Source organism: Pseudomonas sp. Leaf434 (assembly GCF_001425545.1).
Classification (GTDB): Bacteria; Pseudomonadota; Gammaproteobacteria; order Pseudomonadales; family Pseudomonadaceae; genus Aquipseudomonas; species Aquipseudomonas siliginis.
In genome coordinates, this window is record NZ_LMQZ01000008.1 from 457192 (window position 1) to 511770 (window position 54579).

Here is a 54579-nt window from a genome sequence, read left to right on the forward strand (position 1 = left end):
GCCGGACATGATCAAGCAACTGACCCGCGTAGCGCGGCAGGGCCTGATCACTCGGCGCTGATCAGTCTTACGGGTATTCAATCGCAACGATGTAAACGAACTGCCCGCCGGTCGGCGTCTGCACCCGCACTTCTGCGTCGAGTGCCTTGCCGATCAGCGCGCGGGCGAGCGGCGAGTCGATGCTGATCAAACCCTGTTTGAGGTCCAGTTCATCGGGGCCGACAATGCGGTAGCGCGACTGCTTGCCGTCCTCGTCTTCGATGGTTACCCAAGCGCCGAAATAGACTTTGTTCGGGTCGCTGGGTTTTTCGCTGACTACCTTGAGCGCTTCCAGGCGTTTGGTGAGAAAACGCACGCGACTGTCGATTTCGCGCAGCATCTTCTTGCCGTAGGTGTACTCGGCGTTTTCCGAACGATCACCCTGCGCCGCCGCTTCACTCACCGCCTGGGTGACCTGCGGGCGACGCACATGCCACAACTCATGGAATTCGGCGCGCATCCGCGCTTCACCCTCGGGGGTGATCAGCGCGGTGCCAGCGGTGCGGGGAGGGCGATAACGGCTCATGGCGACTTCTTGTGATTAAGACCGCTTGAGTCTATCAACCCTCGCGCAACACTGTCAGCGGGCTCGCATTCAGAGCGCGACGCGTGCCGAACACACCGGCGCCACCAATCAGCGCGGCGCCAATCAGCGGCAGCACCAGCAGCCATGGATGCGGATGCCATGGCAGATCAAAAGCGTAGCGGTAAAGCACCAGACTGACCACCTCCGAACCGATCGCCGCGAGCAGACCGCTGACCGCACCCAACAGACCGAATTCGATACGCCGCGCCTTGATCAGCAATTGCCGCTCGGCACCCAGCGCGCGTAACAGCGCACCCTGGCGGATGCGTTCATCCAGCGTCGCTTGCAGGCCGGAGAATAGCACCGCCATCCCCGCAGCCAGAACAAACAACAATACATACTCCACCGCCAGAGTGACCTGGGCGAGGATGCTGCGTAGCTGTTCGAGCAAGGCCTCGACCTGCAGGATGGTCACCGCCGGGAAGGTCCGCGACAACTCGACAATCTGCTGATCATGCCCCGGAGCCAGATAGAAACTGGTCAGGTAAGTCGCCGGCAGATCCTTCAAGGTACCGGGCTGGAAGATCATGAAGAAGTTCGGCTGGAAGTTGTCCCAGTTGATCTCGCGCAGGCTGGTGACCTTCGCTTCGCGATTGACGCCGCCGACGCTGAATACCATGTGATCGCCGAGTTTGAGTTTCAGGCTTTCGGCAACCTTGCCTTCCACCGAGACCCCCGGCACATCATCGGACGGCTGGCCGCTCCACCACGAGCCGGCGGTGAGCTTGTTGCCGGCCGGCAGATCCGCCGCCCAGGTCAGGCTCAGGTCACGCTGAATGGCGCGGTCACCGGCCGAGTCCTTGCTGACGATCTGTTGTACCGCTTCGCCATTGATGCTGATCAACCGACCCGGCACCACCGGATACAACGGCGCCGCTTGCGCGGACACCTTGATCAGGTGATCGGCGAAAGCCTGTTTGTCCGCCGGGAGGATATTCAGCGCGAAGTAGTTCGGCGCATTTTTCGGTAGCTGGTTCTGCCAGGTGTCGAGCAGTTCGCCGCGCAGCAGTGCGATCAGCGCCATCGACAACAGGATCAGACCGAACGCCAGCGACTGCCCGGCCGCCGCCAATGGATGCCGCAACAACTGGCTAAGGCCCAGACGCCAGGGCAACGAGGCGCGGGCCAGCATACGGCGCAGGCTTTGCAGCAGCAACAACAGCAGGCCGCCCAGCACCAGCGCGGCGACCACGCCGCCGCCGAGCAGGGCGAAGGTCAGCAGCAGATCCAGACTCAGACGCCACATGATCAGGCCCAGCGCACCCAGCGCCGCGCCGTAGACCATCCATGTGCTCGAGGGGATCGGCAGCATGTCGCGGCGCAACACCCGCAGCGGCGGCACGCGACCCAGTGCAGCCAAAGGCGGCAAGGCAAAACCGGCCAGCGCCACCAGCCCGGTGCCAATCCCGGCCATCGCCGGAAACAGGCCGCCCGGCGGTACGTCACTTGGCAGCAAATCATGCAGTAACGCGAACAGCCCCAGTTGCGCCAGCCAGCCGAGCAGGGCGCCGCTTATGGCGGCAATCAGGCCGAGCACCGTCAGTTGCAGGCTGAACAGCACCATGGTTTCCCGGCGCGACAAGCCGAGGCAGCGCAGCAAGGCACTGGCGTCGAAACGGCGACTGGCGAAACGATTGGCCGACAGCGCCACGGCCACGCCAGCCAACAACACCGCGACCAGACTGGCCATGTTCAGGTAGCGCTCGGCCTTGCCCAGCGCACCGCCAATCTGCCGGTTACCGTCACGGGCATCCTGGATTCGCTGGTTTGCAGCGAGGCCCGGTTTGATCAGCTCGCGATAAGTTTCCAGCGCCTGCGGTTCGCCGCGCCACAGTTCGCGATAACTCACCCGGCTGCCCGGTTGCACCACGCCGGTGGCGGCTAGGTCCTCAAGATTGATCAGCACCCGTGGCGTCAGGCTGTAGAAGTTGCCGGCGCGATCCGGCTCGTAGGTCAGCACGCGGGTCAGCTTGAGCGTCTTCATGCCGACGTCGATGCTGTCGCCGATCTTCAGATCCAGCGCAGTCAACAGACGCGCCTCGACCCAGGCTTCACCGGGTTGCGGTTCGCCGCCGACTTCTTCCTCGGCAAATGGTGCGGGCGCGCTTTTCAGCTCGCCACGCAATGGATAGGCACGGTCGACGGCTTTGATGCTGGATAACTGAATGCCGTTGTCGGTGGCAATGACGCTGGAAAACTCCACCACTTGCGCATGATTCAGGCGCAGTTCGGTGCCGCTGCGGATTTGCTCCTCGCGGGCCGGCGAGCTGCCTTCAAGGACCAGATCGGCACCGAGAAACTCGGTAGCGCGCAGCATCATCGCGCCATTGAGGCGGGCGCCGAAGTAGCCAATCGCGGTGCTTGCCGCGACGGCCACCACCAGCGCAAAGAACAACACGCGCAGCTCACCGGCGCGGGCATCGCGCATGAGCTGGCGCAGGGCAAGGCTGAACAGACGCAACAGCGGCAGACGTGCCATCAAGGCTCCAGAGGGGCGACCAGCAGCCCGGCTTCAAGACGGATCAGGCGCCGGCAGCGATGGGCCAGGCGTTCGTCGTGAGTCACCAGCACCAGGGTGGTGCCGCGTTCCTTGTTCAATTCGAACAGCAAGTCGCTGATGCGCTCGCCGGTGTGGCTGTCGAGGTTGCCGGTCGGCTCGTCAGCGAACAGCACGTCCGGTTCGGCAGCGAAGGCGCGGGCGATGGCCACGCGTTGCTGTTCACCACCGGAGAGCTGGCGCGGCGAGTGGGTCAGGCGCTGGCCGAGGCCGACGCGCTGAAGCAATTGCGTGGCGCGCTCGCGGGCATCTTTGCGGCCGTCGAGTTCAAGCGGCAGCATGACGTTTTCCAGCGCATTGAGGCTGTCGAGCAACTGGAACGACTGGAAGACAAAACCGACGTGCTCGGCGCGGATTCGCGCGCGTTGGTCTTCGTCGAGATTGCTCAGGCCCTGGCCGGCGAGGGTGACTTCGCCGCTGCTCGGCAGGTCGAGGCCGGCGAGCAGGCCGAGGAGGGTGGATTTGCCGGAACCGGACGCGCCGACGATGGCCAGGCTGTCGCCCTTGTTCAGTTCCAGGCTGAGTTCGTGCAGGATAGTCAGTTCACCTTCCGCGCTAGGGACCACTTTGCTGAGGTTCTTCGCGGTGAGAATGCTTGCGCCCATGGAGAATCCGATGCGTGTATGGTTTTTGAGTGCTGGCCTGGCCTTGATGTGCATGGCCCAGAACGCAGCGGCGGGTACTGTCCTGATCGTTGGCGATAGTATCAGCGCCGGTTTCGGCCTGGATACCCGTCTGGGGTGGGTCTCGCTGCTCGAGCAGCGCCTCAAACAAGAGGGTTTCGACGATAAAGTGGTCAACGCCTCGATCAGTGGCGACACCAGTGCCGGAGGCCAGGCGCGGCTGCCGGCGCTGCTTGCAGAGCATAAGCCGGAGTTGGTGATCCTCGAGCTGGGTGGCAACGATGGCCTGCGCGGGATGCCTCCAACGCAATTGCAACAAAATCTTGCTTCGATGATCGACAGCTCGCGGCAGAGCGGCGCGAAAGTGCTGCTGCTCGGCATGCAGTTGCCACCCAATTATGGCAAGCGCTACACCGATTCGTTCGCTGAGGTTTACGGCAAGCTCGCCGTAGAGAAAAACATCCCGTTGGTGCCGTTTTTTCTCGAAGGTGTCGGTGGTCATCCGGACCTGATGCAGGCCGACGGTCTGCACCCGGCGGCGGGGGCTCAGGGCAAGTTGCTGGAAAATGTCTGGCCGACGCTAAAACCGCTGTTATGAGGCTTTTCTAGAGGCAGGCTTTCGGCTAATGTGGCGCCCCCTAATTTGGAGCCCCCGATGCCGCGTCCTGCCTGGTCCCTGTTTGCCTACCAACTGATCGAGCCTGACGAGCAGCTGGATCTGTTCGCCTGCCAGGAAGTGCGGGTGCATCTGGTGACGCGTCAGCTGGAACTCGGTGGCTCGGCTGATCGCACGCTGTGCGGCACTCTGCTGCCGGCGCAACCGCGCTGGTCGAATGTTGATCGCCGGGTGTTCCAGGATCAGCGCCTGTGCTCGCTGTGCCGGGCGATTCTCGAATCGCAGAAACGCGGTACGTCGCCGATCTGGCCTGAGCTGCGTTTCGAACTCTGAGCGCTGAAGATCAAAGTGTGGGAGCGAGCCTGCTCGCGAAGGGGTTTTATCAATCGACATTTATGGTCGCTGATACACTGCTTTCGCGAGCAGGCTCGCTCCCACCTTGAACGCACCCTGTCGCCAATAGCGGTGCTACCTCCCCGAATCCCCAAGCCGCGGTGTACAATCGCGCTCTTATACCCTTGATGATCATGCGAAGGATTTTCCGGATGTTGCCGCGCTTTCCTGCCGTCACCCGCTGCCTGTCACTTGCCGCCCTGTGTGTGGCCGGCCCCGTTGCTGCATTGGAGCTTCCCCTGCCACCACCCGGCGAAGACATCGTCGGCCAGGTGCAGGTGATCAAAGCCAAGTACGAAGACACCTTCGCCGATCTGGGTACCACCTACGATCTGGGTTATTCGGAAATGGTTGCGGCCAACCCGGGCATCGATGCCTGGCTGCCGGGCGCCGGTACCGAGATCGTCCTGCCGACGCGCTTCATCCTGCCGCCTGGCCCGCGTGAAGGCATCGTCATCAACCTCGCCGAATACCGCCTCTATTACTATCCGAAAGGCCGTGACGTGGTGTACACCTTCCCGCTGGGTATCGGCCGTGAAGGCTGGGGCTCGCCGATCGCGCACACCTCGATCATCGCCAAGACACCGAACCCGACGTGGACGCCTCCGGCTTCGATCAAGGCCGAGCACGCCGCTGACGGTGATCCGCTGCCCAATGTGGTGCCGGCCGGTCCTGATAACCCGCTAGGCCCGTTCAAGTTCACCCTCGGCACGCCGGGCTATCTGATCCATGGTTCGAACAAGAAGTTCGGCATCGGCATGCGTACCAGCCACGGCTGCTTCCGCATGTTCAACAACAACGTGCTGGAGATGGCCGGCATGGTCCCGGTCGGCACCTCGGTGCGCATCATCAACGACCCCTACAAGTTCGGTCGCAGTGGCGGCAAGGTCTATCTGGAAGCGCACACGCCGCTCGACGACAAGGGCAATCCGTCGGTAGTCGACAAGCACACCGCGGTAATCAACGCGATGCTCAAGCGTGAAGACATCACCAGCAACCTGCGCATGAACTGGGATGTGGTGCGTGATGTGGTCGCTGCCGAAGACGGCCTGCCGGTAGAGATCGCCGTGCCGAATACCTCGGCGCCAATGGTGAGCAGTGCACCGATCGACCTGCAGCAATAAGCGCTGATTGAAAACCCGCCGATGCGAGCAGCGTCGGCGGGTTTTTTATTGCCCGGAGAAAAGCACCGGGTACAAAAAAGCCGACCCGGAAAACCGGATCGGCTCGATAACAATCCCGAGGGATTATTACTTGCGGCTAGCTTTTTCCAGCATGCGCAGAGCACGCTCGTTAGCTTCGTCAGCAGTCTGTTGTGCTTTTTGAGCAGCAGCCAGAGCTTCATCAGCTTTACGGTAAGCTTCGTCTGCACGAGCCTGGGAGCGAGCAGCTGCGTCTTCAGTAGCGGTCAGACGTGCTTCGGTTTCTTTCGATGCGCTGCTGCAACCGGTAGCCAGAACTGCGGCCAGAGCCAGAGCAGAGAATTTCAGAACGTTGTTCATCGTGTTCCCCTTCAAGGACTTTCAAATTAAGTGGCTGTCTCCTCACGATTGAGGAAATAGCCGGCGTACATACTACCCATTACTTGTAGTAAGTAAACTGACGTAGCGCAAGAAGCAAAAAAAATTGTAGGCGTTGATTCTTTTTCGAGCAACTTTTAACTGCGCTGTATAAAAAATATCCAGCTGCAAGCCCCGGCGTGAGCGACTCAAACGGGAAAAGTTCCCGCGCTCGCGCGCTGTTTTTGCGACTTCGGCTAAAGTCTTTCTAAATGAATTCGTCCACACTTTTGTTCAGGTTCTGCGAAGCGCTTCGCGTATCTTTGTTGATGTACAGGTGACTTTAAAAAAGGTCGCACGTCTTAAGTCTCAACATTCCGGCAATGTTCAGGCAAACGGCACGCAAAGATTGTCTTGCGGCCGAACCTGCGACCATCGATGCCAATGCACGCAAACCATCCGATGACGAGCGTACCTTGAGCATTTTCGCCAATGGTGCCTACTATTCAGCAGGTGTCAGATTGCGCGAGATCGGTGTGGCTCTTCTCAGTGTCCATCAGGCACGGGGTGGCGTAGATGTTCCTTCGCCGGAAAAACATCGGTAAGGTAGGGGTCACAATTCAAGACCCGCGAGGAGTAGTGATGAGCGAGGCGTTGTCCATCCACCATGACCAGGCTGGTCATCAATTCGAGACCACTGTGGACGGTCATCGTGCTTACCTGACCTACATGGATCTGGGCAAGCAGACCCTGGATATCTATCGTACCTTCGTGCCCAACGCCCTGCGCGGCCGTGGCATTGCCGCAGCGCTGACTGAACGCGCGCTGCAATACGCCGAAGAAATGGGCTACACGGTGATCCCGTCATGCTCCTACGTCGAGCGCTATATGGAACGCCATCAGCGTCGCGCCGCGAAGATCTGAACCGCACACACGAAAACGCCGGGCAATGCCCGGCGTTTTTTTATGCCCGCAAAACGCAGCTTACGTGCGCTGACGCTTCGGCAATACGTCCTTGAGCTTGGCGTGCATGCTGCGCAAGGTGTTTTCGGTGGCGGACCAATCGATGCAGGCATCGGTGATCGACACGCCGTATTGCAGGTCGGCGAGATCCTTTGGAATCGCCTGGCAGCCCCAGTTCAGGTGGCTTTCAACCATCAGGCCGATGATCGACTGGTTGCCTTCAAGAATCTGGTTGGCGACGTTTTCCATTACCAGCGGTTGCAGCGCCGGGTCCTTGTTGGAGTTGGCGTGGCTGCAATCGACCATGATGTTCGGCTTGATCTTCGCCTTGTTCAGCGCCTGCTCGCACAGGGCTACGCTGACCGAATCATAGTTCGGCTTGCCATTACCGCCGCGCAGCACCACGTGACCGTAGGCGTTGCCTTTGGTGGTGACGATCGACACGCCACCTTCCTGGTTGATGCCGAGGAAACGGTGCGGGCTGGACACCGACTGCAAGGCGTTGATCGCCACGGTCAGGCCGCCATCGGTGCCGTTCTTGAAGCCGACAGCCGAGGACAGGCCGGAAGCCATTTCGCGGTGAGTCTGCGATTCGGTGGTACGCGCGCCGATGGCCGACCAGCTGATCAGATCCTGCAGATACTGCGGGGAGATCGGGTCGAGGGCTTCGGTCGCGGTCGGCAGGCCTTTCTCGGCCAGGTCGAGCAGCAACTGACGACCGATGTGCAGACCGTCCTGGATCTTGAACGAGTCGTCCAGATACGGATCGTTGATCAGACCTTTCCAGCCGACAGTGGTACGCGGCTTCTCGAAATACACACGCATGACCAGATACAGCGTGTCGGAGACTTCCTCGGCGAGTACCTTGAGGCGATCGGCGTATTCGTGGGCAGCCTTGATGTCGTGAATCGAGCACGGGCCGATCACGACGAACAGACGGTGGTCGGTGCCATCGAGAATGTTGCGAATGACTTCGCGGCCCTTGGTGACGGTGCGCAGGGCGGCGTCGCTCAGGGGGATATCACGCTTGAGCTGATCGGGAGTGATCAGGGTCTCGTTAGAGGCGACGTTTAGGTCGTTGATCGGTAAATCAGCCATCGTTTACTCGTCAGGTCACGGGTGCCGGCCGCCAGCGATCCCCGCGCGGCGGAGCACAGCAGATTTAGCGCGTCGGGGGAGCCGAACCTTAGCGCGTCGGAGGCGGCTCGACAATGGGCAAACCGTGCTTTAGTCCAGCGCTGGCTGCGCGAAAGCCTTGCGCAAGTTGTCGTGGGAGAACTCTTCGGCGTGCTCCTCGACCCATTGCAGGGCCAGCGCCTGACTATCCTGCAGGTCGTCGTGGCTGTCCTGCATGCGCGAATAGCGTTCGATCTGACACACCTGCTCACCCATTCGCGCGCTGAACAGGGTCTGTTCGTCAGTGAAGGCGATGCCCACCAGATAGCCTTTTTTACGGCGCAGACACCAGGCCACGTAGCCCGGGCAACAGAAGTCGGCATTCAGCGTCGGCATGCGTACTTGCAGTGCAGTGCCGTGGCGCCAGGCGCGGTGGTAATTGCAAGCGATGCCGCCGAGGCTGATAGTGTGCAGCTGTTGTCTGGAAATGCATTCAGGCTTGAGTAACGTCAATTCAACCGGCACTTCGTCCGGATGAGGAATGAAACGTCCCATGAGCACAGACTCCCTGTGTCGGCCATCTGACATTGTTTCCCCCAGTATAGTGGTCGAATCCGAGCTGACCGACTTCGACGCCGACCAGCGGCTGCTGGCGATGCGCGGGGTTTCTCTGGTGATCTTCACCAGCGTCGGCTGTGCCAGTTGTCGTTATGCCCGCGAGGTGTTGCCGGGATTGCCGCTGGCTATCGATCGGCTGTGCTGGATTGACGCCGGCGACAATGGCGGGCTGGTCGAGCGTTATCAGGTGTTTCATTTGCCGGCGCTGTTTGTGGTGCGCGACGGCGAGTTCTTTGGCGCAGTGCACACACGTCTGACGGTTGATCAACTCAACCAGGCGGTGGCGCAATCGCTGAGTCGAATTGCAGAGGAGTTGCCATGAGCGAGACAGTCAGCAAGCCGGTGGTGGGGATTATCGGCACCGGTGCAATCGGCGGGTTCTACGGGGTGATGCTGGCGCGTGCCGGTTTCGACGTGCACTTTTTGTTGCGCAGCGAATTCTCGGCGGTGGCTGAGCGCGGTTTGCAGATCAACAGTGCGGTGCACGGGCCGTTGACGCTGCATCCGGCCAATGCCTATTCCGCTGCCGAAGACATGCCGCCCTGTGACTGGCTGCTGGTCGGCACCAAGACCACCAGCAACGCCGGTCTGGCCCCGGCGATCATTCAGGCCGCCAAGCCTGACGCCAAGGTGCTGTTGCTGCAGAACGGTCTGGATGTCGAAGACAGCCTGCGGCCACTGTTGCCGGATTCACTGCATCTGCTCGGTGGTCTGTGCCTGATCTGCGTGCACCGCGAGGGTCCGGGGCAGATTACCCATCAGGCCCTTGGCGCGGTGAATGTCGGTTATCACAGCGGCTCGGCCATTGATGAAGTAGCGCGCATGGCGATCGTCGAGGAGGGCGCCGGGCTGTTCCGTGCCGCCGGCATCGACTCGCAGGCGATGGCCAACCTGCATCAGGCGCGCTGGCAGAAACTGGTGTGGAATATTCCCTACAACGGCCTTTCGGTGTTGCTCGGCGCGGGAACCGAAGCGCTGATGGCTGATGCTGACAGCCGCGTGTCGATTCAGGCACTGATGGCGGAAGTGGTGCAGGGCGCCCGGGCCTGTGGATACGAGATCCCGCCCGGCTATGCCGAGTACCTGTTCACCATGACCGAGAAAATGCCCGATTACTGGCCGAGCATGTACCACGACTTTGCACACAAACGCCCGCTGGAGCTGGAGGCGATTTACGCCCGGCCACTGGCGGCGGCGAACGCGGCGGGCTGCGAGTTGCCGCGCATCGAGGCGCTGTATCGCCATTTGGGTTTTATCGACCGACGCAATACCTGAGTCGGTTGTTCTGGGGGAAGGCATGGCCAATAACATCGATGACAAACTGGTGCTGGCGATTTCCTCGCGCGCCTTGTTCGACCTGAGCGAAAGCCACAAGGTCTACCTGTCGAGCGGCGTCGAAGCCTATCGGCAATATCAGATCGAGCACGAGGACGAAATCCTCGCGCCGGGCGATGCGTTCCCGCTGGTGGAAAAACTCCTGAGCCTGAACAGCCGCCTCGGCCGCGCGCGGGTCGAGGTGATTCTGGTTTCCCGCAACAGCGCCGACACCGGTCTGCGCGTGTTCAATTCGATTCATCATTACGGCTTGTCGATTTCTCGTGCGGCGTTCGTCGGTGGGCGCAGTCCGTACCCTTATCTGAAAGCGTTTGGCTGCGACCTGTTTCTCTCGACCCACGCCGAAGACGTGCGTGCGGCGCTGGACGCCGGGTTCGCTGCGGCAACGATTCTGTCCGGTGGCGCGAGCCGTGCGGCCAGTGATGAATTACGTATCGCCTTTGACGGTGATGCGGTGATCTTTTCCGACGAGTCCGAGCGCGTCTATCAGTCCGGCGGCCTGGAAGCGTTTCAGGCCAAGGAACGCGAATCGGCACGCGAGCCATTGCGTGGTGGGCCGTTCAAGGGCTTTCTGGCAGCGCTCAATCTGTTGCAGCGCGAGTTTCCCGATGACGATTGCCCGATCCGCACGGCGCTGGTGACTGCGCGTTCGGCGCCGGCCCATGAGCGAGTGATTCGCACACTGCGGGAATGGGATATCCGCCTCGATGAATCGCTGTTTCTCGGTGGCCTGACCAAATCGGCGTTCCTCGAAGCCTTCGCCGCTGACGTGTTCTTCGATGACCAGACCGGTCATTGCGAGCTGGCTCGCGAAGTGGTTGCCACCGGCCACGTGCCCCATGGCATCAGCAACGAACAGCCGATCTAGAGCCTTTTCATTCAGGACGTTGCGTCGCACGTCGTACTCGCCAAGGCACTGCTAAGCTGAATCAATCTCCGCCATCGTTGGCTCGCGAGGAGGTCCCATGATTCGCTCAATGCTGTATGCCACCGACCTCGGTCTGTACGCACCGTTCGTGATGCAGCATGCCCTGGCCTTGGCGCGCACCTTCAATGCCGATCTTTATGTAGTACACGCGGTGGAACCCATGGGCCTGTTTGCCGAGTCAGTGCTGCAAAGCTATCTCGACGAACAGGCATTGAACGAATTCCATAGTCAGGGTCTGAAAACAGTCATTGCCAATATCGAACAACGGGTGCTCGACAGCTTTCGTGAAGAACTGGGGGACGACGGCGAACAGGATCTGCAGCGCATACGCGCGGTGCGCGTGCTGCAGGGTGATCCGTCGCAGGTGATTCTCGACCAGGTGCACAAGCTCTCGGTCGATCTGCTGATCGTCGGCAGTCACAGCCATGGCGTCGGCGCGGAAACGCCGTTGGGGCGCACGGCGGCGCGGGTTCTGCAGTTGGCCAAGGTGCCGGTCTATCTGGTGCCGCTGATGGAGCGCCGGCGGCGGGACGATCGTTGAAGCAGGAATAATGGCGTTTTGATAAAAAAGTTCTAGATTTATTCTTCGAACCATTAATATAGTTATATACCGTCGCTGATGCCCGTGGCGTCTACCTGCTTTGAGGGATTGATATGAAGCTTCAACAACTGCGCTACATCTGGGAAGTGGCGCACCACGACCTCAACGTTTCCGCTACCGCTCAAAGCCTGTACACCTCGCAACCGGGCATCAGTAAGCAGATCCGCCTGCTGGAAGACGAGCTGGGCGTCGAAGTCTTCGCCCGCAGCGGCAAGCACCTGACCCGCGTCACCCCGGCCGGCGAGCGCATCATCACCACCGCCGGCGAGATTCTGCGCAAAGTCGAAAGCATCAAGCAGATTGCCCAGGAATTCTCCAACGAGAAAAAGGGCACCCTGTCGATCGCCACCACCCACACCCAGGCGCGTTATGCGCTGCCGCCGGTGATCAGCAATTTCATCAAGCAATACCCGGACGTGGCCCTGCACATGCATCAGGGCTCGCCGATGCAGATCGCCGAAATGGCCGCTGACGGCACCGTCGATTTCGCTATTGCCACTGAAGCGCTGGAGCTATTCGGTGATCTGGTGATGATGCCGTGCTATCGCTGGAACCGCTGCGTGGTCGTACCCCACGGCCACCCGCTGACCAAGCTGCCGAAGCTGACCCTCGAAGCGCTGGCCGAATATCCGATTGTTACTTACGTGTTCGGTTTCACCGGCCGTTCCAAGCTCGATGAAGCCTTCAGCCATCGTGGCCTGACGCCGAAAGTGGTGTTCACCGCTGCTGACGCCGACGTGATCAAAACCTACGTGCGTCTGGGGCTGGGCGTGGGCATCGTGGCTAAAATGGCCGTCGATACCAAACTCGATAACGACCTGGTGGTGCTGGATGCCAGCGAGCTGTTCGAGTCGAGCATCACCAAGATCGGTTTCCGTCGTGGCACTTTCCTGCGTGGCTTCATGTGCGATTTCATCGAGAAATTCGCCCCGCACCTGACCCGCGAAGTCATGGCCAAGGCCATTCAGTGCCACAACAAGCAAGAGCTCGAAGAGCTGTTCGACGGCGTCGAACTGCCCGTTCACTAAGCACCCGCTTCAGAGCACCTCGGTGACAGCAAATTGTTGCCGGGTGCCCGCCACCAGAATCTCCACCTCATCGCCCGCGAACTTGCCCAGCAGACTTTTGCCCAGCGGCGAGCGTGGGGTGATGACGGTGATCGGCTGACCCACCACGTCGACTTTCAACCCCGCCGCATCGGGCGCTAGAAACAGCCATTGCTCGCGACCCTTTTCGTCCTCCAGGCCGAGCAGGGCGCCGACTTCGATGCCGCGGTTTTCGTCGTAGGCACGCAACGTCAGGTTCTGGCACAGCGCTAATGACTGACGAATCTCCTCAACCCGTTTCGCCTGACCCGCCGCCAGATATGACGCTTCCAGCCCCAGCGTGTCGTACTTGTTTTCGGCGATGTTTTCTTCGTGGGTCGCGGTTTCGTAAGCGGTTTGCGCAGCGCGTTCGGCGATGTCGAGGTCGATGCGCAGCTTGTCGAGAATCAACTGGTGGACGCTGTGTTTGTTCATGATCAATCGCAGAATTGCAAAACGTTGGCGCGGCTCTTTTCGGTCGGCGCGGTCTGGTCCTGCTGCAGCCAGAACTGGCATTTCGGATTGGACGCATTACGCGAATTGGCGCGCGCCTGATCCAGTCGGGCCTGCTGTTCATTCTTGCGCAGGTTTTCTTCGTACTGTTGGAACAGCGGACTTTGCGGCGGAATGTCCGGCTGAACCTGCACGGGCGCCACAGCCGGGGGATTGACGCGCTGCTGCACCGCTTGAGCCACCGGGGCCAATTGCTCGGGAAAGATGAAGCGCGATAGCAGCCAGCAGGTCAGCGCAATCGCCAGGAACCCCAGCCACAGGCCCAGCGCAATGCTGCCGGTCAGATGCAGCGCGCTAAGCTGAACAGGCAAGGGACGACGCGGATTCGGACGGTAGGGCATGGCGGCCTCCTGGCGGATGGTTGCGGGCAAGTGGCGATTGTCGCACGAAGATTAATCGCCGTCGGCTCTTCTGCGCGAGCGCATTTATGCGGACAATCGAGGTCTTTTGCCAACGGGAGAACGGCATGCCTGAAGCGAAACCCCGCTGGGACATTTTCTGCACCGTGGTCGATAACTTCGGTGACATCGGCGTGACCTGGCGCCTGGCCCGGCAACTGGTGGCCGAACATGCCTTGCCGGTGCGCCTGTGGGTGGATGATCTACGCGCGTTCGAGCGCCTCTGTCCTGAGATCGATGTCGATGTTGTGCAGCAATGGCAGCAGGGCGTCGAGGTGCGTCAGTGGCCGAGCGAATGGCCGCACGCCGAGGCGGCCGACGTAGTCATCGCCGCCTTCGCCTGTCAGTTGCCCACTGATTACATGGACAGCATGGCTGCGCGGGAAACGCCGCCGCTGTGGCTCAACCTCGATTATCTCAGCGCCGAAGACTGGGTCACCGGCTGCCATGGCTTGCCGTCGGTGAAATACAAATCGGTGCAGAAGTTCTTCTTCTTTCCGGGCTTCAAGCCGGGCACCGGTGGCCTGCTGCGCGAATGCGGACTGCTCGAACAGCGTCGGCAGTTTCAGAAGGATCGGCCGGCTCAGCAACATTTCCTGCAAGACCTGGGTATTGATCCCGCGCCCGATGCGCAACTGATCTCGCTGTTTGCTTATGAAAATGCCGGGTTGGCCAGTTGGCTGGATGTGCTGGCGGCCGACGCACAGGCGACTCACCTGCTGGTGCCGGAAGGGCGGATCCTCGGCGATGTGGCGCGCTGGCTGGGCGTGGAAACCTTGATGGTCGGTGCGATTCATGTGCGCGAGTCCCTGACCGTGCAAGTGCTGCCGTTCGTCCGTCAGGATCAATACGACCATCTGCTGTGGTGCTGCGATTTCAACGCGGTGCGCGGTGAAGACTCATTCGTGCGCGCGCAATGGGCGGGGCGGCCGATGCTCTGGCACATCTATCAGCAGGACGATGACATCCATCTGGACAAGCTCGACGCTTTCCTCGCGCTCTACACTCACGGCCTTTCCCCCGCTGCGGCGCAGGCGATGAACGGTCTGTGGCGAGCGTGGAGCGCCGGGCAACCGATCGGCGAGCACTGGCTGGCGGTGCGAAGTCATCGGCCGGAACTCGAGAAAAATGCCGAGGCATGGTGTCTGGAACAGGCCTTGCAGGCGGATCTTGCCACGGCGCTGGTACAGTTTTATGTAAATTGGATATGATACGCGGCCTAGATTTTTGTAAATCCCATCCAAATTCGGATATTCGCAATGAAAACTGGTAAAGAACTCAAACCCGGTACCGTGATCCGTATCGACAACGATCCTTGGCTGGTTCAGAAAGCTGAATTCACCAAGTCGGGCCGTAACAGCGCGATCATGAAGACCAAGCTGAAGAACCTGCTGACCGGTTACAAGACCGAAACCGTTTACGGTGCGGACGACAAACTGGACGACGTGATCCTGGATCGTAAAGAAGCCACCCTGTCGTTCATCAGCGGTGACACCTACACGTTCATGGACACCACTGACTACACCATGTACGAGCTGAACGCCGAAGACATCGAAAGCGTTCTGCCTTTCGTTGAAGAAGGCATGACCGACGTTTGCGAAGCCGTGTTCTTCGAAGAGCGTCTGGTTTCCGTAGAACTGCCGACCACCATCGTGCGTCAGGTTGACTACACCGAAGGCTCCGCTCGCGGTGACACTTCCGGCAAGGTGATGAAGCCTGCCAAACTGAAGAACGGTACCGAGCTGTCGGTTGCCGACTTCATCGAAATCGGCGACATGATCGAGATCGATACCCGCGAAGGCGGTTCCTACAAAGGCCGTGCGAAATAAGCACTGCTTTTTGCGGAAAGAAAAAACCCGACCATTGAGTCGGGTTTTTTTGTGCCTGCGCTTTGAGTTTCACACCTGTCCCATGTGGGAGCGAGCCTGCTCGCGAATGCGGTGTGTCATTCAATGAAGCGCTGTCTGACGGGACGCTTTCGCGAGCAGGCTCGCTCCCACAATGGGACTGTGGTTATTTCAAGTGTTGCTTCAGTTCTTCAGACGCCTGCAACATCGCCGACCGCACCGCCGGTACCTGGCTGACCACGTTGAGCAAACCGTAATCGTGAATCATGCCGTTGTAGCGCACCGACGTAACCGGTACTCCGGCTTCATCGAGTTTGCGTGCGTAAGCTTCACCTTCATCACGCAGCACGTCGGCGCTGGCAGTCTGCACCAGTGCAGGTGGCAGACCTTTGAGTTGCGCGGTGGTGGCGCGCAGCGGTGAAGCGTAGATCTCGTTACGCTGTTTGGCGTCGGTGGTGTAGTTGTCCCAGAACCACTTCATCATGTTGCGGGTGAGGAAGTGCCCTTCGGCGTACTGGTTGTACGAACCGGTGTCGAAGTTGGCATCGGTCACCGGCCACAGCAGTACCTGGAATTTGATCGCCGGGGTGCCCTTGTCCTTGGCCATCAGTGCAACCACTGCGGCCATGTTGCCGCCGACGCTGTTGCCGGCCACGGCCAGGCGCTTGCCATCGACGTTGATCTCTTTGCCGTGTTCCGCCACCCATTTGGTCGCAGCGTAGGCCTGGTTGATCGCCACCGGGTAATGCGCTTCCGGCGAAGGGGTGTAATTGACGAACACCGCCGCCGCACCCGAACCGACCACGAGATCGCGCACCAGACGTTCGTGAGTCGGGAAGTCCCCCAGCACCCAGCCGCCGCCGTGGAAGAACATGAACACCGGCAGCTCACCCTTGACCCCGGCCGGCCGGACGATGGTCAGGCTCAGCGGTTGACCATCGACCTGCACCGTTTTCTCGCTGACATCGGCTTTGGGCAGCGTCAACTTGACCCCGGACTGCGCGCCGACCAGCACGGCGCGGGCATCCTTGGGCGACAGCTGCTCGATCGGCTTGCCGCTGCCTGAGTTCAGCGCATCGAGAAATGCCTGGGTGTTGTGTTCGACATCACCGGCGAAAGCGCTGTGTACCGACAGGGCGAGAAGGGTGCCGGTCAAGACTTTGCTGAAAGTGTTCATGTTCAATTTCCTTGTTCGGGCCGGAGACTTGAGTGATTACACGGTTACGTGCAGGCGCACATCTACGTTGCCACGGGTGGCGTTGGAGTACGGGCAGACCTGGTGAGCGGCGTCGACCAGCGACTGCGCATCGGCTTGTTCCAGACCTGGCAGGCTGATGTGCAAATCGATGTCCAGACCGAAACCGCCAGGGATCTGGCCGATGCCGACATGGGCGGTAATCGACGCGTCGTCAGGAATCTTGCGCTTGGTCTGGCTGGCGACGAACTTCAGCGCGCCGATGAAGCAGGCCGAGTAACCGGCAGCGAACAGTTGCTCAGGGTTGGTCGCCGCGCCGCCAGCACCGCCGAGTTCTTTCGGGGTGGCCAGTTTGACGTCCAGTACGTTGTCGCTGGAGATCGCACGACCGTCACGGCCGCCAGTGGAAGTTGCGATTGCGGTGTAGAGAGTTTGCATGGTGTGAGCCTCATTGGTTGTGGTTTTGCGCGCTAATTGTTTGCGCGCTAAGTAGGTGTGAAGAGAATGTATAGCGCTAATGTTTAGCGCGCAAGATAAATTTTTAATAAAAATCGCGTTTTGCTCAAGGGCATAGCGTGGAAGGGGCGGGTAAGGCCTGATTTAGAGCGCTTGACGAGGGAATTCAGGCGGGACAAATATTTTTGTTGGCGCTGAAATCACTGTGGGAGCGAGCCTGCTCGCGAAGGCGGTGGAACATTCAACGACTCGCTGTCTGATCGGACGCTTTCGCGAGCAGGCTCGCTCCCACAGGGGGATGTAGCGGGGCTTAATTCAGGCTGTCTTGCAGATGTCCGCGCAGCGCTTGCAGCTCGGCCTGCAACTTCTGCAGACGTTCCAGGGTGAAGCCACTGGCGCCAAGAATGCACTGCGGCACGGTCTGCGCCTTGTCGCGCAAGGCGCGGCCTGCTGCGGTCAGTTCGACAATCACCACCCGCTCATCTTCACGACTGCGGGTGCGGCTGAGCAGGCCTTCGGCTTCCAGACGCTTGAGCAATGGCGTCAGCGATCCCGGATCGGTCAGCAGGCGTGCGCTGATTTCTCCGACAGTCAGACCGTCCTTCTCCCACAACACCATCATCGCCAGATACTGCGGATAGGTCAGGCCCAGCGCCTGCAACAGCGGCTTGTAGACCTTGGTCATCATCAGCGAGGTCGAGTGCAGGGCGAAGCACGCCTGATTGTCGAGCAGAAGGTCGTCGCAGTTGTCGCGTTCGGAAGTCATGTCAAAGCCTTGATCGTTGATCGTTTTTTAATCTAGCGCTCGAATCTTTAAGGCGCCAGATAAATATGTCCGGCCTCAGTGCCGGGCGAATTGCCGTTGCAACGCCAGATCCCACGGCGGCACCGGACTGAAGCGGGTTTTCAGATATTCCAGCAACAACCGACTGCGCGAATGGACCTGCTGTTCCATGCGCAGCGCGTAAATGCCGGTGGACTCCGGCGGCGGCAGGCCATTTTCGCAGAACAGTGGCACCAGTTCGCCACGCAGCAGGTATTCGCTGGCCAGCCAGGTCGGCAAGTGTGCGACGCCCAGACCCGCCGCCGCGCCACACGCCAGAGCTTCGGCATTGTTGGCGCTCAGACGTACGCGCGATGGCCGGTGCAATTGCATTTGCCCGTCCACTTCGAATTTCCAGGCAAACGGCGGCGCAAGGCCTTCCCAGTCGAGCCCGTCGTGTTCACTCAACTGCGCCGGATGCTCGGGCACACCACGCTGCTTGAGATAGTCAGGGCTGGCACAGGCGACGCGGACCATGCTCGCCAATGGCGTGGCGACCAGGCGCGAGTCAGCCAACTGGCCGGTACGCAGCACCAGATCGACCTTGCCCAGGCTGCTGCCGGCCATGTCGCTGAAGCTGTCGATCAGGTGCATCTGCACGTCCAGTCCAGGGTACAGCAGGAGAAAATCGGCAATTACCGGCGCCAGATGTCGCCGCCCAAAAGCTGCTGGCGCATCGATGCGGATCAGACCTTCCGGTGCACTGCTCAACGACACCGCTTCGGCACGCGCCAGTTGCAACTCGGCGATGATCCGGCGCGCCCGCTCGGCAAAGGCCAGGCCGGTCGAAGTCGGCAGCACGGCATGGGTGCTGCGCACGAACAGCTGACTGCCGACGGCACTTTCCAGGCTGTCGATGCGCCGCGCCACGGCGGAAGGTGTCAGCGGATGGCGGCGCGAAGCGGCAGAAAAGCTGCCACTCTCCAGCACATCGAGAAACAGGCCGAGTTGATCGGTCAATTGGTTGGGATTCATGGAAACCACGCTTGTGCAAAATCGGCATAGCCATTGTGCGTTGCTATGCGTTTCCCCGCTAGGCGCGAGTGCGTAGCATTGGCCGCCTGTCGTTAGAGGATTACCGTTGTGATGGATTTTCTGTTGTACCTGCTGTTCGGCGCCGCCCTTGGCACATTGGGCGGGATCTTTGGCATTGGCGGTGGCTTGATTGCGATCCCGTTGCTTGGCGTGTGGTTTGGGCTTGATCAGCAGATCGCCCAAGGCACGGCGCTGGTGATGGTGGTACCGAACGTGATGCTGGCGCTGTGGCGTTATCACCAGCGCAATCGCATCGAATTGCGCCATGCGCTGCCGCTGGCGGTGATGGGTTTCTGCTTTGCCTGGCTCGGCTCGATCTGGGCGGTGGGCATCGACGCGCAGACCATGCGCATCGGCTTTGTTGCCTTTCTGGTGGCGCTGTCGGCCTACAATCTATTGAAAATGTTCGGCCCACGACCAGCGCCGACTGCCGAGATGCGCTATTCGTGGCCGTGGCTGGGCGTGCTCGGCGCCGCCTCGGGGACCATGGGCGGCTTGTTCGGCGTCGGCGGCGCGGTGGTGGCCACACCAGTGTTGACCAGCCTGTTCGGCACCAGCCAAGTGGTTGCTCAGGGCTTGTCGCTGGCGCTGGCCCTGCCGAGCACTGGTGTAACCCTGGTGACCTACGCCGTGCACCATGAAGTCGACTGGATGATCGGTCTGCCTCTGGCGGTCGGTGGTCTGCTCAGCATCAGTTGGGGCGTGAAAGTTGCCCACGCCATGCCGGAAAAAATTCTGCGCGGGCTGTTTTGCGGCTTCCTCGTGCTGTGTGCGGTGATGCTCGCGTTTAAAGTTTGAAGCCCTCGACGATGTGCTCGGCCAGGCACTCGGTGATCGGCGACGGGTTGTTCAGGTTTCGGATCAGCATGATGCTTGCCTCGGGCAGCAGCGGCAGGTCTTCGGCGGCGCCAAGGATGCGCATGTCCGGGGTGATCAGACTCTCCAGTTGCGCGGTGATCGCCAGCCCTGCGCTGACCACAGCCATCAGCGCCGACAGGCTGCTGCTGTTGTAGGCGATGCGGTAATCGCGGCCCATCGCGTCCAGCGCATTGCACGCCCACAAGCGGCAGAAACAATCACTGTTGAACATCGCCAGGGGCAGCGGCGTCTGTTCGTGGGCGCTGAAGTTCTGCGCCTCGGCCCAGACAAAGCGCTCCTTGCGCAGCAACTGGCCGATCTCGTTGCCCGGCTCACGGGTGACGATCGACAAGTCCAGATCAGTGCGCTGCAACAGTTGTTTGGTCGATTCGCAATGCACTTCGATCTGGATCAGCGGATAGAACTGCGCAAACCGCGACAGGATTCCCGGCAGAAAACGCATCACATAATCATCCGGCGTACCGATGCGCACGGTGCCGACCATGTGCGGCTCGCGCAGGGTGTTGAACACCTCACTGTGCAGTTTGAGGATGCGCCGTGCATAACCGAGCAGCACCTGGCCTTCGGCCGTCAAGCGCACCTGGCGCCCATCACGCTCGAACAGCTGGCGCTGCAACACGTCTTCTTCCAGGCGTTTCATCTGCATGCTCACCGCCGACTGGGTGCGGTTGACCATCTCGCCAGCACGGGTGAAACCGCCCTGATCGGCAATCGCGACAAAGGTGCGCAGGACATCGGTATCGATACTGGGGTAGGCGGACAATTGATGAATCTCCGTGATGCATGCCATCAGAAACATTCGTTGGATTGATCTTAGCGCCAGCGCGAGACTTGAGCCATCCACAAAAGGAGGCAAGACGATGAAAGGTCAAAGAGAGTATGCAAGCGAAGAACAGCTGTCCGGCCATGGCCATATCGTGTCCGATCTGCTGCACAAATTCAGTCGCTGGTATGAGCTGCATCGCGAGCGGGAAATGCTCGCCGGGCTCAGCGACGAAGCGCTGAAGGACATCGGCATCAGCCGCGCCGATGTGGAGCATGAAACCGTGCGGCCGTTCTGGGACGACCCGATGCATAAATGATGAGGCTATCGCTACACAAACCCCTTTCAGGTGAGGTAGGTTGCGAGCAGACATGGAGGAATAAATGCCCGCGACAGTGTCCTTTTCCCTCAAACAGGCGCGACGTCTGGCGCTGGCTGCCCAAGGGTTCAACGGGCGCCAGCCGCCGAACGTCAATGCCAGTCATCTCAACCGACTGATCGAACGGCTGGGTCTGCTGCAAATCGATTCCGTCAATGCCGTGGTGCGCTCGCACTACCTGCCGCTGTTTTCCCGTCTCGGTTGCTATTCATCTGACTTGCTCGACCAGGCTGCCTGGAGTTCGGGCCGGCGGCGCACGCTGTTCGAATACTGGGGCCATGAAGCGTCGCTGTTGCCGTTGTCGATGTACCCGTTGCTGGGCTGGCGCATGCAACGCGCCAAGCGTGGCGAAGACATCTATCAGCAACTGGCAAAGTTTGGTCGCGAACAGCAGGAAACCATCCGCCGCGTGCTGACTGCGGTTGAGGAGCGGGGCGCGCTTGGCGCCGGCAGTCTGTCGACCCGCGAAGACAAGGCCGGGCCATGGTGGGACTGGAGTGCCGAGAAACATGCGCTGGAATGGTTGTTCGCCGCCGGTGAGGTCACAGTGGCGGGGCGACGCGGTTTCGAGCGTTTGTACGATTTGCCCGAGCGGGTGATTCCGGCAGCGATTCTGCAGCAGCCCCAACCGGGTGAGGCCGAGGCGCAACGCAGTTTACTGTTGCATGCGGCGCAAGCGTTGGGCGTTGGTACGGAAAGAGACCTGCGTGATTACTTTCGCCTGAGCCCTGCGGATGCGCGGCCGCGTCTGGCTGAACTGGTTGAGGCGGGGCAATTGCAGATGTGCGAAGTCGCCGACTGGCGGCAGATCGCCTATTGCCTGCCGGAGCCCAAAGTGCCGCGCAAGGTCATTGCCAGTGCGCTGCTGTCGCCGTTCGACTCGCTGATCTGGGAGCGCAGCCGCACCGAGCGCCTGTTTGATTTCCGCTATCGCCTGGAAATCTACACACCGCAGCCCAAGCGCGTGTATGGCTATTACGTGCTGCCGTTTTTGCACAACGAGCGGATCGCCGCGCGGGTTGATCTGCGTGCCGAACGGGCGGCAGGGCAGTTGGCGGTGCATGCGGTGCATGAGGAAGAATCGGGACTGGACGAGGAGGGGATGCTGGCGCTGGCGCTGAATTTGCGGCGGATGGCGGGTTGGCTGGGTTTGGCGCGGGTGCAGTTGAATTGTCAGCGCGAGAGTGCGGGCCGGTTGCGGGGAGCATTGGCGCAGATGGAGGGGGCCTGAGCTGGCGCCTTCGCGAGCAGGCTCGCTCCCACAGGGAAACGCATTGCAAATGTGGGAGCGAGCCTGCTCGCGAAGGGAGGCGACGCGGTCTAACGGCGGACTTGCTTCAGGGTCTCGGCAATCAAAAACGCCAATTCCAGCGACTGATCGGCATTCATCCGTGGATCGCAGTGGGTGTGATAACGGTCGGACAAGCCATCCTCGGTAATCGGTCGGGCGCCGCCGATGCACTCGGTGACATTCTGCCCGGTCATCTCGATATGAATGCCGCCGGCATAACTGCCTTCCGCTTCGTGCACCTGGAAAAACTGCTTCACCTCGCCAAGGATCTGCGCGAAGTCACGGGTCTTGTAGCCGCTGCTGGCCTTGATGGTGTTGCCGTGCATCGGATCGGAGCTCCACAGCACCTGCTTGCCTTCGCGCTGGACCGCGCGGATCAGTGCCGGCAGATGATCGCCGACCTTGTTCGCGCCCATCCGCGCGATCAGGTTCAAGCGGCCCGGATCGTTGTCCGGGTTGAGCACGTCGATCAGGCGGATCAGGTCATCGGGGTTCATGCTCGGGCCGACCTTGACGCCGATCGGGTTGTTCACCCCGCGCAGGAACTCAACGTGCGCGCCGTCGAGCTGGCGGGTGCGGTCGCCGATCCACAGCATGTGCGCCGAGCAATCGTAGTAATCGTTGGTCAGGCTGTCGCGGCGCACGAAGGCTTCTTCGTAGTTCAGCAGCAACGCTTCGTGGGCAGTGAAGAAACTGGTTTCGCGCAGTTGCGGCGAGCTGTCCATGCCGCAGGCGCGCATGAATGCCAGGGTTTCATCGATGCGGTCGGCGAGGTGGCTGTACTTCTCGGCCAGCGCCGAGTTGGCGATGAAATCCAGGTTCCACTTGTGCACTTGGTGCAGGTCGGCAAAACCGCCCTGAGCGAAAGCGCGTAACAGATTCAGAGTCGCTGTGGACTGATGATAGGACTGCAGCAAACGCTCTGGATCCGGCACGCGGCTCTTTTCGTCGAAGCCGATGCCGTTGACGATGTCGCCGCGATAGGCCGGCAGGGTCACGCCGCCGATGGTTTCGTCGTTGGCCGAACGCGGCTTGGCGAACTGACCCGCCATGCGCCCGACCTTGACCACTGGGCAACCGGCAGCGAAGGTCATGACGATCGCCATCTGCAGCAACACTTTGAAGGTGTCGCGAATCTTCGCTGCGGAGAATTCAGCGAAGCTTTCCGCGCAATCGCCGCCCTGCAACAGAAACGCGCGCCCCTGGGTAACTTCGGCGAACTGGCGGCGCAGCTCGCGCGCTTCGCCGGCGAACACCAGCGGCGGATAGCTGGCCAGGGTTTGCTCGACCTGGCGCAGGTGCGCGGCGTCGGGGTATTGCGGTTGTTGCTGGATCGGCAGGGCGCGCCAGCTGTCAGGGCTCCACGGTTGGCTCATCACGGTCTCGAAGTTCGTACGCAGGGAAGCGCCATGTTAGCAGCAATTAGTGCGTGACCTGCTCCCGCCCCATCGCCGACAATCGCCGCTTTGCCACGGCGCCACAGCGGTGCCATCGCGTCACCGCGCCCGGTGACCATCAGGAGACGAAATGACTGAGGAGCGCGTCGAGCATCTGCTCGCCGAAGTACAGGATGAGTTCGGCGTGATTCGCGTGCTGGAAGTGGCCGATTACCGCTTTCTCGAGTTCGGCGATGCGATCGAGCAGAGCTGCGTGTTCACTGCCGACCCGAGCTGGCTGGAGTACGACTACACCCGCGCCATGCTGATCGGTGCGCTGTGCCACGAGCAGCCGGAGAGCGCGCTGTTTCTCGGTTTGGGTGCGGGCACACTGACCCAGGCTTGCCTGAAGTTTCTGCCGCTCGAAGACGTCGAGGCCATCGAACTGCGCCCGGACGTGCCGCGCCTGGCCATTGAATACCTCGGTCTGGATGATGATCCGCGTTTGTACATCCGCGTCGGCGATGCGCTGGAATTGCTGCCGACTGCCGAGCCGGCGGATCTGATTTTCGTCGACCTCTATACCGATGTCGGCCCCGGGGTCGGGCATCTGGCCTGGAGTTTTCTCGGCGATTGTCAGAAGCGCCTGAATCCGGGCGGCTGGCTGGTGATCAACCAGTGGGCCACCGACGATGGCAAGCCGCTCGGCGCGGCATTGTTGCGCGGCCTCTATCACCGGCATTACTGGGAATTGCCGGTGAAGGAGGGCAACGTGATTCTGATTATCCCGGCGGATCTCGATCAGGCGCTGGACATGCAGGCGCTGACCCAGCGGGCCGAAGCGCTGGCGCCGCAGTTGGGGTACTCGTTGCAGTCGTTGATCAACGCGATTCGCCCGGCGACCTGAGCCGGTAGTACCGCCCCCTTCGCGAGCAGGCTCGCTCCCACATTTGAAATGCGTTCGACCTGTGGGAGCGAGCCTGCTCGCGAAAAGGCCCTGACAGGCAGCAGATTCTTCACACCCCTTTGAAAATCCCTGGCCGCCGCTCCACCAGCGATCTCACCCCCTCCCGGGCATCTTCAGTGGCGAGCAACTTCTTCACCAGCGCCGGTAACGCTTGCGCCGCCGCTGTCTCACCCTCATAGCGCGCCTGCCGCGCTGACATCAAGGTCGCCTGCACGCCCAGCGGTGCTTGCCGGGCAATCCGTTCGGCCAGCTCGATCGCGCGGGGCAGCAAGTCTTCACTGGCCATCACTTCCTGGACCAAGCCCAGATGCAACGCATCGTGTGCATCAAACTCGTCGCCGGTGAGCAACCAGCGCATCGCATTGCCCCAGCCGGCGATCTGCTGGAAACGCAAAGTCGCCCCGCCAAACGGAAAAATCCCACGTTGCACTTCCATCTGCGCGAAGCGGGTATTGCTCGCGCACAGATTGATGTCCGCCGCCAGCATCAGCTCGATGCCGATAGTCAGGCAGTAACCCTGCGCGGCGACGATTACCGGCTTGCTCACCCGTGGCCCGACGAAAACGCCCCAGGGATCGCACCCGCCTGTCGGAACCTGCCAGCCTTCGGCCAGAGCCGCGCTGGCATTGACCAGATCAAGCCCGGCGGTGAAGTGCTCGCCGTGGCCGAACACCACGGCGACCCGCGCTTCGCGGTCGGCTTCGAACTCGCCGTAGGCCAGGCTCAGGTCGTTGAGCAGGTCGATATCGAAAGCGTTGCGCTTGGCCGCCCGATCGAGGCCGATCAAGTGCACATGACCACGACGTTCTCGGCTGACGCGGCCGGCGCAAGGCTGATTCATGGCTAAATCCTCAAGCAGGAAGGGCGGGTGCGCGGCGCTTTGCCGCAGGTCGGTGAACCGTTTAAGCGTCATCGCCCGCAGGGCCGGGCCTTTGCAAAATAGACCGTTGCGCGATTATCCGCAAAACCCCGTTACACGGCGGTGACACACGGATAAGGGCCACAAAAAAAGCTCCCTTTTCGGGCGAAATCCGGTATAGTGCGCGCCGGCCTTTAACCGGGCCGCGTTTAGGTAGCGCATTTCCCGAAGTCAGCTTCGGCTGCACGTCCGCATTGCGGGCTCTTCCTTGACGATTCATCTTCATTCATTCGTTTTCGCAAATCCCCGCCGACAAAGCTGCCAGGGCGACTCTTGAGTCTCAACACGGCATGCGCAGCTTTGGAGCATGGGTCTTTGCGGATGCACTTAGAGGCAGACCCATGACCCAGGAAACCGGCGGATTCGCCGCTTTTAATCTCAACCCGAATATTCTTGCAGCCGTCGCAGCGACTGGCTACGAAGAGCCTTCGGCGATTCAGCAGCAATCGATCCCGATCATCATGGCCGGCCAGGACATGATTGGCCAGGCGCAAACCGGTACCGGTAAAACCGCCGCGTTCGCACTGCCTATTCTGCACCGCATCGATCCTGCCAAGCGCGAACCGCAAGCCCTGATCCTGGCGCCAACCCGAGAGTTGGCGCTGCAAGTAGCAACCGCTTTTGAAACCTACGCCAAGCAAATGCCAGGCGTCACCGTCGTGGCTGTCTACGGCGGCGCGCCGATGGGCCCGCAACTCAAGGCAATCCGTAATGGCGCACAGATTGTTGTCGCTACTCCGGGTCGTCTGTGCGACCACCTGCGTCGCGACGAGAAAGTCCTGTCGACCGTGAACCATCTGGTTCTCGACGAAGCTGACGAAATGTTGAAGCTGGGCTTCATGGATGACCTGGAAGTCATCTTCAAGGCTCTGCCATCGACCCGCCAGACCGTGCTGTTCTCGGCGACCCTGCCGCAGTCGATCCGCGCCATTGCCGAACGCCATCTGCGCGATCCGCAACACGTCAAGATCCAGACCAAGACCCAGACCGTTACCGCGATCGAACAGGCTCACCTGTTGGTTCACGCTGACCAGAAAACCTCGGCCGTGCTCAGTCTGCTGGAAGTCGAAGACTTCGACGCCCTGATCATGTTCGTGCGCACCAAGCAAGCCACTCTGGACCTGGCCAGCGCCCTCGACGCCAAAGGCTACAAAGCCGCCGCGTTGAACGGTGACATCGCCCAGAACCAGCGTGAGCGCGTCATCGACTCGCTGAAAGATGGCCGTCTGGACATCGTTGTCGCCACCGACGTTGCTGCCCGTGGTCTGGACGTTCCGCGCATCACTCACGTGTTCAACGTTGACATGCCGTACGACCCGGAATCCTACGTGCACCGTATCGGCCGTACCGGCCGTGCCGGTCGCGAAGGTCGTGCACTGCTGCTGGTGACTCCACGTGAGCGCCGCATGCTGCAAGTGATCGAGCGCGTAACCGGTCAGAAAGTTGCCGAAGTACGCCTGCCAGACGCTCAAGCCGTTCTCGATGCACGCATCAAGAAACTGACCAACAGCCTTTCGCCGCTGGTTGCTGATGCCGAATCGACTCACGGTGAGCTGCTCGACCGCCTGACCGCCGACATCGGTTGCACCCCGCGTGCTCTGGCTGCTGCGCTGCTGCGCAAAGCCACCAATGGTCAAGCGCTGAACCTGGCCGCAATCGAGAAGGAACGTCCACTGGTGCCGAACAACGCACCGCGTGGCGACCGTCCTGAGCGTTCCGGTGATCGTCCTGATCGTGGTGACCGCGAGCGTCGCGCGCCAATGCCTTTGGGCGAAGGCCGTGCTCGTTGCCGTACCGCGCTGGGCGCGCGTGACGGTATCGCTGCGAAAAACCTGCTGGGCGCCATCCTCAACGAAGGCGGTCTGGCCCGTGAAGCGATCGGTCGCATCCAGGTGCGTGACAGCTTCAGCCTCGTCGAGCTGCCGGAAGAAGGTCTGGAAAAACTCCTGACCAAACTGAAGGACACTCGCGTGGCCGGTAAGCAGCTCAAGCTGCGTCGCTACCGCGAAGATTGATCCGCCCTCGGGCTGATTGATCGCACATAAAAAATCCCCGACTGGTTCGGGGATTTTTTTTGCCTGCTCATCGGGCGACACAACACCTTGTGGGAGCTGGCTTGCCAGCGATGACGTCAGCCGAAGCGATAAATATCCATACCCAGCGCCCCCATCGTGAAACCCTGATGCGCCACGCTGAAAACCCCGCCAGCACCGCGAGCAAAGTACAGCGGCAACAAATGCTCATCACTGGGGTGACTGCGCACGGCATTCGGCGCCTCCTGGCGATAATCATGCAGCGCCGTTTCATCGTCGGCCGCCAGCTTGTCGATCATCCAGTCACGGAAATCCCGCGCCCACGGTTCAACGCTTTCCGGGCCGGCATGCCAATCCAGCTCCCGGAGGTTGTGGGTGATGCTGCCGGAGCCGATCAACAGAATGCCGTGTTCGCGCAGGCTCGCCAGTGTACGGCCAACTCGCGTCTGCAATGCCGGTCCGCCGCGACTCGGCAACGAGACTTGCACCACCGGAATATCGGCCTGCGGATACATCAAAGACAGCGGCACCCAAACACCATGATCGAACGGTCGTTGCGGATCGAGCCGCGCCGGCAGGTCATTGGCGTGCAGCAGTTGAGCCACCTCGGCGGCCAGCTGCGGATTGCCCGGGGCCGGGTACTGAACTTCAAACAGCGCACGGGGGAAACCGCCGAAGTCGTGCCAGGTTTCCGGGTGCGGGTGGCTGCTGACCAGCAGTTCCTGGCTTTCCCAGTGCGCCGAGACGATGACAATGGCGTTGGGGCGCGGCAGTTGAGCGGCCAGTCGCGCCAGTGCCGGGCCGCTGGCACCGGGCTCCAGCGCCAGCATCGGTGAACCGTGGGAGATAAACAGGCTGGGCAACATGGACGGGCTCCTGAGCGCTAAGATGAACCATCTTCAGTCAGATCATCGATCTGAATCCAATATAAGTTTCTGCGGTTTTTCATCGGTTTTTCGGGAGTGATCCATGCAGCCTGAGTTTTGGTACAAGAAATGGGATTCGAACCAGATCGGCTTTCATCAGCCCGAGGCCAACCCGTATTTGCAGCGCTACTGGCCGGAGCTGGCGATTGCACCGTCGGCGCGTGTGCTGGTGCCGCTGTGCGGGAAGAGTCTGGATCTGCTCTGGCTTGCCGGGCAGGGACACCAGGTGATTGGGGTTGAGCTAGCGGAAAAGGCTGTCGAGGAGTTTTTCAGCGAACATCAGTTGCAACCGCAGATCAGCGAGCAGGGCGCATTCAAGGTTTATCGCAGTGTTGCGTTCGAATTGTGGTGCGGTGATTTTTTTGCGCTGACGGCCGAGGACGTCGCAGATTGTACTGCGCTGTATGACCGCGCCGCGCTGATTGCCTTGCCGGACGCGATGCGCCAGCGCTACGCGGCGCATTTGCAGCACTTGCTGGCGCCGGAGATGAAAGGGCTGGTGATTACCCTGGATTACGATCAGACGCAGATCCCGGGACCGCCGTTTGCGGTGAATGATGATGAGGCGCAGCGGCTGCTGGGCCAGGGTTGGCAGCTGGAGAAACTGGAAGAGCGAGATATTCTGGCTGAGAGCCCCAAGTTTCTACAGGGCGGGGTTGAGTGGTTGGTGGAGCGGGTTTATCGGGTTTCTTCCAGATAGTTTTTTATTAGCAGCTCCGGCGTCTTCGCGAGCAGGCTCGCTCCCACAGGGGAATGCGTTTCAAAGGTGGGAGCGAGCCTGCTCGCGAATGGGACTTTGCTGACAACGCATGATCTGAAGATACAAAAAAAGGCCCGCATCACTGCGGGCCTTCTTTTTTATTGCGATCAAATCAACCGCGACGACGCAGTGCGTCAATACGCTCTTCCAGCGGCGGGTGGCTCATGAACATGCGGGCGAAGCCCTGTTTGATGCCACCGTTGATGCCGAAGGCGTTCAGGGTGTCGGGCATATGCACCGGCAGGCCCTGTTCGGCGCGCAGACGTTGCAGAGCACCAATCATCGCGCTGGTACCGGCCAGGCGGGCGCCGGCTTCGTCGGCACGGAATTCGCGCTTGCGCGAGAACCACATGACGATTGCGCTGGCGAGGATGCCCAGCACCAGTTCGGCGAAGATGGTCGCCACGTAATAGGCGATGCCCTGGCCTTCTTCGTTCTTGAAGATGACCTTGTCGACGAAGTTGCCGATGATCCGCGCGAAGAACATCACGAAGGTGTTCACCACGCCCTGGATCAGAGCCAGCGTGACCATGTCGCCGTTGGCGACGTGACCGATTTCGTGGGCCAGTACGGCTTTCACTTCATCGGGCGAGAATCGCTCGAGCAGGCCTTGGCTGACCGCGACCAGCGCGTCGTTCTTGTTCCAGCCGGTAGCGAAAGCATTCGCTTCGTAGGCCGGGAAAATCCCGACTTCAGGCATCTTGATCCCGGCTTCGCGGGACAATTGCTCGACCGTTTGCAGCAGCCATTGCTCATGACGAGTGCGTGGCTGGCTGATGATTTGCGTACCGGTGCTCATCTTCGCCATCCACTTGGAGATGAACAGCGAGAACAGCGAGCCGGCGAAACCAAAGACCGCACAGAAGACCAGCAGCTGACTGAGGTCGAGGTCGACCCCGTTGGCCGCCATGAACCCGTTGAAGCCGAACAGGCTCAGGGTGATGCTGGCTATCAGCACGACCGCCAGGTTAGTGGCCAAAAACAGCAGGATGCGCATCATGGTTGTAGAACTCTCCTCAAGCTAAAGATGTAGCGTACTGCGGGGTATATAAGGTGCGGCACCGGGCTATTCAACCGAGTGACTATTTCAAACTGTGTCCTACAGCGGTTTCTTGAGGAAAAAGAAAATTCCCACCCTCGATTCCGACACGGATGACACAGCCTTTCGCCCCGCCGCCATTAGGTCAGACACGTCTGTACGGCTCGCATCGCAAGTGTAGAAGGGCTGCAAAGGCGCGGAACAAAGATGTGTTGCTGAATCAGACAGTGCGCAACAGTCAATCCGTTGCGCACTGCTGGCCATTACTGGCGGTAGGACTTGAGGAAGTTGCCGATGCGGCCGATGGCCATTTCCAGATCATCGACGCGGGGCAGGGTGACCACGCGGAAGTGATCCGGCCACGGCCAGTTGAATGCCGTGCCCTGCACCACCAGCAGCTTCTCGGAAAGCAGCAGATCAAGCACGAACTTCTCGTCGTTGTGGATCGGGCAGACCTTCGGGTCGATTTTCGGGAACGCGTACAACGCGCCCATCGGCTTCACGCAGCTGACGCCGGGAATATCGTTGAGCAACTCCCAAGTGCGATTGCGCTGCTCCAGCAGGCGACCCTGCGGCAGCACCAGATCGTTGATGCTCTGGTAGCCGCCCAGCGCGGTCTGGATTGCGTGCTGGCTCGGCACGTTGGCGCACAGGCGCATGTTGGCCAGCATGTCGATGCCTTCGATGTAGCTCTGCGCGTTGTGTTTCGGCCCGGAGATGGCGATCCAGCCGGAGCGGAAACCGGCCACGCGGTAGGATTTCGACAGGCCGTTGAACGTCAGGCAGAGCAGATCCGGCGCCAGCGAGGCAGTGCAGATATGCACGGCGTCGTCATAAAGAATCTTGTCGTAGATCTCGTCCGAGAACACCACCAGGTTGTGCGCGCGGGCGATTTCCAGCATGCCCAGCAACACTTCCTTCGAGTACACCGCACCGGTCGGGTTGTTCGGGTTGATGATCACCATGGCCTTGGTGTTCGGGGTGATCTTGGCCTTGATGTCGGCCAGATCCGGAAACCAGTCGGCGCCTTCGTCGCACAGATAATGCACGGCGTTACCGCCAGCGAGGCTGACGGCAGCGGTCCACAGCGGATAGTCCGGGGCTGGCACCAGCACTTCGTCGCCATTATTGAGCAGCGCCTGCAGCGACATCACGATCAGCTCGGAAACGCCGTTGCCCAAGTAGATGTCTTCGATGCCGACACCTTCAACCTGCTTCTGCTGGTAGTACTGCATCACCGCCTTGCGCGCGCTGAACAGGCCTTTGGAGTCGCTGTAACCTTGCGCGGTCGGCAGGTTGCGGATCACGTCCTGGAGGATTTCGTCCGGCGCTTCGAAACCAAACGGCGCCGGGTTGCCGATGTTCAGCTTGAGGATGCGCTGGCCTTCCTCTTCCAGTCGTTTGGCGTGCTTGAGCACCGGGCCGCGAATGTCATAGCAGACGTTGGCGAGCTTGTTCGATTTGCTGAACTGCATGGCGATGTGATCCCGAAAATGAACGATCCAGGCGGCAAATGGACAACCGTACTGGGATTGCTGCGTCTTCGCACAGGCGGAGGTCTGGCGCTTTAGCGCTCAGAATCCGTTTGAATGCGCCCGGTCTGGCTGCCAGACTGGCGCGTGACGAGGCGCAATCATACGTGCCGCCCGATCCGTGGAAAAGGTACAGATCGGGCTTTTTCAGCCGCTGAGGTGTGATGATGGAAAAGTTGCAGAAAACCCTGGAAGAATGGCGTGCCATGCTCGACCCCGAGCAGTACAACGTCTGCCGTCTGAGTGCCACCGAGCGTCCGTTTTCGGGCAAATACAACAACACCAAAACCGACGGTGTCTACCACTGTGTCTGCTGCAACGAGCCGCTGTTCGACTCCAAGACCAAATTCGACTCCGGCTGCGGCTGGCCGAGCTTTTACGCGCCGATCGGCGATAGCGCGATGACTGAGATCCGCGACACCAGCCACGGCATGATCCGCACCGAAGTGAAATGCGCGCGCTGTGATGCGCACTTGGGCCACGTGTTCCCGGATGGCCCACCACCGACCGGCCTGCGTTATTGCATCAACTCGGTGTGCCTGAATCTCGAGCCCCGGGAATAACCGAAACAGGCGACATCGCGTCGCCTTTTTATCGGTCAATTAGATTGCACACAATTCAATTGCTCGTTATGTTTGCGCCTTCCTGACCATTGCGGAGCCGACCCATGAGCGACAACCTGCTGAATATCCCGTGCACCACCATCAAGGGTGAGCAAAAGACCTTGGCCGATTTCGCCGGCAAAGCCGTGCTGGTGGTCAATACCGCGAGCAAGTGTGGCTTCACTCCGCAATACAAGGGCCTCGAAGAACTCTGGCAAACCTACAAGGATCAAGGGCTGGTGGTATTGGGTTTCCCGTGCAACCAGTTCGGCAAACAGGAGCCGGGCAATGACGGCGCCATCAGTGAATTCTGCGAACTGAATTTCGGCGTCAGCTTCCCGCTGTTCAAGAAGATCGACGTCAACGGCGCCGATGCTCACCCGCTGTTCGTGCAGTTGAAGAAGCGCGCCCCGGGCCTGCTCGGCTCGCAGGGCATCAAGTGGAATTTCACCAAGTTCCTGATCGGCAAGGACGGCCAGTTGGTCAAGCGTTTCGCCCCGACGACCAAACCGCAGGACCTGAGCGGCGAGATCGAAGCTCTGCTGAAATGAGCCTGGCGGTTGATTCGCTGAAGCTCGACAGCCAGTTGTGCTTCAAGCTGTACGCGGCCTCGCGGGCGGTGATTCGCGCCTACAAGCCGATGCTCGATCAGTTGGGCCTGACGTACCCGCAGTACCTGGCGATGCTAGTGCTGTGGGAATGGCAGGATGCTGCGCCGGAGCAACCGACGGTCAAGGCCTTGGGCGAACGCCTGGCCCTGGACTCGGGGACGTTGACGCCTTTGCTCAAACGTCTGGAGCAGAGCGATCTGGTCCAGCGTCGGCGCTCGGCGCGGGATGAACGCGAGATGCACCTGAGCCTGACGCCTGCCGGAACAGCACTGCGCGAGCAGGTCGGGCCACTCAAGGCGCGCCTGCTCTGCGACAGTGGCGTAGATCTCGACCGGCTCAATGATTTGCGCGCCGGCCTCGATCACTTGCTCGGGCAGATCAAAGGGCTTTAGTAGTCGGCATCCACTGATCAAGCAACGCGGCGAGTTCTTCGCGGCGAAACGGTTTGGCCAGATAGTCGCTCATGCCGGCCGCGCGGCAACGTTCGCGTTCCTCGGACATGGCATTGGCGGTCAGCGCGACAATCGGCAGACTCGGCCAGCGCCCGCTCTGGCGAATCTGCCGACTGGCTTCATAGCCATCCATCACCGGCATGTTGCAATCCATCAGCACCAGATCGAAATCGGCAAACTCCAGTTGATCCAGCGCCTCGGCACCATGGCCCGCCACCACTACATCGCAGCCAAGCTTGCCGAGCATGCCTTTGGCGACCAGTTGATTGACCGGGTTGTCCTCGACCAGCAGCACCTTGCCCCGGCGCGCGGACGGCAAGGCATCCGCTTGTGCTTCGTTGAGGGTGGCTGCGTCCGGTTGCAGAATCCGTCGCAGATGCTGGTACAGCGCGTTGCGCGCCAGCGGCCGGGCTTGCTGCTGCAAGGGGGCGAGGGCGGCGGCTTCTTCGCTGGGCAGAAAACTGCCGTAAGCAGTCACCAGCAGAATCGGCGCGGTGATGCTAGGGCGCAGACCGAACAGGCATTCCGGGCAATCGGTGATCAGCACATCCGGACTCAGGCCCAGCAGCGAATCATCAATAGTGCGCTGCGTGTATTCCAGGCCCCACACCGGCAACAGGCTTTTCAGCAATTCCGCCAGACCACTGCTGGCAGCGGTGATGGCGAGAACCTTGCCGCGTAACGGTATCGGCGGCAGCGCGCGGGTGTGAGAGGGCAGTGGCAGTTCGGCGCAGAACTGGCTGCCGAAGCCGCTTTCGGAACTGATGGTCAGCCGACCCTGCATCGCTTCGCACAGGTTGTACGTCAGCGCCAGTCCCAGCCCGGTGCCGCCGTACTGACGGGTGATACCGGCGCCGGCCTGGGTGAACGGCTGGAAGATTTTCACCTGCGCTTCCTGGGCGATGCCTATGCCGGTGTCGCAGACTTCGATGCGCACGCCACCCTTGTACGCCGACAGACGCACATCGACCCGACCGAAGCGGGTGAATTTCAGCGCGTTGGACAGCAGGTTGCTGACGATCTGCCGCACCCGGGTCGGGTCGCCCAGCACCAGCGCCGGGAAGTGCGGCTCGATCAGACAGGTCAGCTCGACGCTTGGCGCGGCGTTCTGCGAGAGCAGGTTGGCGGTGTCTTCGATCAGCGAGCCGAGGTCGAACGGGATGTTTTCCAGCTCCAGTTGCCCGGCGTCGAATTTCGACAGGTCGAGAATATCGTTGAGCAGTTCCACCAGCACCTTGCCCGAGTCGTGGGCGATCGACAGTTGTTGCTGCTGCTCGGCGTTGAGCGGGCCGTCCAGTGACAGCGCGATCATCCCCAGCAGACCGTTGAGTGGTGTACGGATTTCATGGCTCATGTTGGCCAGAAACGCCGAACGCGCTTCGGCCATGTCCAGTGCAGTACGGCGTGCCACTTCCAGTTCTTCGTTGGACTGGCTGAGGCGGGCGTTGATTGCCTTGAGTTCGGCGGTGCGCGCCGAGACGATGTCTTCCAGTTGCGCGAGGTATTCGGTCAGGCGATTTTCCGCGGTGCGCCGTTGCTGGATTTCGGTGGCGATGTTCTCGAACTGCTGATTGGCGACTTTGACCAGCACGCCGATTTCATCGTTGCCGTGGCCGGCCGGGCACTCGAGCGTGGTCGGCTCGGCGCTGCGCGGGTCGCGGCCGCTGAGTTCACGGATGACCCGCACCAACGGCTTGGTCAGCATCACGTAGAACAGCGCCAGGAGGATCCCGGTCAGCAGCAGGCTGCGGGCAAAACCGTTGAGCAGGGTGACTTCCGCACGGCGCAGGAAGCGGCTGCCGAAGGCATAAGTGTCGACTTCAAGCTTGAGAACGCCGAGGGATTCGTTGGGCAAGTGGTCGAGGTACAGACGATCTTCGAAATGACGCTTGGCGCCGAACAGGAAGTCGCTGATCAGCCGATAGCTGCTCTGCAGTTCCGGGCGTTTGACGCTGGCCAGCACGGTCTCGTTGTTGTCGATCAGTTGCGCGGCGATGATCGCGGGCGAGCGCAGCAGGCCCAGGGTGAGCTCCTGCGCGAGCTCGGCGTCGATGTTATAGGCGATGCGCGAGGCCGGATTGTGGCTGATTTCCAGCAGCGCGAGGATTTCACGGTTGATGGAAGCGTCTTCGCTGGCATAATCGATGCCGATCTGCAGCAGACTGAGCAGGGTGCCCAGAATGAACCCGACCAGCACGGTAAGCCTGGCTTGCTTGTAAGACAGCCGGTGGGTGAATTTGATATCCATGGGTTGTTGAACCACTTCCGTTTCCCTTCGCTGCTCAAGCATAGTCGATCATGCAGGGATACCGAGGTTCCCGAATCGCCTTGTAACAAGGCTTGCTGAGGCGATTTTATCTGTGTGTCGTCGCTGGATCGTCATCATCACTGTGAAAGTGCCCGAGGAGAAGACGTGGATTCCCGATTGAATGCTTTTCTTGAACGCGCCGAGTCGGTTCTGGCGCGAATCGAACCACTGTTGCCGGCACCGCGCCCCGTCATTGACTGGAACACATGCCTGGCAGCGCGCTGGCAGCGTGACGGTCGCAGCGGCTACCTGTTGCCGCTGGAAGTCAGCCTCGACATGCGTCTGTCCGACCTGATCGGCGTCGACCGGCAGTTGGAGCAGTTGGGGCGCAACACACAACAATTTCTTGATGGCATGCCGGCCAACCACGCCTTGCTCTGGGGTTCACGCGGTACCGGCAAGTCTTCGCTGGTGCGTGCGTTGCTGGCCGAGCACGCCGGTGCCGGCCTGCGTCTGATCGAGATCGAACGCGATCACTTGGCTGACCTGCCACGCGTGGTCGAGCAAGTCGCCAAATTGCCGCAACGTTTCGTACTGTTCTGCGATGACCTGTCGTTCGAATCCGGCGAAGGCGACTACCGCGTGCTGAAAAGCGTGCTCGACGGTTCGCTCGAGCAGGCCCCCGACAATGTCTTGTTGTACGCCACTTCCAACCGCCGCCACCTGGTGCCGGAAAAGGAAAGCGACAACGAAAACTGGAAGCGCGTCGACGGCGAACTGCACCCGAGCGAAGCGGTGGAAGACAAGATCGCCCTGTCCGACCGTTTCGGCCTGTGGCTGTCGTTCTACCCGTTTACCCAGGAACATTTTCTCAACGTCGTCGAGCACTGGATCGGCCAGTTGGCCGCCAAGGCCGGCCTGAGCTGGCAGCGCGACGAAGCACTGGACATCCTCGCCGTGCGCTGGGCCACCGGCCGCGGTAATCGCAACGGACGTTGCGCGTATCAATTCGCCCGCTACTGGGTGGGACTGAAATTGCTGGAGCACAAGGCATGATTGATTTGCAACAAAGCGGCCAGGGCCTCGAAGGCTACCGTATGTTGGCCGCACAACTGGAATCGCTACTGGCGGACGAACGCGATTTCATCGCCAATGCCGCGCAGTTTTCCGCGTTCCTGTTCAACCAGCTCGATGATTTGAACTGGGCCGGTTTCTACCTCAATCGTAACGAAGAGCTGGTGCTCGGCCCGTTTCAGGGCCAGATCGCTTGCGTGCGCATCCCGTTCGGGCGCGGTGTTTGCGGCGCCGCTGCTGCCAGCCTGCAAACCCAGCGCGTCGAGGATGTACATGCCTTCCCGGGCCACATTGCCTGCGACAGCGCTTCCAACAGCGAACTGGTAGTGCCCTTGGTCAAGGACGGTCGCCTGATCGGCGTGCTCGACCTCGACAGCCCGAAGCTGGCGCGTTTCGGCGCCGAAGATCAGGCCGGCATCGAGCAACTGGCGGCGATTTTCCTGCGCCTGACCGACTGCTGATCAACCGCCGAGGCCAGCCTTGTGCAACAGGCTGGCCGTATCCACGCTGTCGATTTGCGCGGGATCGAGAAACCGCGTTGCGTACTGCATGTACACCCCTTCGTTGATGAACAGGCCGAACAACGGCGCATCGATATGCGCTTCACGGCACATGGTCGCCATGATCCCCAGCGCCTCGCTCAGCGACTTGGCTTTCTTGTAAGGGCGATCGGCGGCGGTCAGCGCTTCGAAAATATCGGCAATCGCCATCATCCTGGCCGGCAGGCTCATCTCCTCGCGTTTCAGCCGTTTCGGATACCCGGTGCCGTCCATTTTTTCGTGATGGCCGCCGGCGATCTCGGCAATGCTGTCCAGGTGACCGGGGAAGGGCAGGTGGCTGAGCATCATGATCGTCTGCACCATGTGATGGTTAATGATGTAGCGCTCTTCGCGGGTCAGCGTGCCGCGGCCGATCTTCAGGTTGTACAACTCGCCGCGATTGTACTTGTACTCGGGTACATCGAGTTTGAAGCCCCAGGGATTGTCCTCGGGGATCAGTTCGCTCTTGTCGCGTTCGATCAGATGCTCGGGTTTGTCGGCCAGCAGGGTTTCACTGACGGGCAGCGTTGGTGCAGGTTTTTTTGCCTGGCGGCGGTTCTCTTCCCATGACACACCGAGCCGATCATCGAGAGTGCGCAGCCAGGTGCGTTGCGCCACTTGGTCAAGGCGTTGCAGATCAGCCTCGGCCATGGCCTCGCCACCGAGATTGCAGCGGGCGACAAAGGCGAAGTCGTCGTCGAGCATCAGCAACTCACTATCACGGTCGCGGGCCAGCGCCGCTTCGTCTGCACCGCTTGCCAGCGTCTGCCAGTAGTTGATCCACACGTCACGCTTGAGCACTTCGAAGCGGGTGCGGATTTCGTGGATGCGGTCGTTGATGGTCTCGAGCTTGGTGGCTTTGTCGACCACGTATTCCGGCGTCGTGACCTTGCCGCAATCGTGCAGCCACGCGGCGATGTGCAACGCCTCCCATTCATCCTCGCTCGGTTGGTAAGCGCTGAACGCCGGGTCCTGGCTTGCCGCAGCAGCCTGGGCGAGCATCAACGTCAGTTCCGGCACCCGCTGGCAATGGCCGCCGGTGTAGGGGCTCTTGGCGTCGATCGCGCTGGCCAGCAGTTGGATGAAGGCGTCGAGCAGTTGTTTCTGCCGCGCTTGCAGACGCTGACTTTCGATGCTCACCGCCGCCGCGCCGGACACCGCCTGCAAGAAGGCAATTCGGTCAGGCCGCAGCTTTTCCAGATCACTCGGCTCACCACTGTCATTGACCAGCAGAATCAGCAGGCCGATGGTTTCATCGTGCTGGTTGTGCAGGCGGATGCCGATCAGGTGAATGCGCGGTGATTCCATGGCGAGGAGGATTTTCTGCAAGTCGCCGGCCTGATCGAAGCCCAGATGGCTGACGGTATTGTTGGCGCTGGCCAGTTGCTCGAACCACGCCGGGCCGGTGTTTTTATGCAACTCACGTCCTTGAATGTCGAACGCCTCCAGCTTCTGCGGCACGCCATCAATCACCAGTCCATAAGGTTCCATGCGCGCGCCGTCGGCTTCGCGCAGGTAGATCAGACCGGCCTGCGCCTGAGCGATCTGTACGGTTTCGAACAGCACGCGTTCGAGCAGCGGGGCAAACCGGGTTTCGGCGCACAGGCTGTCGGTGATGCGGAAGAAACTGCCCAGGGTTTCTTTCATCCGCGCCATCGACAGGCTTAATTGATCGACTTCCAGTACGGGCGAGCGGCGCGCCAGCGGAGAACTGAAGTCGAAGCTGCGGATCGCGTCGGCTTCCTTGACCAAGGCATGCAGCGGCTTGACCAGAATCCGCGAAATCACCCAGCCCAATGGCAGGCACAGCAACAGGATGGCCAGGGTGATCAGCGCGCCTTGCCAGCGCATCCGGAACGCATCCACCAGTAATTCGTCTTCCGGCACCAGTAGCGCCAGTTGCAGACCTTTCGGCCCGCCTTCCTCGATGCCGGTGCGTGCGACGATCCATTGCCGGTCGTTTACTTGCAGACGCTTGCCGATATTGTCGGAGCTGAGCAGCGCGTTCAGCTCAGGGCTGAGATCGGCCGCTCTGGCCAGCCGCGCAGTGCGGTCATCGACGATCAGGCGATGGCTGTCGGGGTAAGCCACGGCGTTGCCGTCGGTGTCGTACAGCGCGATCTCTGTCGAAGGCGTGACCTGGTGCTTGCCCAGGGCGGTCGACAGCGAAGCGAGGGTCAGGTCGGCGCCGATCACCGCGTTCTCGCCGCTGCGCCGGGCCAGCGTGGTGCCGACATTGTGGGTCGAGAAAAATACATAGGGCTCGGTGGTGATTTGCCCGGCCTGTTGCAGGGCGTCGCTGAACCAGGTCCGGCTGCGCGGATCGTACGGCTCTTGGGGATGCTCGCGGCGGTTGATCGGTGTCAGGGCCTGATCAAAGAACAATGATTGCGAGCGTATGGCGCCTTGTGGAGCATGCTCGATGCTCCAGACTTGATAGGCCGCCGCTTCCGGCGCCTGAAGCTGTGCCTTCAGAGCCGGAGTACGCAGCGCGCGCACCATGAAGAAATCGCCATTGGCGTAACCCAGATACAGCGACGCCAGCGCCGGGTTGTCGGTGAGCGACTGGCTGAAGGGTTTGAGCAAGGGCAGGCGTTGTTCCAGATCACTAGCCTGGGCTGCCGGGGTATCCGCCAGCAGGCTCAACAGGTTGCGGATCGGCTGATAGGTTGCCTGCAGATCGAGGCGTACATCCTGCTCGATGCGGTCAAACAGCTTTTCGCTGCTCGACAGGATGATCTGCGTGGTCTGGTGGTAATTGAACAGGCCCAGCACCACGCCGGTGAGCAATAAAAGAAAGGTGAACATGACGCTGATGTGCACGTGCAGCGGCAACCGGCGTTGCTCGGGGCGCAGTGGGCTGTGCATTGCAGGCTCTCCATGAATGTTTAACTCACTGCTCAGCGTCCAAGCATAGTTAAGACTCGCTCACTGTGCCTTGATCGGCCAGGGTCAATTGCTGTTGCAGGGCCTGCGCCAGTTCGAGCATCGCTTGGCTGGTTGCCGCCCAGCGACGGGCAATCTCCTGTGACGCGAGCGCTCGCTGGCAGGCGTCCTCGAGCTCATCGCAGCATTCGATCAACCGCGAGGCCTGCGCGATGCGGGCTGCGCCCTTGATCTTGTGCGCAACCACTGCCAGCGCTTCGCGATCATCCTCGGGCGACAGCCTCAGCAGTTCTTCGCGGTCGAGACGGCTGCTCTTGAGCAGTTCCACCAGCATGCGCCGGGTTTGCCCGGGGTTGTTGCCGGTCAGCAGGCTCAGACTTTGCAGGTCGAAGACCGAGGCCGGTGATGCCGGCGTGATGCCGTCGATCCATTGTCCGAGCAAGGTCAGACTCAACGGTTTGAACAGGCAGTCGTCCATGCCGGCGAGCTTGCAGCGCTGGACTTCTTCGGGCTGGGCATTGGCGGTGAAACCCAGCACGGTGCACGGCGGGCGGTGGTTTTGCAGTTCAAGCTGGCGAATCCCACGGGTCATGTCATAGCCGTTCATCAAGGGCATGTTGCAGTCGACGATCACCAGATCGAAATGATCGGCCTTCCACCGCTCGAGGCCGCTGCAGCCATCTTCGGCAATGCTGAAGCGATGACCGAGAAACTCCAGTTGCTGACACATGAGCAAACGGTTGGCCGGATGGTCGTCGACAACCAGGACATGTAACGGCGTTGTCGCAGGCTTGATCAACGGTTCGCTTTTCGGCGGATTCGCCTTTGCCGGCAGGCTGTCCAGCGGCAGCGATATGCAAACCTGAGTGCCGATGCCGGGCTGGCTGCTCAACTGCAGTTGTCCGCCCATCATTTCGCACAGGTTGCGACTGATGACCAGCCCCAGGCCAGCGCCGTTTTTTGCCTGTCGACTGCCGTTGTCCGCCTGCGAGAATGGCTCGAACAAGCGCTGTTGATCTTCGGCGCTGATGCCTGAGCCGCTGTCCTGCACGGTCAGCTGCATCAATGTTCGCCCAGCAGCGTCTGCCGGGATCAGGTCGAGGGTGATCCGCACGTGGCCGCTTTCGGTGAACTTTATAGCGTTGCTGACCAGGTTGGACAGCACCTGCTTGAAGCGCAGCGGATCCAGATGCACATCCACAGCCGGGTTCGGCGGGTTGAAGACGACTTGCAAGGCAAGGTTTTTCTGCCGCGCTAGGCCGTCGAAGATGCGCGCAACGGAGGTCACCGTGTCGACCAGATTGATCCACTCCGGAGACAGGCTCAGGCGTCCGGATTCGATACGGGCGATGTCGAGAATATCGCCGATCAGCCCGAGCAGATCCTTGGCCGAATGGTAGGCCGTGTCGATCGAAGCGCGATCGGGGTGCTGCGGATCGATGCGTCGCAGGGTCAGTTCGAGCATGCCGATCACGGCGTTCATCGGTGTACGGATCTCGTGGCTCATGGTTGCCAGGAAGGTACTTTTGGCCCGGTTCGCCTCGTCTGCCTGTTCTTTGGCCGCACGCAGTTTTTCAAACAATTGGCGGCGTTCACTGATATCGATCCAGCCGCCAATGATGCCCTGGACGGCACCGCTGGAGTCGCGGTAGGGAAGTATCCAGTGGTAAATCGTCAGGCGGCGGCTGCCGATGTGCAGAGGCCGGTCGAGTATCAAGGGAATGCCTTCGGCAATGACTCTCTGGTAATCGGCCTGGAATGCCTCGGCCTCGAACGCGTTGCTCAGGGTGCCTTGCACGACGCCTTTGCCGATGATGTCCTCGCGTCTGGCGTTGAAGGCTTCGAGATAACTGTCGTTGCAACTTTGCAGCAGACCCTGGCGATCTCGCACGTAAATCGGGTGTGGTGTGCCGTTAACCAGCGAGCGCATGAACTCCAGTTGATCGTTCAGCGCGCGTTCGGCAGCCTGACGTTGCTTGATCTGGTGGCGCATGTAGGCGTTCCAGGTCAGTAACAGCAGCAGGATCAGGCCGGCGGCCGCGACTACTTGATAGAACAGCCGCTGATAGTTTTGCCAGATGTTCTGGGAGGCGGTGGAGTAACCGCGCCAGCGACCGTTGATCACGCCGAGCTCCTCGGGAGCGATGCTCAGCAGCGCCTTGTTGATGATCGAGGCCAGTTCGGTGTTGTCACGGGCGGTCGCCAACGAGAAGGCTGCCTGACTGGTGCCGATCGTGGTGGTGATTTGCAATGGCCGATCGAATATGCGCGATGAGATGAAATAGTTGGCGATTACCAGCGAGTTCACCGCGCCGTCGACGTGATTGTCGGCCAGCATCGACACGGCGCTGAAGGTGTCGGGGGTTTCGATCAGTTCGATGCCCGGAAAATTCTCATGCAAGTAGGCGACCAGCGGATTGCCTTGGGCGATCGCCAGACGCTTGCCTTTGAGTTGGGCCAGGTTGGTCGGGCTGTCGGCGCTTTTGCGGGTCAGCAGCACGTAGGAGTTTTCCAGGTAGGGGCGACTGAAATTCAGGTTTTTTTCACGTTCGGCGCTGGGCAGCAGGGCGGCAATCAGATCGGCCTTGTGATTGTCGATCTGCCTGATCATTTCCGCATCGTTGCGACTGCGCTGGATTTCGAAACGCAGGCCGGTACGCAAGCGAATCAGTTCGAGCAGGTCGGCACTGATGCCGCGAAAATTGCCGGCGCTGTCGAAGAAGGTCAACGGTGCGTACGCTTCATTGACCACTACGCTGACGACGGGATGCTGCTTGAGCCAGTTCTCCTCACGATCCGTCAGCTGGAGTTTGCTGTCGGTGAGCAGCAGGTCGCTGCCGGCGCTCCAGCGTTTGGCGATGTCATCGCGCTGGCTGCGCGGGATCGCTGCGAGCACTGTGTCGATGATGCCCAGCAACTGCGGATTGCTGCGCCGCACGGCGAAGCTGAAGCCATGGGCTTCCTGCTTGCCGAAGTTGGCCATGCGAACGTTGTTGAGATAGCCCTTGTTGATCATGTAATGGGTGGAGAGGGTGTCGCCGAGAAACACATCGGCCTGGTCGAAGGCCACCGCGTTGATTGCGTTCTGATAGGACGGATAGCAGGTGATCAGCGCCTTGGGATACAGCGCCTTGATCTCCGGCAGCGGCAAATAGTGATACACCATGCTCAGGCGCAGGCCGGCGAGGCCTTCGGTCAGCGAGCGGGTTTCATCTTCGCGGGTGACCAGTACCGGCTGATCGACCGCGTAAGGTGTGGAGAGCGCGAGGTTGGCATTGCCTGCTTCGTAGCCGTTGGCTGTGCCAAGCAGGTCGATCTGGCCATCGATCAAGGCGCGAATGGCAGCCTCGCGCGAGGGAAAGCGTTGCACGCGAATCGGCAAACCGGTGGCTTGACCGAGAATCCCTGCGTAATCGGCGGTCAGTCCCTCGTAGTCCTGGCCACTGACGGTCATGTCGAATGGCGGGTAATCAGGTGCGGAGGTACCCAGTTTCAGTTCGCTGCGAGTCTGTAGCCATTGCCGTTGTGACGATTGCAGGACAATCCCGACAGCCTCGGTTGCCGAGCGGCTGAGCAACGCATAGTCGGGTGAGGGGCTTGGCGAGGCGAAGGCATTGGCGCTCAGATACAGAACGGCGCTCAAGGTGATCAGGTAGTCCTTCAGACGGCTGGGCATGTGGGGTCTCACACGAGTGCGTTGCGTTTGGCCATCTCGATAAGTTCTACAAGGGATCTGGCTTTGAGTTTTTGCATCAGACGCTTTTTATAAGTGCTGACGGTCTTGTTGCTCAGAAACATGCCCTTGGCAATTTCCTTGTTGGTGCGTCCTTGTGCAAATAACTGCAATACCATCAGCTCGCGATCATTAACGGATTTGAATAGTTCAAGTTCTGCATATCGAGTGTCATCGCTGCGCACCGGATTAAGTGCCTGACTGGGGAAGTAGTTGTAACCGGAAAGTACCGCTTTGATTGCGCTGACCAACTCGCTCAAGTCTTCCTGCTTGCAGACATATCCCGATGCACCGGATTGCATGCAGCGGATACCGAACAGCGTAGGACACTGCGCCGTCAGAATCAGAATCTTGAAATTGGAACCCATGGTGTTGAAGCGGGCCAGCACTTCGAGGCCGTCCAGCTTGGGAATGCTGATATCGAGAATGACCAGGTCGGGCATGCATTCACGGACCATCTGCATGGCATCGACACCGTTATCGGTCTCACCGACGACCTTGTAGCCTTCATGTTCCAGGAGCATTCGCACGGCGAGGCGGATGACCGGATGATCGTCCACAATAAAAACGGAGTTCATAAATAGAGTCCCATGCAAGCATGAATAAAGCGCGCACCTTAGCTCAGATGCATGAGCACTCGCATGGACTGGTAGTGTCGCGACTACGTTATCGGATTAATCCTACGCGTAATGAAGAAATGGACTACGTTGAAATTAGGATTGGCGTAAGGAAGCACGAGCGTTCAATTCGCCGAAGATGGAAATTATCCGAGAGCCAATATTGATCTCCAATTATTTACTGGTGTTTAAAGTTGTGTTTAACAAGTGCGGTTCGTTTTGTTTGGTTGCCTGGGTCAGTGCGATCCAGTCTGACCAGTTTAAAGAACGCGTATAACGTTCGTGGCGAAAACTCACCGGGCATCAGCCGGCCAGACCAATGGCCGGCTGATGGGGGACGATCAATGACTTGAGCGGCCGGTCATTTCCAGTGCCATGTCACTGGCGTAACTGTCGGTCATGCCGGCGATGAAATCGATCATGCGCAGAAACGAACTGTGCAGCGAACCTTGAGGGTCCGGCGCATTGTTGCCGAGCAAATCGAGAATACGCCGGCTCTTGAACGACGGCGTGCGGCCGTTGTGCTGCTCCAGCGCGGCACCGCAGAACGAATTGAGCAGAATCTCCAGTGTCGTGTACGCGCCGATCTCATGCAGGGTCTTGCGTTTGTCCTGAAAGATTTTTTTGCGCGCGATGTCCTTGGCGTTCAACACGCAGCGCTTTGCCGGCCCGTGCATGTGTTCGACCAGATCGCCGTGCAGTGTGCCGGCGAGCAGAGCATCCTGCTGTTCGACAAATGCTCGCGCTGCCGCGTTGGTCAGGTGCTCGATGGCCTTGCCGCGCAGGATCGCCAGTTTGCGCCGCCGGGAATCCTGCGGGCCGAGCTGGCGATAGGTTTCCGGCAAATCGTCGCCGACCAGACCGAGCAGCAGTGACTCGACTTCGGCGTATTCGAGCAGCTCCATTTCCAGACCGTCTTCGAGATCGATCAGCGCGTAGCAGATGTCATCGGCAGCCTCCATCAAGTACACCAATGGATGGCGTGCCCAGCGCTGGTCTTCGATTTGCGGCAGACCGAGTTTGTGCGCGATCTGTTCGAGCAATGGCAGCTCGCTTTGGTAGCAGCCGAATTTGTGTTTCTTGTAGCCGAGGGAGTCGGCGTGGCGCGCGGTCCACGGATACTTCAGGTAGGTGCCCAGCGTCGCGTAGGTCAGGCGTGTGCCGCCGTCGAACTGGTGATATTCCAGCTGCGTCAGCACGCGAAAGCCTTGAGCATTGCCTTCGAAATTGAGGAAATCACCACGCTCGGCCTCGCTCATGCCATCGAGCCAGCCACGTCCGGCGGCTTGTTGAAACCAGTGGCGAATCGCGTCTTCGCCGGAATGGCCAAACGGCGGATTGCCGATGTCATGGGCCAGGCAGGCCGACTGCACGACCATGCCGAGGTCGGCCGGGTCGCACCAGTCTGGCAGCGCGCTGCGCAAGGTTTCACCGACACGCATGCCCAGCGAGCGGCCGACGCAGCTGACTTCCAGCGAGTGGGTCAGGCGGGTATGAATGTGATCGTTGCTGGTGACCGGGTGCACTTGGGTCTTGCGCCCGAGGCGGCGAAAGGCACCGGAGAAAATGATGCGGTCATGGTCTTTGTGAAAAGGGCTGCGGCCGAGTTCTTGGGGGCTGTGCAGCGGCTTGCCGAGGCGTTCGCGGTTGAGCAGGGTTGGCCAATCCAAGGCTGAATCTCTCCGTCTGGTGACTGATCGCCCTAGCTTCCCGGTTCGGCTGCGCGCCTGCAAGCGGAACTACAGGCCTGCTGCGTCGATATCGATCAACAGCAAGCGTTCACCGTTATCGAAAAACTGCCCCGCAGTCAGGCAATACTGGTTGCTGGTGGCATCGCGATAGGTGTTCGACAGGGTCAGGCGGCGTTCTTCCCAGCCTTCGGCCAGCAGATGATAGAAATACGGTCGCCACGACCAGTTGTGCCCCAGATAGCGGTCATCGGCAAACCAGCCGTCATGGCGCCATTCGAGGTTGGGAGTCAGTTGCGTGCCGTGGCGGTCGCACTGATAAAAGCGCAGCAGCCAGGGAAACGCCTGCAATTGCGGCAACGCACTGAGCGGGGCGCGGGCCTGCGCCCATTGCTGCAGAATCGCCATCAGTTCGCTGAGCTGCTGACGCATTTGCATCAGCCGCCCGCGCTCGCTGAGTTTCTGCTTCACGTAGCGTTGCCGCAATTGCGCGAAATGCGCGACGAAGGCATCGGTAGCGAAGAATTCTTCTTGTGCCCGGGCGAAGAGAAATCCCTGCACATAGCGCGAGCCGCACTCCAGCGCGAAATTCAGCTGCGCTTCGGTTTCGACGCCTTCGGCGATGATCCAGCAGCCGGTTTTCTCGGCCATCTGGGCGAGAGCCTTGACCACATCGCTGCTCGGTCCGCCGAGGGCTGCAGCCTGAAACAGGCGCATATCGAGCTTGAGAATGTCCGGTTGCAGGGCCAGCACCCGATCCAGCTGCGAATAGCCTGCGCCGAAATCATCAATGGCGATTCTCGCCCCTGCGTCACGGTAGCGCCCGACCACGTGGGCCAGGCGTTCGCTGTTACCACCCAGTTCGGTGATTTCAAATACGATGCGCTGCGGATCAACCTCGTGTCGCGCCAGTTGTTTGAGACTTGGCAGCGCTTGATCGGCGCGCAGGCGGCTGATCCAGCGTGGTGACATGTTCAGGCTGAGAAACCACTCGGCCGGCGCTTCATGCAGGCGGCTGAGGGCGTGATCACGGATTTGCCGGTCGAGACGGCGCAAGGCAGTGGCCGGCGTGCGCGGATCGGCGAACAACGGTCCGACCGAGGTCAGTTGACCATCGCTCTGACGCAGGCGGCCCAATGCTTCGACGCCTGCAATGCGGCCGGTGGCGGTATCGATGAAAGGCTGAAAACAGGCGAGCGGTTGCCCGTCGATCACGGCAAGTCCTTAATCTTGTTTTTGGTTTGGCCGCGCTTGCCGGATAGGCACGCGGGATGGAATCTTCCGATTAGGAGATTCATCCCGGCGCTATTGCAAGAATGTAGCCAGAAGGGCGCTTCAGCGTTTGCCCGAGCTGTGCATGACCAGTCTGATCAGCGGCCCAAGCGTCGTGCCCAGACGCAGCAGTCGCGTCAAACCGCCACCACCGCTGCGTTTCGAGCCTTTGCCGGTGAGGAAACCCAGCAGCGTCACCGCTGCCACGCCCCACAACGGCGCATGCTTGATGCCGAAACCATCCTGCACGTTCTGCTTCATGCCACGCATGCGCTGCAACGGTTGCAGCACTTGCGCGGTTTCGTGGCGGATTTCCTGACGGTGCATTTCCATGCGCAGACGGATCAGCGCCTTGCGCATTTCCCGGCGCGAGCTGTTGTGCGGAAGTTCAGGCAGGCTCATGGCAGCAGGCGCTCCCGGTCGTTGGCCAGCTCTTCGAGCGTGCCGTGGAAAGGCGAGGACTCATCGAAAATCGCCGCTTTGAGGCGCAGACCGCAGAAGATCGACGCCAGCGTGTAAAACACGCACAGGCCGATGATCGCCGCCAGGCGGTAGGTGTCCCAGAAGATGATCATCACCAGCGTCGACAGACCTACCAGCAACAGCAGGGCAAAAACCAGCGCCAGGCCGGCGAACAGCAGCAGGCTGACAGTGCGTGATTTCTGCTCCTGCAGTTCGATGCCGAACAGTTCGACATGACTGTGCAGCAGGCCCAGAACGGCAGCGCCGAGGCGACGCGTGGAGGAGGCGGTGCCCGCAGTCGGGCCGGATTCACCGATCGACATGATCAGCGCCGAGTTGCCAGCAGGCCGATCAGAAAGCCGACGCCGGCAGCGATGCCCACCGACTGCCATGGGTTGGCCGACACATAGTCTTCAGTAGCGGTTACGGCCGCCTGACCGCGCTCACGCAGGGTGTCTTCGGTCACCTTCAGGGTTTCCCGGGCACGCAGCAGGCTGTCATGAATCTGGGCACGCAGCTCATCGGCCTGATCACCCGCGAGGGTCTTGGTGTGTTCGAGCAAGCGTTCGGTGTCGGCGACCAGAGTCTGGAAGTCGTTCATCAGGATTTCTTGAGCAGTCTTTGCCTTGATGCTGGCCATGGGTGGATCTCCGTAGGTGGCTTTGAAGCGTTCGAGTATGAGCCTTGCGCGAAGGTTCAGTGCAAATGCCTGGTACAACTTTTGCTGTGTCGTGGTGCGTCGCTCGGTATATGTGCGCTGTTGCCGGGCGTCCCAGCAGAAAAACTCTAATTAATTTACTAGCAGTTCGTGATCGGACATCGATAAATGCGCCAAATCAGTTCATCAACCCTGCCGTTGGATATTTGATGAGTCGTAATTTGGTGCATGAAATGCACACATGAACCGCTTTGGTGCCTTTTAGCCTTGGGTCTGCCTCCTCATGGAAAATCTGCAAAGCGCTGTGGACACGCTGGTTCACAGCTCCAACACGTTGTTCATTCTGATCGGTGCGGTGATGGTACTGGCGATGCACGCCGGTTTCGCCTTTCTGGAGGTCGGCACGGTCCGGCAGAAGAACCAGGTCAACGCGCTGGCGAAAATCCTCAGCGATTTCGCCGTCTCGACCCTGGCCTATTTCTTTATAGGCTATTGGATCTCCTATGGCGTCACCTTCATGCAACCGGCGGCGGTGCTCACGGCTGACCATGGCTATGGACTGGTGAAGTTTTTCTTTCTGCTGACCTTCGCTGCCGCGATCCCGGCGATCATTTCCGGCGGCATTGCCGAACGCGCGCGGTTTGTCCCGCAGTTGTGCGCGACGGCGCTGATCGTGGCGTTTATCTATCCGTTCTTCGAAGGGCTGATCTGGAACGGCAACTTCGGTTTGCAAGGCTGGCTGGCGGCGCAGTTTGGCGCGGCATTCCATGATTTCGCCGGCTCGGTGGTGGTGCATGCCGTGGGCGGTTGGCTGGCGTTGGCCGCTGTTCTGCTGCTCGGCCCGCGCAATGGTCGCTATCGCGATGGGCGCCTGGTCGCGTTCGCGCCGTCGAGCATTCCGTTTCTCGCACTGGGCTCGTGGATCCTGATTGTCGGCTGGTTCGGCTTCAACGTGATGAGCGCGCAAACGCTGCAAGGCGTCAGTGGCCTGGTCGCGGTCAACTCGCTGATGGCCATGGTCGGCGGTACCGTCGCGGCGTTGATCGTTGGGCGCAATGACCCGGGCTTTCTGCATAACGGTCCGTTGGCGGGATTGGTGGCGGTTTGTGCCGGATCCGACCTGATGCATCCGGTCGGTGCGCTGGTAACGGGCGCGATTGCCGGAGCCTTGTTTGTCTGGTGCTTTACCGCTGCGCAAGTCAAATGGCGTATCGATGATGTCTTGGGTGTCTGGCCGTTGCATGGTTTGTGTGGCGTGTGGGGCGGGATTGCCTGCGGCATCTTCGGTCAGTCTGCGCTGGGTGGCCTGGGCGGCGTCAGCCTGATCAGCCAGTTGATCGGCACTGCGCTTGGCGTCGCGGTGGCGCTGGTCGGCGGCTTCGTCGTCTACGGCGCGATCAAGGCATTGCATGGGCTGCGCCTGAGTCAGGAACAAGAGTATTACGGCGCCGACCTGTCGCTGCACAAGATCGGCGCGGTGAGTCAGGACTAGATTTCCTCATCATTGGCTCCGGGATAGAAACCGTGGAGCAGGCGATAGCGATCGATACGCACTTGATCGACCTTCTCCTGCACTTTGTGCGCGGGCAGGCCAAGCATGATCAGCGCGTGTGAAGCGAGCATCAGGCTCGACTCCAGAAGCTCCGGCACCACCTCGGTGGCGCCGGCAGCTCTGAGTTCCGCCGATTGGCTGTCGTCACGGGTGCGTACCAGAATCGGCACCTGTCGGTTGAGGCGGCGGGCTTCACGCAGAATGCGCAACGCCACATCACTTTGATCCACGGCAATCACCAGCAGCCTGGCGCGCAACAGGCCGACGGCTGTAAGCAGATCGCCACGCGCCGAGTCGCCGTAATGCACGTCGCTTTCCGCGGATGCGGCTTCCTGCACCCGCACCGGATCGTTGTCCAGCGCAACATAGGCTTGCCCCGCATTGCCCATGAAGCGGCCGATGGATTGGCCGACGCGACCGTAGCCGCAGATCACCACGTGCTGGTCGAGGTCGGCGTTGAGCGCGCTGATCTGTTCGATCTGCGCTTCCTGATTGGGCTTGCGGTGCAGCACGGCCGCAATGCGCGGCGCCGCACGCAACAGCAGTGGCGTGAGCAGCATCGAACAGAACGTCGCCGCGAGCAGCAGCGCCCCCGGCTCGGCCGGCAACAGACTGTTCTGCTGCATCTGCGCCATCAAGGCAAAACAGAACTCCCCGCCCTGGGCCAGGGCCAGACCGCTGCGCCACGCGGTTTCGCTGTCACTGCCGCGCCACTTCACCAGCAGCGCGACCACGGTGCCCTTGATCAGCATCAGGCCAAGCGTCAGGCCGATGATCAACAGGCTGTGACTGACGAACAGTTGCAGGTCGATGAGCATGCCGATGCTGACGAAGAACACGCCGAGCAGAATGTCGCGAAAGGGCCGGATGTCAGCTTCGATCTGGTGCCGGTAATGGCTTTCCCCGAGCAACATGCCGGCAAGGAAAGCGCCGAGTGCAGGCGACAGCCCCAGCAAGTGCGTGAGCCAGGCAGTCAGCAGCACGATCACCAGCGCCAGCAGGACGAACAGCTCCGCCGAACGCGAGGCCGCCACTTCATGAAACAGCCGTGGCAATAACCAGCGACTGGCGAGCAGCAGGCCGAAGAACAGCACCAAGGTTTTGCCCAGGGTCAACGGCAAGGCCCAATACCAGGCCTGCTCGCTGGTGCCGGCGAAGACCGGAACCAGTGTCAGCAGCAATACCGCGACAACGTCCTGAAACAGCAACACGCCGACCGCGTTCTGGCCGTGGCTGCTGAACACTTCACCAAGACTGCCCAGCTCCTTGGTCACGATCGCCGTGGATGACAGCGATAATCCGGCACCGAGCAACAGCACCGGCATCAGCGGCATGCCCAGGCCCATCAACAGGGTGCCGAGCAGCGCTGCGCTGATCAGCACTTGCTGACTGCCGAGGCGAAACACCACCTGACGCAGCGCAATCATCTTCGACAGGGAGAACTCCAGGCCCAGGGAGAACAGCAGAAACACCACGCCCAGCTCGGCGACATCCGGCAGATGTTCGCTCTCGTTGACCCAGTCGAATGCGTTCGGCCCGACCAGTAATCCCACGCACAGGTAACCCAGTACCGGCGGCAGTCGCAGGCGCCGGAACAGGGCAATCACCACCAGGGATGAGGCGAGGATGATCAACAGATTTGCAAACACGGGACACTCCGCTGTCAGGGCGTTGGCCTCTGAAGCGTAGAGGCAAAAAGTCCGCGAGGATGACGCATTTGCAATTTGCGCTGAATGATTTGCGTCAGGATTTTGCGCCGGGAGCGCTGGGTCCTTTGAGCGGCGCTGGGTCGACGAGGGTTTAGTGGCGTCCTAGAATGGGCTCACTTGTTTTCCGGTAATGCCGTCATGCCTCCTGAATGTCAACTGTTCGGCACCCTCGGGTGTCACCTGTGTGAAGTCGCCGAAGCCGAGCTGATGCCCTTCGTCGAGCATGGTCTGCTGGTTGAACTGGTGGACATTGCCGAAGACGAATCGTGGTTCGAAAAATACAGCTTGCGCATCCCGGTACTGCGGCGCGTTGACACTGGCGCGGAGCTGGATTGGCCGTTCAGTGGCGATGAAATCGCGGCGTTTTTACGATGATGGGGTTTACTACCGTTCTTCCGCTGGTCGCAGCGATACATCCTTGCGTTGGCGCTCGCTGACTTCTTCGGTTACTGTATGTCCATACAGCAATCGAGTCAGAGGGATGAACCGTGGTCAATGTCGAACAGTTGAAGAGCAGCGTTAACCGGATGTCGGTCGACGTGGTGCGCGAGGCCGTCCTCGAATTGCGCCTGGACGGGCTGGTCACGGAAGGCAAGACGCCGTTCAACAAGCTGCATTTCAACACCTGCTTTGCCGAAATCGAAGCCCTGTTTCAACGCGCCGGGTATCACAAGCAACTGGATGTGGTCGGTTATCAGGGCCTGCTGTATGCCTTGTACGATCCGGGTCGCTGGGAGGCGGTCGATGTGTTGCGCTGGCTGAAGGAGTTCACCGAAGCGGCGGCCCTCAAGTCGATTCCGGCCTGATGAAACTGCGCTAGGTGGCTTTGCCTCACTGTTGGATAATGCCGGCCTGCATTGAGGATTTCTGTTTCGTATGACCAGCCCCGTATTTTCCGCTGCGCACAATCAGGCCAGCACCTTGTATTTGCCGCCCGGTCCCTGGCTGACGGTACTCGATTGCCTGTGCGAGCACTTCAGCGCCATCGGCCGCGAACAATGGCTCGACCGGATCGCTCGCGGGCGGGTGCTGGATGCGCAGGGCCAGCCGATTGCGCTGGACTTGCCGTACAGGGAAGGTCTGCGCATTCACTACTTTCGCGAAGTGCCGGACGAGAAGCCGATTCCGGTGCTCGAGTCGATTCTCTACGCTGACGAACATCTGGTAGTGGCCGACAAACCTCATTTTCTGCCAGTAACCCCGGCCGGGGAATATGTCGAACAAACCCTGCTACGCCGGCTGATCCGTCGGCTGGACAATCCGCATCTGGTGCCGCTGCACCGCATCGACCGGCACACGGCAGGTCTGGTGATCTTCTCGGCCAACCCGCAAACCCGCTCGGCCTATCAGTCGTTGTTCCCGACGCGGCAGATCGACAAGCGCTATGAAGCGATCGCCCCGGCGCTGCCCGAGTTGAATTTCCCTTTGGTGCACAAGAGCCGGTTGGTCGATGGCGAGCCGTTTTTCCGCATGCAAGAAGGGCCTGGCGCCAGCAATACCGAAACGGCGGTCGAGGTGCGTGAGAAAAATGGTGATCTGTGGCGCTATGGCCTGTATCCCGTGACGGGCAAGAAGCATCAGTTGCGGGTGCACATGACGGCGCTGGGAGCGAGTATTTGCAACGATCCGTTTTATCCGACTGTGTTGAAAGATGTCGAGGACGACTACGCCAATCCGTTGAAGCTGCTTGCGCAGGGCCTGCGCTTCATTGACCCGGTGACCGGGGAATTGCGGGAGTTCGAGAGTCGAATCACCTTGCAGTGGTAATGCTGAAACTGCTTTCCGAGCGCCCATGAAAAAGCCCGCATGACAATGCGGGCTTTTCTGTATCCGGTAACGACGCGGAGCCTTACAGCTCTTTAACGGTACGAACCTGATCCTTGTTGATGCGGGTCTCTTTGCCGTCCAGCTGCTGGAACTCGTAGAAGCCCGAATCATCATCGTATTTCGGGGTGTCGACGGCCTGGATTTCGCGACCGTCATTCAAGGTGATCACTGTCGGCGAGGAGCAACCGGCGAGGGTTGCCAGGCCCAGTGCGAGCATGAAAGTGGCGAGGGTCCGTTGAGTCATGAGTGTGTCTCCGAATGGGAAATCTTCTGGTTACTGAGCTTGAGACGTAAACAAGGCGTGAGAGTTCCTTGGATAGTGTCAGTCTGACACAGTGTTGTGCAGATGTAACAATTCGGGGGTGTTGAGGTTGGCCAGTCGCGGGTCGTTGTCAGGGCATTGCAATGCGACGGCGCCGAGACTGCGCATCACCCTGCCCGGGCTGCGCTCGCCTGCATTCCAGGCTGCTTCGAACGCTGGCAACAGCGCCACCGGAATCACGCACAACAGCGGTTCCCAGTGCTCGCCGTGGCGCAGCATTAAAGGTTTTTCACGTTG

Annotated in this window: 57 protein-coding genes (2 of these 57 cut by a window edge); 27 read left to right on the plus strand and 30 right to left on the minus strand. The window is 60.4% G+C overall.

What is annotated here, in order from left to right; genetic code table 11:
• Window positions 1–61: the 3' end of a hypothetical protein gene (locus ASG55_RS16880; protein ID WP_056788460.1), read on the plus strand. It extends 248 nt beyond the left edge of the window; the window shows 61 of its 309 coding nt (coding positions 249–309); its start codon lies beyond the left edge, outside the window; its stop codon occupies window positions 59–61.
• A gap of 6 nt (window positions 62–67) precedes the next feature.
• Here ASG55_RS16880 and greB read toward each other — a convergent pair whose 3' ends face one another.
• The 3 genes from greB to ASG55_RS16895 are packed head-to-tail and all read right to left on the minus strand — an operon-like array spanning window position 68 to window position 3787.
• Window positions 68–565, minus strand: coding sequence for a transcription elongation factor GreB (gene greB / locus ASG55_RS16885; protein WP_056788462.1), 498 nt, complete (start codon window positions 563–565; stop codon window positions 68–70).
• 34 nt (window positions 566–599) lie between these two features.
• On the minus strand, window positions 600–3104 hold the full coding sequence (locus tag ASG55_RS16890; RefSeq protein ID WP_056788465.1) for an ABC transporter permease: 2505 nt from the start codon (window positions 3102–3104) through the stop codon (window positions 600–602).
• On the minus strand, window positions 3104–3787 hold the full coding sequence (locus ASG55_RS16895) for an ABC transporter ATP-binding protein (protein ID WP_016770883.1): 684 nt from the start codon (window positions 3785–3787) through the stop codon (window positions 3104–3106). Before ASG55_RS16895 ends, ASG55_RS16890 begins: the two co-directional genes overlap by 1 nt.
• Before the next feature lie 10 nt (window positions 3788–3797).
• On the opposite strand from ASG55_RS16895, the gene ASG55_RS16900 reads away from it, so the two are divergent.
• The 3 genes from ASG55_RS16900 (at window position 3798) to ASG55_RS16910 (ending at window position 5938) form a co-directional block, all read left to right on the plus strand.
• Complete coding sequence (locus ASG55_RS16900) at window positions 3798–4403, plus strand: arylesterase (protein ID WP_056788467.1); 606 nt, start codon at window positions 3798–3800, stop codon at window positions 4401–4403.
• A 57-nt stretch (window positions 4404–4460) separates the two neighbouring features.
• Entirely contained in the window at window positions 4461–4754 is a 294-nt protein-coding gene (locus ASG55_RS16905; RefSeq protein WP_016770881.1) for a hypothetical protein, read from the plus strand.
• A 212-nt stretch (window positions 4755–4966) separates the two neighbouring features.
• A complete protein-coding gene (locus ASG55_RS16910) occupies window positions 4967–5938 on the plus strand; it encodes a L,D-transpeptidase family protein (protein WP_024013783.1) in 972 nt (323 codons plus the stop codon).
• 126 nt (window positions 5939–6064) lie between these two features.
• On the opposite strand, the gene oprI is transcribed toward ASG55_RS16910, so the two are convergent.
• Complete coding sequence (oprI, locus tag ASG55_RS16915; protein WP_003183784.1) at window positions 6065–6316, minus strand: outer membrane lipoprotei OprI; 252 nt, start codon at window positions 6314–6316, stop codon at window positions 6065–6067.
• A 639-nt stretch (window positions 6317–6955) separates the two neighbouring features.
• Between oprI and ASG55_RS16920 the strand changes: the two genes are divergently transcribed.
• Window positions 6956–7237: a GNAT family N-acetyltransferase gene (locus tag ASG55_RS16920; RefSeq protein ID WP_016770879.1), complete on the plus strand. Its 282-nt coding sequence runs from the start codon at window positions 6956–6958 to the stop codon at window positions 7235–7237.
• 60 nt (window positions 7238–7297) lie between these two features.
• Here the strand turns inward: ASG55_RS16920 and ASG55_RS16925 are convergent, their stop codons facing one another.
• The gene (locus tag ASG55_RS16925) at window positions 7298–8374 is read right to left on the minus strand and encodes a 3-deoxy-7-phosphoheptulonate synthase (protein ID WP_016770878.1); all 1077 of its coding nucleotides are present in this window, start codon (window positions 8372–8374) and stop codon (window positions 7298–7300) included.
• Between the two features lie 129 nt (window positions 8375–8503).
• Window positions 8504–8947, minus strand: a complete 444-nt coding sequence (locus ASG55_RS16930) for a PilZ domain-containing protein (RefSeq protein ID WP_056788469.1) — start codon at window positions 8945–8947, stop codon at window positions 8504–8506.
• Here ASG55_RS16930 and ASG55_RS16935 point away from each other — a divergent pair.
• The 5 genes from ASG55_RS16935 to cysB all read left to right on the plus strand — a co-directional run bounded on the left by ASG55_RS16935 (window position 8946) and on the right by cysB (window position 12902).
• A complete protein-coding gene (locus tag ASG55_RS16935; RefSeq protein WP_041478405.1) occupies window positions 8946–9332 on the plus strand; it encodes a thioredoxin family protein in 387 nt (128 codons plus the stop codon). The genes ASG55_RS16930 and ASG55_RS16935 overlap by 2 nt on opposite strands.
• A complete protein-coding gene (locus ASG55_RS16940; protein ID WP_056788472.1) occupies window positions 9329–10285 on the plus strand; it encodes a putative 2-dehydropantoate 2-reductase in 957 nt (318 codons plus the stop codon). The genes ASG55_RS16935 and ASG55_RS16940 overlap by 4 nt, the downstream gene beginning before the upstream one ends.
• 22 nt (window positions 10286–10307) lie before the next feature.
• Window positions 10308–11213 carry a 5'-nucleotidase gene (locus ASG55_RS16945; RefSeq protein WP_056788475.1) on the plus strand — a complete coding sequence of 302 codons (906 nt, stop codon included), beginning with the start codon at window positions 10308–10310 and terminating at the stop codon, window positions 11211–11213.
• A 97-nt stretch (window positions 11214–11310) separates the two neighbouring features.
• Window positions 11311–11814, plus strand: a complete 504-nt coding sequence (locus tag ASG55_RS16950; RefSeq protein WP_041478409.1) for a universal stress protein — start codon at window positions 11311–11313, stop codon at window positions 11812–11814.
• 113 nt (window positions 11815–11927) lie between these two features.
• On the plus strand, window positions 11928–12902 hold the full coding sequence (gene cysB, locus ASG55_RS16955) for an HTH-type transcriptional regulator CysB (protein WP_016770873.1): 975 nt from the start codon (window positions 11928–11930) through the stop codon (window positions 12900–12902).
• 9 nt (window positions 12903–12911) lie between these two features.
• Here cysB and ASG55_RS16960 read toward each other — a convergent pair whose 3' ends face one another.
• Together ASG55_RS16960 and ASG55_RS16965 are read right to left on the minus strand one after the other, a co-directional pair.
• Window positions 12912–13394 carry a GreA/GreB family elongation factor gene (locus tag ASG55_RS16960; RefSeq protein ID WP_024013776.1) on the minus strand — a complete coding sequence of 161 codons (483 nt, stop codon included), beginning with the start codon at window positions 13392–13394 and terminating at the stop codon, window positions 12912–12914.
• A gap of 2 nt (window positions 13395–13396) precedes the next feature.
• Window positions 13397–13813 (minus strand): hypothetical protein, encoded by a 417-nt coding sequence (locus tag ASG55_RS16965; RefSeq protein ID WP_056788478.1) that lies wholly within the window; start codon window positions 13811–13813, stop codon window positions 13397–13399.
• A 125-nt stretch (window positions 13814–13938) separates the two neighbouring features.
• Between ASG55_RS16965 and earP the strand changes: the two genes are divergently transcribed.
• A complete protein-coding gene (gene earP / locus ASG55_RS16970) occupies window positions 13939–15081 on the plus strand; it encodes an elongation factor P maturation arginine rhamnosyltransferase EarP (protein WP_056788480.1) in 1143 nt (380 codons plus the stop codon).
• Between the two features lie 48 nt (window positions 15082–15129).
• The gene (locus ASG55_RS16975) at window positions 15130–15699 is read left to right on the plus strand and encodes an elongation factor P (RefSeq protein ID WP_003226785.1); all 570 of its coding nucleotides are present in this window, start codon (window positions 15130–15132) and stop codon (window positions 15697–15699) included.
• A 184-nt stretch (window positions 15700–15883) separates the two neighbouring features.
• Here ASG55_RS16975 and ASG55_RS16980 read toward each other — a convergent pair whose 3' ends face one another.
• The 4 genes from ASG55_RS16980 to ASG55_RS16995 form a co-directional block, all read right to left on the minus strand.
• Window positions 15884–16894, minus strand: a complete 1011-nt coding sequence (locus tag ASG55_RS16980; protein ID WP_056788483.1) for an alpha/beta hydrolase — start codon at window positions 16892–16894, stop codon at window positions 15884–15886.
• A gap of 36 nt (window positions 16895–16930) precedes the next feature.
• Window positions 16931–17350, minus strand: a complete 420-nt coding sequence (locus ASG55_RS16985; RefSeq protein ID WP_007940002.1) for an organic hydroperoxide resistance protein — start codon at window positions 17348–17350, stop codon at window positions 16931–16933.
• Window positions 17351–17678: 328 nt separating this feature from the next.
• Entirely contained in the window at window positions 17679–18134 is a 456-nt protein-coding gene (locus tag ASG55_RS16990; protein ID WP_042607887.1) for a MarR family winged helix-turn-helix transcriptional regulator, read from the minus strand.
• 75 nt (window positions 18135–18209) lie between these two features.
• Complete coding sequence (locus ASG55_RS16995) at window positions 18210–19166, minus strand: LysR substrate-binding domain-containing protein (RefSeq protein WP_056788486.1); 957 nt, start codon at window positions 19164–19166, stop codon at window positions 18210–18212.
• 111 nt (window positions 19167–19277) lie between these two features.
• Here ASG55_RS16995 and ASG55_RS17000 point away from each other — a divergent pair, with 111 nt between their 5' ends.
• Window positions 19278–20024: a sulfite exporter TauE/SafE family protein gene (locus ASG55_RS17000; protein WP_221264894.1), complete on the plus strand. Its 747-nt coding sequence runs from the start codon at window positions 19278–19280 to the stop codon at window positions 20022–20024.
• Here the strand turns inward: ASG55_RS17000 and ASG55_RS17005 are convergent.
• Entirely contained in the window at window positions 20014–20868 is an 855-nt protein-coding gene (locus ASG55_RS17005) for a LysR substrate-binding domain-containing protein (RefSeq protein ID WP_174823892.1), read from the minus strand. The genes ASG55_RS17000 and ASG55_RS17005 overlap by 11 nt on opposite strands.
• Before the next feature lie 97 nt (window positions 20869–20965).
• Here ASG55_RS17005 and ASG55_RS17010 point away from each other — a divergent pair, with 97 nt between their 5' ends.
• Complete coding sequence (locus ASG55_RS17010; RefSeq protein ID WP_024013770.1) at window positions 20966–21187, plus strand: DUF1127 domain-containing protein; 222 nt, start codon at window positions 20966–20968, stop codon at window positions 21185–21187.
• Window positions 21188–21251: 64 nt separating this feature from the next.
• Window positions 21252–22478, plus strand: coding sequence for a winged helix-turn-helix domain-containing protein (locus ASG55_RS17015; protein WP_056788489.1), 1227 nt, complete (start codon window positions 21252–21254; stop codon window positions 22476–22478).
• 89 nt (window positions 22479–22567) lie between these two features.
• On the opposite strand, the gene ASG55_RS17020 is transcribed toward ASG55_RS17015, so the two are convergent.
• Window positions 22568–23914: a class II 3-deoxy-7-phosphoheptulonate synthase gene (locus ASG55_RS17020; RefSeq protein ID WP_038861070.1), complete on the minus strand. Its 1347-nt coding sequence runs from the start codon at window positions 23912–23914 to the stop codon at window positions 22568–22570.
• A 151-nt stretch (window positions 23915–24065) separates the two neighbouring features.
• On the opposite strand from ASG55_RS17020, the gene ASG55_RS17025 reads away from it, so the two are divergent.
• Complete coding sequence (locus ASG55_RS17025) at window positions 24066–24821, plus strand: spermidine synthase (protein ID WP_056788491.1); 756 nt, start codon at window positions 24066–24068, stop codon at window positions 24819–24821.
• Between the two features lie 109 nt (window positions 24822–24930).
• Here ASG55_RS17025 and ASG55_RS17030 read toward each other — a convergent pair whose 3' ends face one another.
• Window positions 24931–25722, minus strand: a complete 792-nt coding sequence (locus ASG55_RS17030; protein ID WP_056788494.1) for a crotonase/enoyl-CoA hydratase family protein — start codon at window positions 25720–25722, stop codon at window positions 24931–24933.
• A gap of 419 nt (window positions 25723–26141) precedes the next feature.
• Here ASG55_RS17030 and ASG55_RS17035 point away from each other — a divergent pair, with 419 nt between their 5' ends.
• Window positions 26142–27815, plus strand: a complete 1674-nt coding sequence (locus tag ASG55_RS17035) for a DEAD/DEAH box helicase (protein WP_016770859.1) — start codon at window positions 26142–26144, stop codon at window positions 27813–27815.
• 116 nt (window positions 27816–27931) lie between these two features.
• Here ASG55_RS17035 and ASG55_RS17040 read toward each other — a convergent pair whose 3' ends face one another.
• Window positions 27932–28699 carry a DODA-type extradiol aromatic ring-opening family dioxygenase gene (locus tag ASG55_RS17040; RefSeq protein WP_056788497.1) on the minus strand — a complete coding sequence of 256 codons (768 nt, stop codon included), beginning with the start codon at window positions 28697–28699 and terminating at the stop codon, window positions 27932–27934.
• A gap of 103 nt (window positions 28700–28802) precedes the next feature.
• Between ASG55_RS17040 and ASG55_RS17045 the strand changes: the two genes are divergently transcribed.
• Window positions 28803–29459, plus strand: a complete 657-nt coding sequence (locus ASG55_RS17045) for a thiopurine S-methyltransferase (protein WP_041478428.1) — start codon at window positions 28803–28805, stop codon at window positions 29457–29459.
• 172 nt (window positions 29460–29631) lie between these two features.
• Here ASG55_RS17045 and htpX read toward each other — a convergent pair whose 3' ends face one another.
• Together htpX and ASG55_RS17055 are read right to left on the minus strand one after the other, a co-directional pair.
• Window positions 29632–30519 carry a protease HtpX gene (gene htpX, locus ASG55_RS17050; RefSeq protein WP_007908619.1) on the minus strand — a complete coding sequence of 296 codons (888 nt, stop codon included), beginning with the start codon at window positions 30517–30519 and terminating at the stop codon, window positions 29632–29634.
• Window positions 30520–30821: 302 nt separating this feature from the next.
• Complete coding sequence (locus ASG55_RS17055; protein ID WP_016770856.1) at window positions 30822–32033, minus strand: pyridoxal phosphate-dependent aminotransferase; 1212 nt, start codon at window positions 32031–32033, stop codon at window positions 30822–30824.
• 224 nt (window positions 32034–32257) lie between these two features.
• On the opposite strand from ASG55_RS17055, the gene msrB reads away from it, so the two are divergent.
• The 3 genes from msrB (at window position 32258) to ASG55_RS17070 (ending at window position 33695) form a co-directional block, all read left to right on the plus strand.
• Window positions 32258–32653: a peptide-methionine (R)-S-oxide reductase MsrB gene (gene msrB / locus ASG55_RS17060; protein WP_041478500.1), complete on the plus strand. Its 396-nt coding sequence runs from the start codon at window positions 32258–32260 to the stop codon at window positions 32651–32653.
• Between the two features lie 104 nt (window positions 32654–32757).
• The gene (locus tag ASG55_RS17065; RefSeq protein WP_056788500.1) at window positions 32758–33243 is read left to right on the plus strand and encodes a glutathione peroxidase; all 486 of its coding nucleotides are present in this window, start codon (window positions 32758–32760) and stop codon (window positions 33241–33243) included.
• Window positions 33240–33695, plus strand: a complete 456-nt coding sequence (locus ASG55_RS17070) for a MarR family winged helix-turn-helix transcriptional regulator (protein WP_056788501.1) — start codon at window positions 33240–33242, stop codon at window positions 33693–33695. Before ASG55_RS17065 ends, ASG55_RS17070 begins: the two co-directional genes overlap by 4 nt.
• Here the strand turns inward: ASG55_RS17070 and ASG55_RS17075 are convergent.
• On the minus strand, window positions 33682–36003 hold the full coding sequence (locus ASG55_RS17075) for a hybrid sensor histidine kinase/response regulator (RefSeq protein WP_056788504.1): 2322 nt from the start codon (window positions 36001–36003) through the stop codon (window positions 33682–33684). The two genes, ASG55_RS17070 and ASG55_RS17075, sit on opposite strands and share 14 nt — an antisense overlap.
• Before the next feature lie 165 nt (window positions 36004–36168).
• Between ASG55_RS17075 and ASG55_RS17080 the strand changes: the two genes are divergently transcribed.
• Both ASG55_RS17080 and ASG55_RS17085 read left to right on the plus strand, forming a co-directional pair.
• Complete coding sequence (locus tag ASG55_RS17080) at window positions 36169–37059, plus strand: ATP-binding protein (RefSeq protein ID WP_041478431.1); 891 nt, start codon at window positions 36169–36171, stop codon at window positions 37057–37059.
• Window positions 37056–37538, plus strand: a complete 483-nt coding sequence (locus ASG55_RS17085; protein WP_056788507.1) for a GAF domain-containing protein — start codon at window positions 37056–37058, stop codon at window positions 37536–37538. The genes ASG55_RS17080 and ASG55_RS17085 overlap by 4 nt, the downstream gene beginning before the upstream one ends.
• On the opposite strand, the gene ASG55_RS17090 is transcribed toward ASG55_RS17085, so the two are convergent.
• From ASG55_RS17090 to ASG55_RS17125, 8 genes are all read right to left on the minus strand, one after another.
• A complete protein-coding gene (locus tag ASG55_RS17090) occupies window positions 37539–40484 on the minus strand; it encodes an HD domain-containing phosphohydrolase (RefSeq protein WP_056788509.1) in 2946 nt (981 codons plus the stop codon). It lies immediately after the preceding gene.
• Between the two features lie 49 nt (window positions 40485–40533).
• Window positions 40534–44178, minus strand: coding sequence for a transporter substrate-binding domain-containing protein (locus ASG55_RS17095; protein WP_056788511.1), 3645 nt, complete (start codon window positions 44176–44178; stop codon window positions 40534–40536).
• An 8-nt stretch (window positions 44179–44186) separates the two neighbouring features.
• A complete protein-coding gene (locus tag ASG55_RS17100) occupies window positions 44187–44813 on the minus strand; it encodes a response regulator transcription factor (protein WP_041478434.1) in 627 nt (208 codons plus the stop codon).
• 380 nt (window positions 44814–45193) lie between these two features.
• Complete coding sequence (locus ASG55_RS17105; protein WP_016770846.1) at window positions 45194–46522, minus strand: deoxyguanosinetriphosphate triphosphohydrolase; 1329 nt, start codon at window positions 46520–46522, stop codon at window positions 45194–45196.
• A gap of 69 nt (window positions 46523–46591) precedes the next feature.
• The gene (locus ASG55_RS17110) at window positions 46592–47755 is read right to left on the minus strand and encodes an EAL domain-containing protein (protein ID WP_041478435.1); all 1164 of its coding nucleotides are present in this window, start codon (window positions 47753–47755) and stop codon (window positions 46592–46594) included.
• Between the two features lie 120 nt (window positions 47756–47875).
• Window positions 47876–48214, minus strand: a complete 339-nt coding sequence (locus ASG55_RS17115; protein ID WP_041478436.1) for a hypothetical protein — start codon at window positions 48212–48214, stop codon at window positions 47876–47878.
• On the minus strand, window positions 48211–48597 hold the full coding sequence (locus ASG55_RS17120) for a phage holin family protein (protein WP_008079909.1): 387 nt from the start codon (window positions 48595–48597) through the stop codon (window positions 48211–48213). The genes ASG55_RS17115 and ASG55_RS17120 overlap by 4 nt, the downstream gene beginning before the upstream one ends.
• Before the next feature lie 2 nt (window positions 48598–48599).
• Window positions 48600–48914, minus strand: a complete 315-nt coding sequence (locus ASG55_RS17125; protein ID WP_016770842.1) for a DUF883 family protein — start codon at window positions 48912–48914, stop codon at window positions 48600–48602.
• Window positions 48915–49215: 301 nt separating this feature from the next.
• Between ASG55_RS17125 and ASG55_RS17130 the strand changes: the two genes are divergently transcribed.
• A complete protein-coding gene (locus tag ASG55_RS17130; protein WP_056788513.1) occupies window positions 49216–50424 on the plus strand; it encodes an ammonium transporter in 1209 nt (402 codons plus the stop codon).
• Here the strand turns inward: ASG55_RS17130 and ASG55_RS17135 are convergent.
• Window positions 50421–52133: a cation:proton antiporter gene (locus ASG55_RS17135; protein ID WP_056788514.1), complete on the minus strand. Its 1713-nt coding sequence runs from the start codon at window positions 52131–52133 to the stop codon at window positions 50421–50423. The two genes, ASG55_RS17130 and ASG55_RS17135, sit on opposite strands and share 4 nt — an antisense overlap.
• Before the next feature lie 198 nt (window positions 52134–52331).
• On the opposite strand from ASG55_RS17135, the gene ASG55_RS17140 reads away from it, so the two are divergent.
• The 3 genes from ASG55_RS17140 to ASG55_RS17150 all read left to right on the plus strand — a co-directional run bounded on the left by ASG55_RS17140 (window position 52332) and on the right by ASG55_RS17150 (window position 53960).
• Complete coding sequence (locus ASG55_RS17140) at window positions 52332–52568, plus strand: glutaredoxin family protein (protein ID WP_016770838.1); 237 nt, start codon at window positions 52332–52334, stop codon at window positions 52566–52568.
• Between the two features lie 113 nt (window positions 52569–52681).
• On the plus strand, window positions 52682–52999 hold the full coding sequence (locus ASG55_RS17145; protein WP_016770837.1) for a hypothetical protein: 318 nt from the start codon (window positions 52682–52684) through the stop codon (window positions 52997–52999).
• Between the two features lie 70 nt (window positions 53000–53069).
• Complete coding sequence (locus ASG55_RS17150) at window positions 53070–53960, plus strand: pseudouridine synthase (protein WP_056788516.1); 891 nt, start codon at window positions 53070–53072, stop codon at window positions 53958–53960.
• Between the two features lie 82 nt (window positions 53961–54042).
• Here ASG55_RS17150 and ASG55_RS17155 read toward each other — a convergent pair whose 3' ends face one another.
• Entirely contained in the window at window positions 54043–54264 is a 222-nt protein-coding gene (locus ASG55_RS17155) for a YgdI/YgdR family lipoprotein (RefSeq protein WP_016770600.1), read from the minus strand.
• 78 nt (window positions 54265–54342) lie between these two features.
• Window positions 54343–54579 carry the final stretch of a molybdenum cofactor guanylyltransferase MobA gene (mobA, locus tag ASG55_RS17160; protein ID WP_056788518.1) on the minus strand. Its footprint extends 366 nt past the window's final position, so 237 of the gene's 603 nt are visible here — the last part of the coding sequence; its start codon lies off the right edge, out of view; the stop codon is at window positions 54343–54345.

Coding starts and splice junctions, on each gene's coding strand:
- ASG55_RS17090 (WP_056788509.1), bottom strand. CDS start 40,484: ATGCACAGCCCACTGCGCCCCGAGCAACGCCGGTTGCCGCTGCACGTG.
- ASG55_RS16980 (WP_056788483.1), bottom strand. CDS start 16,894: ATGAACACTTTCAGCAAAGTCTTGACCGGCACCCTTCTCGCCCTGTCG.
- ASG55_RS17155 (WP_016770600.1), bottom strand. CDS start 54,264: ATGACTCAACGGACCCTCGCCACTTTCATGCTCGCACTGGGCCTGGCA.
- ASG55_RS17025 (WP_056788491.1), top strand. CDS start 24,066: ATGACTGAGGAGCGCGTCGAGCATCTGCTCGCCGAAGTACAGGATGAG.
- ASG55_RS16890 (WP_056788465.1), bottom strand. CDS start 3,104: ATGGCACGTCTGCCGCTGTTGCGTCTGTTCAGCCTTGCCCTGCGCCAG.
- ASG55_RS16945 (WP_056788475.1), top strand. CDS start 10,308: ATGGCCAATAACATCGATGACAAACTGGTGCTGGCGATTTCCTCGCGC.
- ASG55_RS17020 (WP_038861070.1), bottom strand. CDS start 23,914: ATGAGCCAACCGTGGAGCCCTGACAGCTGGCGCGCCCTGCCGATCCAG.
- ASG55_RS16910 (WP_024013783.1), top strand. CDS start 4,967: ATGTTGCCGCGCTTTCCTGCCGTCACCCGCTGCCTGTCACTTGCCGCC.
- ASG55_RS17070 (WP_056788501.1), top strand. CDS start 33,240: ATGAGCCTGGCGGTTGATTCGCTGAAGCTCGACAGCCAGTTGTGCTTC.
- ASG55_RS16950 (WP_041478409.1), top strand. CDS start 11,311: ATGATTCGCTCAATGCTGTATGCCACCGACCTCGGTCTGTACGCACCG.
- ASG55_RS17010 (WP_024013770.1), top strand. CDS start 20,966: ATGAAAGGTCAAAGAGAGTATGCAAGCGAAGAACAGCTGTCCGGCCAT.
- ASG55_RS17130 (WP_056788513.1), top strand. CDS start 49,216: ATGGAAAATCTGCAAAGCGCTGTGGACACGCTGGTTCACAGCTCCAAC.
- cysB (WP_016770873.1), top strand. CDS start 11,928: ATGAAGCTTCAACAACTGCGCTACATCTGGGAAGTGGCGCACCACGAC.
- ASG55_RS17035 (WP_016770859.1), top strand. CDS start 26,142: ATGACCCAGGAAACCGGCGGATTCGCCGCTTTTAATCTCAACCCGAAT.
- ASG55_RS17095 (WP_056788511.1), bottom strand. CDS start 44,178: ATGCCCAGCCGTCTGAAGGACTACCTGATCACCTTGAGCGCCGTTCTG.
- earP (WP_056788480.1), top strand. CDS start 13,939: ATGCCTGAAGCGAAACCCCGCTGGGACATTTTCTGCACCGTGGTCGAT.
- ASG55_RS17120 (WP_008079909.1), bottom strand. CDS start 48,597: ATGTCGATCGGTGAATCCGGCCCGACTGCGGGCACCGCCTCCTCCACG.
- ASG55_RS17100 (WP_041478434.1), bottom strand. CDS start 44,813: ATGAACTCCGTTTTTATTGTGGACGATCATCCGGTCATCCGCCTCGCC.
- htpX (WP_007908619.1), bottom strand. CDS start 30,519: ATGATGCGCATCCTGCTGTTTTTGGCCACTAACCTGGCGGTCGTGCTG.
- ASG55_RS17150 (WP_056788516.1), top strand. CDS start 53,070: ATGACCAGCCCCGTATTTTCCGCTGCGCACAATCAGGCCAGCACCTTG.
- ASG55_RS16975 (WP_003226785.1), top strand. CDS start 15,130: ATGAAAACTGGTAAAGAACTCAAACCCGGTACCGTGATCCGTATCGAC.
- ASG55_RS16995 (WP_056788486.1), bottom strand. CDS start 19,166: ATGAATCCCAACCAATTGACCGATCAACTCGGCCTGTTTCTCGATGTG.
- ASG55_RS16900 (WP_056788467.1), top strand. CDS start 3,798: ATGCGTGTATGGTTTTTGAGTGCTGGCCTGGCCTTGATGTGCATGGCC.
- ASG55_RS17015 (WP_056788489.1), top strand. CDS start 21,252: ATGCCCGCGACAGTGTCCTTTTCCCTCAAACAGGCGCGACGTCTGGCG.
- ASG55_RS16990 (WP_042607887.1), bottom strand. CDS start 18,134: ATGACTTCCGAACGCGACAACTGCGACGACCTTCTGCTCGACAATCAG.
- ASG55_RS17000 (WP_221264894.1), top strand. CDS start 19,278: ATGGATTTTCTGTTGTACCTGCTGTTCGGCGCCGCCCTTGGCACATTG.
- ASG55_RS17140 (WP_016770838.1), top strand. CDS start 52,332: ATGCCTCCTGAATGTCAACTGTTCGGCACCCTCGGGTGTCACCTGTGT.
- oprI (WP_003183784.1), bottom strand. CDS start 6,316: ATGAACAACGTTCTGAAATTCTCTGCTCTGGCTCTGGCCGCAGTTCTG.
- ASG55_RS16905 (WP_016770881.1), top strand. CDS start 4,461: ATGCCGCGTCCTGCCTGGTCCCTGTTTGCCTACCAACTGATCGAGCCT.
- ASG55_RS17055 (WP_016770856.1), bottom strand. CDS start 32,033: ATGCAGTTCAGCAAATCGAACAAGCTCGCCAACGTCTGCTATGACATT.
- ASG55_RS16940 (WP_056788472.1), top strand. CDS start 9,329: ATGAGCGAGACAGTCAGCAAGCCGGTGGTGGGGATTATCGGCACCGGT.
- ASG55_RS16895 (WP_016770883.1), bottom strand. CDS start 3,787: ATGGGCGCAAGCATTCTCACCGCGAAGAACCTCAGCAAAGTGGTCCCT.
- ASG55_RS17030 (WP_056788494.1), bottom strand. CDS start 25,722: ATGAATCAGCCTTGCGCCGGCCGCGTCAGCCGAGAACGTCGTGGTCAT.
- ASG55_RS16925 (WP_016770878.1), bottom strand. CDS start 8,374: ATGGCTGATTTACCGATCAACGACCTAAACGTCGCCTCTAACGAGACC.
- ASG55_RS17040 (WP_056788497.1), bottom strand. CDS start 28,699: ATGTTGCCCAGCCTGTTTATCTCCCACGGTTCACCGATGCTGGCGCTG.
- ASG55_RS16965 (WP_056788478.1), bottom strand. CDS start 13,813: ATGCCCTACCGTCCGAATCCGCGTCGTCCCTTGCCTGTTCAGCTTAGC.
- ASG55_RS16985 (WP_007940002.1), bottom strand. CDS start 17,350: ATGCAAACTCTCTACACCGCAATCGCAACTTCCACTGGCGGCCGTGAC.
- ASG55_RS17085 (WP_056788507.1), top strand. CDS start 37,056: ATGATTGATTTGCAACAAAGCGGCCAGGGCCTCGAAGGCTACCGTATG.
- ASG55_RS17065 (WP_056788500.1), top strand. CDS start 32,758: ATGAGCGACAACCTGCTGAATATCCCGTGCACCACCATCAAGGGTGAG.
- ASG55_RS17075 (WP_056788504.1), bottom strand. CDS start 36,003: ATGGATATCAAATTCACCCACCGGCTGTCTTACAAGCAAGCCAGGCTT.
- ASG55_RS17125 (WP_016770842.1), bottom strand. CDS start 48,914: ATGGCCAGCATCAAGGCAAAGACTGCTCAAGAAATCCTGATGAACGAC.
- ASG55_RS16930 (WP_056788469.1), bottom strand. CDS start 8,947: ATGGGACGTTTCATTCCTCATCCGGACGAAGTGCCGGTTGAATTGACG.
- ASG55_RS16935 (WP_041478405.1), top strand. CDS start 8,946: ATGAGCACAGACTCCCTGTGTCGGCCATCTGACATTGTTTCCCCCAGT.
- greB (WP_056788462.1), bottom strand. CDS start 565: ATGAGCCGTTATCGCCCTCCCCGCACCGCTGGCACCGCGCTGATCACC.
- ASG55_RS17045 (WP_041478428.1), top strand. CDS start 28,803: ATGCAGCCTGAGTTTTGGTACAAGAAATGGGATTCGAACCAGATCGGC.
- ASG55_RS17115 (WP_041478436.1), bottom strand. CDS start 48,214: ATGAGCCTGCCTGAACTTCCGCACAACAGCTCGCGCCGGGAAATGCGC.
- ASG55_RS16920 (WP_016770879.1), top strand. CDS start 6,956: ATGAGCGAGGCGTTGTCCATCCACCATGACCAGGCTGGTCATCAATTC.
- ASG55_RS16960 (WP_024013776.1), bottom strand. CDS start 13,394: ATGAACAAACACAGCGTCCACCAGTTGATTCTCGACAAGCTGCGCATC.
- msrB (WP_041478500.1), top strand. CDS start 32,258: ATGGAAAAGTTGCAGAAAACCCTGGAAGAATGGCGTGCCATGCTCGAC.